Origin of the sequence: Mycobacterium angelicum, from assembly GCF_002086155.1 — a bacterium.
Classification (GTDB): domain Bacteria; phylum Actinomycetota; class Actinomycetes; order Mycobacteriales; family Mycobacteriaceae; genus Mycobacterium; species Mycobacterium angelicum.
Window position 1 is genome coordinate 57,283 of record NZ_MVHE01000004.1, and the last position, 56,215, is coordinate 113,497.

Annotated in this window: 55 protein-coding genes, 4 tRNA genes and 2 pseudogenes (2 of these 61 running past the window's edge); 36 read left to right on the forward strand and 25 right to left on the reverse strand. The window is 65.1% G+C overall.

Annotated features, from left to right (window positions below; genetic code table 11):
* The 4 genes from BST12_RS04145 to lmeA all read right to left on the reverse strand — a co-directional run.
* Window positions 1–590, reverse strand: the 5' portion of a protein-coding gene (locus BST12_RS04145) for a heme-binding beta-barrel domain-containing protein (RefSeq protein ID WP_083111744.1). The gene continues 55 nt to the left of window position 1, outside the view; the window shows 590 of its 645 coding nt (coding positions 1–590); the start codon lies at window positions 588–590; the stop codon falls past the left edge of the window.
* A gap of 139 nt (window positions 591–729) precedes the next feature.
* A complete protein-coding gene (locus BST12_RS04150; protein ID WP_083111745.1) occupies window positions 730–1,032 on the reverse strand; it encodes a DUF1416 domain-containing protein in 303 nt (100 codons plus the stop codon).
* 1 nt (window position 1,033) lies between these two features.
* A complete protein-coding gene (locus tag BST12_RS04155; RefSeq protein ID WP_083111746.1) occupies window positions 1,034–1,876 on the reverse strand; it encodes a sulfurtransferase in 843 nt (280 codons plus the stop codon).
* 253 nt (window positions 1,877–2,129) lie between these two features.
* Window positions 2,130–2,942 (reverse strand): mannan chain length control protein LmeA, encoded by an 813-nt coding sequence (gene lmeA, locus BST12_RS04160; protein WP_083111747.1) that lies wholly within the window; start codon window positions 2,940–2,942, stop codon window positions 2,130–2,132.
* A 518-nt stretch (window positions 2,943–3,460) separates the two neighbouring features.
* Between lmeA and BST12_RS04165 the strand changes: the two genes are divergently transcribed.
* The 11 genes from BST12_RS04165 to BST12_RS04215 all read left to right on the forward strand — a co-directional run bounded on the left by BST12_RS04165 (window position 3,461) and on the right by BST12_RS04215 (window position 14,410).
* Window positions 3,461–4,231 (forward strand): winged helix-turn-helix transcriptional regulator, encoded by a 771-nt coding sequence (locus BST12_RS04165; RefSeq protein ID WP_139801482.1) that lies wholly within the window; start codon window positions 3,461–3,463, stop codon window positions 4,229–4,231.
* Window positions 4,228–5,112: a mycothiol synthase gene (mshD, locus tag BST12_RS04170; protein ID WP_083111748.1), complete on the forward strand. Its 885-nt coding sequence runs from the start codon at window positions 4,228–4,230 to the stop codon at window positions 5,110–5,112. The genes BST12_RS04165 and mshD overlap by 4 nt, the downstream gene beginning before the upstream one ends.
* A gap of 65 nt (window positions 5,113–5,177) precedes the next feature.
* On the forward strand, window positions 5,178–6,296 hold the full coding sequence (gene pstS / locus BST12_RS04175) for a phosphate ABC transporter substrate-binding protein PstS (RefSeq protein ID WP_083111749.1): 1,119 nt from the start codon (window positions 5,178–5,180) through the stop codon (window positions 6,294–6,296).
* 44 nt (window positions 6,297–6,340) lie between these two features.
* A complete protein-coding gene (gene pstC / locus BST12_RS04180) occupies window positions 6,341–7,300 on the forward strand; it encodes a phosphate ABC transporter permease subunit PstC (RefSeq protein ID WP_245850053.1) in 960 nt (319 codons plus the stop codon).
* A complete protein-coding gene (pstA, locus tag BST12_RS04185) occupies window positions 7,297–8,223 on the forward strand; it encodes a phosphate ABC transporter permease PstA (RefSeq protein WP_083111751.1) in 927 nt (308 codons plus the stop codon). Before pstC ends, pstA begins: the two co-directional genes overlap by 4 nt.
* A complete protein-coding gene (gene pstB / locus BST12_RS04190) occupies window positions 8,224–9,000 on the forward strand; it encodes a phosphate ABC transporter ATP-binding protein PstB (protein WP_083111752.1) in 777 nt (258 codons plus the stop codon).
* A 127-nt stretch (window positions 9,001–9,127) separates the two neighbouring features.
* Window positions 9,128–10,138 (forward strand): hypothetical protein, encoded by a 1,011-nt coding sequence (locus BST12_RS04195; protein WP_083111753.1) that lies wholly within the window; start codon window positions 9,128–9,130, stop codon window positions 10,136–10,138.
* A complete protein-coding gene (locus BST12_RS04200) occupies window positions 10,135–11,061 on the forward strand; it encodes a branched-chain amino acid transaminase (protein ID WP_083111754.1) in 927 nt (308 codons plus the stop codon). The genes BST12_RS04195 and BST12_RS04200 overlap by 4 nt, the downstream gene beginning before the upstream one ends.
* 18 nt (window positions 11,062–11,079) lie before the next feature.
* On the forward strand, window positions 11,080–12,150 hold the full coding sequence (locus tag BST12_RS04205; protein ID WP_083111755.1) for a hypothetical protein: 1,071 nt from the start codon (window positions 11,080–11,082) through the stop codon (window positions 12,148–12,150).
* A gap of 11 nt (window positions 12,151–12,161) precedes the next feature.
* Window positions 12,162–13,385 carry a cytochrome P450 gene (locus BST12_RS04210; protein ID WP_083111756.1) on the forward strand — a complete coding sequence of 408 codons (1,224 nt, stop codon included), beginning with the start codon at window positions 12,162–12,164 and terminating at the stop codon, window positions 13,383–13,385.
* A gap of 11 nt (window positions 13,386–13,396) precedes the next feature.
* Window positions 13,397–14,410, forward strand: coding sequence for a methyltransferase (locus tag BST12_RS04215; RefSeq protein WP_170062047.1), 1,014 nt, complete (start codon window positions 13,397–13,399; stop codon window positions 14,408–14,410).
* A gap of 4 nt (window positions 14,411–14,414) precedes the next feature.
* On the opposite strand, the gene phoU is transcribed toward BST12_RS04215, so the two are convergent.
* The 5 genes from phoU to BST12_RS04240 form a co-directional block, all read right to left on the reverse strand.
* Window positions 14,415–15,083: a phosphate signaling complex protein PhoU gene (phoU, locus tag BST12_RS04220; protein WP_083111758.1), complete on the reverse strand. Its 669-nt coding sequence runs from the start codon at window positions 15,081–15,083 to the stop codon at window positions 14,415–14,417.
* Window positions 15,084–15,139: 56 nt separating this feature from the next.
* Window positions 15,140–17,272 (reverse strand): LCP family protein, encoded by a 2,133-nt coding sequence (locus BST12_RS04225; RefSeq protein WP_083111759.1) that lies wholly within the window; start codon window positions 17,270–17,272, stop codon window positions 15,140–15,142.
* Window positions 17,273–17,422: 150 nt separating this feature from the next.
* On the reverse strand, window positions 17,423–18,556 hold the full coding sequence (gene dusB / locus BST12_RS04230) for a tRNA dihydrouridine synthase DusB (protein ID WP_083111760.1): 1,134 nt from the start codon (window positions 18,554–18,556) through the stop codon (window positions 17,423–17,425).
* Window positions 18,557–18,563: 7 nt separating this feature from the next.
* Window positions 18,564–19,580, reverse strand: coding sequence for an acyl-ACP desaturase (locus BST12_RS04235; protein ID WP_083111761.1), 1,017 nt, complete (start codon window positions 19,578–19,580; stop codon window positions 18,564–18,566).
* Between the two features lie 151 nt (window positions 19,581–19,731).
* Entirely contained in the window at window positions 19,732–20,361 is a 630-nt protein-coding gene (locus tag BST12_RS04240) for a TetR/AcrR family transcriptional regulator (protein ID WP_083111762.1), read from the reverse strand.
* Between the two features lie 71 nt (window positions 20,362–20,432).
* On the opposite strand from BST12_RS04240, the gene BST12_RS04245 reads away from it, so the two are divergent.
* Window positions 20,433–21,434, forward strand: a complete 1,002-nt coding sequence (locus BST12_RS04245) for an oxygenase MpaB family protein (RefSeq protein WP_083111763.1) — start codon at window positions 20,433–20,435, stop codon at window positions 21,432–21,434.
* A gap of 4 nt (window positions 21,435–21,438) precedes the next feature.
* Here the strand turns inward: BST12_RS04245 and BST12_RS04250 are convergent, their stop codons facing one another.
* The 3 genes from BST12_RS04250 to BST12_RS04260 are packed head-to-tail and all read right to left on the reverse strand — an operon-like array spanning window position 21,439 to window position 22,601.
* Entirely contained in the window at window positions 21,439–21,642 is a 204-nt protein-coding gene (locus tag BST12_RS04250; RefSeq protein ID WP_083111915.1) for a zinc transporter Slc39a7, read from the reverse strand.
* A gap of 39 nt (window positions 21,643–21,681) precedes the next feature.
* The gene (locus BST12_RS04255; RefSeq protein ID WP_083111764.1) at window positions 21,682–22,053 is read right to left on the reverse strand and encodes an ArsR/SmtB family transcription factor; all 372 of its coding nucleotides are present in this window, start codon (window positions 22,051–22,053) and stop codon (window positions 21,682–21,684) included.
* Between the two features lie 50 nt (window positions 22,054–22,103).
* Window positions 22,104–22,601, reverse strand: a complete 498-nt coding sequence (locus BST12_RS04260; protein ID WP_083111765.1) for a nucleoside deaminase — start codon at window positions 22,599–22,601, stop codon at window positions 22,104–22,106.
* An 82-nt stretch (window positions 22,602–22,683) separates the two neighbouring features.
* Between BST12_RS04260 and BST12_RS04265 the strand changes: the two genes are divergently transcribed.
* On the forward strand, window positions 22,684–23,589 hold the full coding sequence (locus tag BST12_RS04265) for a class I SAM-dependent methyltransferase (protein ID WP_083111766.1): 906 nt from the start codon (window positions 22,684–22,686) through the stop codon (window positions 23,587–23,589).
* 16 nt (window positions 23,590–23,605) lie between these two features.
* On the opposite strand, the gene BST12_RS04270 is transcribed toward BST12_RS04265, so the two are convergent.
* Together BST12_RS04270 and BST12_RS04275 are read right to left on the reverse strand one after the other, a co-directional pair.
* Window positions 23,606–24,415 carry a TIGR04255 family protein gene (locus BST12_RS04270; protein WP_083111767.1) on the reverse strand — a complete coding sequence of 270 codons (810 nt, stop codon included), beginning with the start codon at window positions 24,413–24,415 and terminating at the stop codon, window positions 23,606–23,608.
* A 79-nt stretch (window positions 24,416–24,494) separates the two neighbouring features.
* Window positions 24,495–24,567 (reverse strand) — tRNA-Lys (locus BST12_RS04275).
* 124 nt (window positions 24,568–24,691) lie between these two features.
* Between BST12_RS04275 and BST12_RS04280 the strand changes: the two genes are divergently transcribed.
* The 3 genes from BST12_RS04280 (at window position 24,692) to BST12_RS04290 (ending at window position 24,972) form a co-directional block, all read left to right on the forward strand.
* Window positions 24,692–24,764, forward strand: a tRNA-Glu gene (locus tag BST12_RS04280).
* 31 nt (window positions 24,765–24,795) lie between these two features.
* Window positions 24,796–24,869: transfer RNA gene (locus tag BST12_RS04285), tRNA-Asp, on the forward strand.
* A 29-nt stretch (window positions 24,870–24,898) separates the two neighbouring features.
* Window positions 24,899–24,972, forward strand: a tRNA-Phe gene (locus tag BST12_RS04290).
* Window positions 24,973–25,012: 40 nt separating this feature from the next.
* Here the strand turns inward: BST12_RS04290 and BST12_RS04295 are convergent.
* Window positions 25,013–25,220: pseudogene (locus BST12_RS04295) on the reverse strand (site-specific integrase); the annotation flags it as partial.
* On the opposite strand from BST12_RS04295, the pseudogene BST12_RS04300 reads away from it, so the two are divergent.
* Both BST12_RS04300 and BST12_RS30580 read left to right on the forward strand, forming a co-directional pair.
* A pseudogene (locus BST12_RS04300) lies at window positions 25,221–25,433 on the forward strand (NUDIX hydrolase); the annotation flags it as partial.
* 241 nt (window positions 25,434–25,674) lie between these two features.
* The gene (locus BST12_RS30580) at window positions 25,675–25,938 is read left to right on the forward strand and encodes a hypothetical protein (protein ID WP_139801483.1); all 264 of its coding nucleotides are present in this window, start codon (window positions 25,675–25,677) and stop codon (window positions 25,936–25,938) included.
* A gap of 159 nt (window positions 25,939–26,097) precedes the next feature.
* Here the strand turns inward: BST12_RS30580 and BST12_RS04310 are convergent, their stop codons facing one another.
* Both BST12_RS04310 and BST12_RS04315 read right to left on the reverse strand, forming a co-directional pair.
* Complete coding sequence (locus tag BST12_RS04310) at window positions 26,098–26,688, reverse strand: PIN domain-containing protein (protein WP_083111768.1); 591 nt, start codon at window positions 26,686–26,688, stop codon at window positions 26,098–26,100.
* Window positions 26,689–26,718: 30 nt separating this feature from the next.
* Window positions 26,719–27,219 (reverse strand): helix-turn-helix domain-containing protein, encoded by a 501-nt coding sequence (locus BST12_RS04315; RefSeq protein WP_083111769.1) that lies wholly within the window; start codon window positions 27,217–27,219, stop codon window positions 26,719–26,721.
* A gap of 381 nt (window positions 27,220–27,600) precedes the next feature.
* On the opposite strand from BST12_RS04315, the gene BST12_RS04320 reads away from it, so the two are divergent.
* From BST12_RS04320 to BST12_RS04335, 4 genes are read left to right on the forward strand one after another with little or no spacing between them, the layout of a single operon-like run.
* Window positions 27,601–29,043 (forward strand): DUF3375 domain-containing protein, encoded by a 1,443-nt coding sequence (locus BST12_RS04320; protein WP_083111770.1) that lies wholly within the window; start codon window positions 27,601–27,603, stop codon window positions 29,041–29,043.
* Window positions 29,040–29,618, forward strand: a complete 579-nt coding sequence (locus tag BST12_RS04325) for a DUF4194 domain-containing protein (protein WP_083111771.1) — start codon at window positions 29,040–29,042, stop codon at window positions 29,616–29,618. Before BST12_RS04320 ends, BST12_RS04325 begins: the two co-directional genes overlap by 4 nt.
* Entirely contained in the window at window positions 29,611–33,009 is a 3,399-nt protein-coding gene (locus BST12_RS04330) for an ATP-binding protein (protein WP_083111772.1), read from the forward strand. Before BST12_RS04325 ends, BST12_RS04330 begins: the two co-directional genes overlap by 8 nt.
* Window positions 33,006–34,190: a Wadjet anti-phage system protein JetD domain-containing protein gene (locus tag BST12_RS04335; protein ID WP_083111773.1), complete on the forward strand. Its 1,185-nt coding sequence runs from the start codon at window positions 33,006–33,008 to the stop codon at window positions 34,188–34,190. Before BST12_RS04330 ends, BST12_RS04335 begins: the two co-directional genes overlap by 4 nt.
* A 459-nt stretch (window positions 34,191–34,649) precedes the next feature.
* On the opposite strand, the gene BST12_RS04340 is transcribed toward BST12_RS04335, so the two are convergent.
* Window positions 34,650–36,302 (reverse strand): PE family protein, encoded by a 1,653-nt coding sequence (locus BST12_RS04340; protein WP_083111774.1) that lies wholly within the window; start codon window positions 36,300–36,302, stop codon window positions 34,650–34,652.
* Between the two features lie 112 nt (window positions 36,303–36,414).
* Here BST12_RS04340 and BST12_RS04345 point away from each other — a divergent pair, with 112 nt between their 5' ends.
* Together BST12_RS04345 and BST12_RS04350 are read left to right on the forward strand one after the other, a co-directional pair.
* Window positions 36,415–37,578, forward strand: a complete 1,164-nt coding sequence (locus BST12_RS04345; protein WP_083111775.1) for an AAA family ATPase — start codon at window positions 36,415–36,417, stop codon at window positions 37,576–37,578.
* A 37-nt stretch (window positions 37,579–37,615) separates the two neighbouring features.
* On the forward strand, window positions 37,616–38,254 hold the full coding sequence (locus BST12_RS04350; protein ID WP_083111916.1) for a sensor domain-containing protein: 639 nt from the start codon (window positions 37,616–37,618) through the stop codon (window positions 38,252–38,254).
* On the opposite strand, the gene BST12_RS04355 is transcribed toward BST12_RS04350, so the two are convergent.
* Together BST12_RS04355 and BST12_RS04360 are read right to left on the reverse strand one after the other, a co-directional pair.
* Window positions 38,251–38,676: a cellulose-binding domain-containing protein gene (locus BST12_RS04355; RefSeq protein ID WP_083111776.1), complete on the reverse strand. Its 426-nt coding sequence runs from the start codon at window positions 38,674–38,676 to the stop codon at window positions 38,251–38,253. The genes BST12_RS04350 and BST12_RS04355 overlap by 4 nt on opposite strands.
* A gap of 98 nt (window positions 38,677–38,774) precedes the next feature.
* A complete protein-coding gene (locus BST12_RS04360; RefSeq protein WP_083111777.1) occupies window positions 38,775–40,499 on the reverse strand; it encodes a CocE/NonD family hydrolase in 1,725 nt (574 codons plus the stop codon).
* A 64-nt stretch (window positions 40,500–40,563) separates the two neighbouring features.
* Here BST12_RS04360 and BST12_RS04365 point away from each other — a divergent pair, with 64 nt between their 5' ends.
* On the forward strand, window positions 40,564–41,163 hold the full coding sequence (locus tag BST12_RS04365; protein ID WP_083111778.1) for a TetR/AcrR family transcriptional regulator: 600 nt from the start codon (window positions 40,564–40,566) through the stop codon (window positions 41,161–41,163).
* Here the strand turns inward: BST12_RS04365 and BST12_RS04370 are convergent.
* Window positions 41,160–42,689 carry an amino acid adenylation domain-containing protein gene (locus BST12_RS04370; protein ID WP_211281201.1) on the reverse strand — a complete coding sequence of 510 codons (1,530 nt, stop codon included), beginning with the start codon at window positions 42,687–42,689 and terminating at the stop codon, window positions 41,160–41,162. The two genes, BST12_RS04365 and BST12_RS04370, sit on opposite strands and share 4 nt — an antisense overlap.
* A 199-nt stretch (window positions 42,690–42,888) precedes the next feature.
* Here BST12_RS04370 and BST12_RS04375 point away from each other — a divergent pair, with 199 nt between their 5' ends.
* Both BST12_RS04375 and BST12_RS04380 read left to right on the forward strand, forming a co-directional pair.
* Window positions 42,889–43,557, forward strand: a complete 669-nt coding sequence (locus BST12_RS04375) for a M15 family metallopeptidase (protein ID WP_245850068.1) — start codon at window positions 42,889–42,891, stop codon at window positions 43,555–43,557.
* A gap of 64 nt (window positions 43,558–43,621) precedes the next feature.
* Window positions 43,622–44,431, forward strand: coding sequence for a methyltransferase domain-containing protein (locus BST12_RS04380; RefSeq protein WP_083111918.1), 810 nt, complete (start codon window positions 43,622–43,624; stop codon window positions 44,429–44,431).
* Between the two features lie 2 nt (window positions 44,432–44,433).
* On the opposite strand, the gene BST12_RS04385 is transcribed toward BST12_RS04380, so the two are convergent.
* Window positions 44,434–45,948: an amidase gene (locus tag BST12_RS04385; protein WP_083111780.1), complete on the reverse strand. Its 1,515-nt coding sequence runs from the start codon at window positions 45,946–45,948 to the stop codon at window positions 44,434–44,436.
* Window positions 45,949–46,063: 115 nt separating this feature from the next.
* On the opposite strand from BST12_RS04385, the gene BST12_RS04390 reads away from it, so the two are divergent.
* Window positions 46,064–47,020 (forward strand): LLM class F420-dependent oxidoreductase, encoded by a 957-nt coding sequence (locus tag BST12_RS04390; RefSeq protein ID WP_083111781.1) that lies wholly within the window; start codon window positions 46,064–46,066, stop codon window positions 47,018–47,020.
* Window positions 47,021–47,024: 4 nt separating this feature from the next.
* Here the strand turns inward: BST12_RS04390 and BST12_RS04395 are convergent, their stop codons facing one another.
* Window positions 47,025–47,339: a DUF4286 family protein gene (locus BST12_RS04395; protein WP_083111919.1), complete on the reverse strand. Its 315-nt coding sequence runs from the start codon at window positions 47,337–47,339 to the stop codon at window positions 47,025–47,027.
* A gap of 20 nt (window positions 47,340–47,359) precedes the next feature.
* On the reverse strand, window positions 47,360–47,641 hold the full coding sequence (locus tag BST12_RS04400; protein ID WP_083111782.1) for a 2Fe-2S iron-sulfur cluster-binding protein: 282 nt from the start codon (window positions 47,639–47,641) through the stop codon (window positions 47,360–47,362).
* Window positions 47,642–47,744: 103 nt separating this feature from the next.
* On the opposite strand from BST12_RS04400, the gene BST12_RS04405 reads away from it, so the two are divergent.
* Genes BST12_RS04405 through BST12_RS04420 form a run of 4 tightly spaced genes read left to right on the forward strand, consistent with a single transcriptional unit; the run spans window position 47,745 to window position 51,872 of the window.
* Window positions 47,745–49,145 (forward strand): class I adenylate-forming enzyme family protein, encoded by a 1,401-nt coding sequence (locus tag BST12_RS04405; RefSeq protein ID WP_083111783.1) that lies wholly within the window; start codon window positions 47,745–47,747, stop codon window positions 49,143–49,145.
* On the forward strand, window positions 49,123–50,028 hold the full coding sequence (locus BST12_RS04410; protein WP_083111784.1) for an acyl-CoA dehydrogenase family protein: 906 nt from the start codon (window positions 49,123–49,125) through the stop codon (window positions 50,026–50,028). The genes BST12_RS04405 and BST12_RS04410 overlap by 23 nt, the downstream gene beginning before the upstream one ends.
* Window positions 50,015–51,103 (forward strand): acyl-CoA dehydrogenase family protein, encoded by a 1,089-nt coding sequence (locus BST12_RS04415; RefSeq protein WP_083111785.1) that lies wholly within the window; start codon window positions 50,015–50,017, stop codon window positions 51,101–51,103. Before BST12_RS04410 ends, BST12_RS04415 begins: the two co-directional genes overlap by 14 nt.
* Before the next feature lies 1 nt (window position 51,104).
* On the forward strand, window positions 51,105–51,872 hold the full coding sequence (locus BST12_RS04420) for an enoyl-CoA hydratase/isomerase family protein (RefSeq protein ID WP_083111786.1): 768 nt from the start codon (window positions 51,105–51,107) through the stop codon (window positions 51,870–51,872).
* An 11-nt stretch (window positions 51,873–51,883) separates the two neighbouring features.
* Here the strand turns inward: BST12_RS04420 and BST12_RS04425 are convergent, their stop codons facing one another.
* Window positions 51,884–52,753, reverse strand: coding sequence for a proline iminopeptidase-family hydrolase (locus BST12_RS04425; RefSeq protein WP_083111787.1), 870 nt, complete (start codon window positions 52,751–52,753; stop codon window positions 51,884–51,886).
* 126 nt (window positions 52,754–52,879) lie between these two features.
* On the opposite strand from BST12_RS04425, the gene BST12_RS04430 reads away from it, so the two are divergent.
* From BST12_RS04430 to BST12_RS04445, 4 genes are all read left to right on the forward strand, one after another.
* Window positions 52,880–54,019, forward strand: a complete 1,140-nt coding sequence (locus BST12_RS04430) for a thiolase family protein (protein WP_083111788.1) — start codon at window positions 52,880–52,882, stop codon at window positions 54,017–54,019.
* A 138-nt stretch (window positions 54,020–54,157) separates the two neighbouring features.
* Window positions 54,158–54,457, forward strand: coding sequence for a PE family protein (locus tag BST12_RS04435; protein WP_083111789.1), 300 nt, complete (start codon window positions 54,158–54,160; stop codon window positions 54,455–54,457).
* A gap of 14 nt (window positions 54,458–54,471) precedes the next feature.
* Entirely contained in the window at window positions 54,472–55,605 is a 1,134-nt protein-coding gene (locus tag BST12_RS04440) for a PPE family protein (RefSeq protein WP_083111790.1), read from the forward strand.
* A 223-nt stretch (window positions 55,606–55,828) separates the two neighbouring features.
* On the forward strand, window positions 55,829–56,215 hold the 5' portion of the coding sequence (locus BST12_RS04445) for an MFS transporter (RefSeq protein WP_276029719.1). The gene runs 918 nt beyond the window's last position; the window shows 387 of its 1,305 coding nt (coding positions 1–387); its start codon is at window positions 55,829–55,831; its stop codon lies off the right edge, out of view.

Here is a 56,215-nt window from a genome sequence, read left to right on the forward strand (position 1 = left end):
GCGTCCACCCGTTCTTCGACGTAGGCGAGGTCTCCACCCTCGACGATGCCGTAGAGCCGTTTGGCTCCGCCGACCAGAACGCCCGAACGGCTGCGGGCCAGCGCATCGGTGACCAACTCCCAGGACGACTGGGTGCGCGGCCGCCCGTAGAACAACTCGACATATCCGGCCGAGTGGGCGAGCAGCAACTCGATCGCCTGTGACTCGCTCGGGTCGTCGGGATCGGCGACGAAACGCCAGAAGCCGGTCTCGCGCAGACCTGGTTCCAGGTATTCGCCCGCCTCGTTGAGACGCCAGGAGCGGGCTTCCCAGTTCAGGTAGTCGCCACCGGCGTGCGAGACGACGATCTGCTGGCCGAATCGGTAGTCGCCGTCGTGGGCGCGGCCTTCGCCTTCGCCGCGCCACACACCTACCAGCGGCAGCAGCGCCAGTAGCGCGTCGTGGAGGTTGGCGCCTTCGCGCAGGTTTGCGGTGTCGGGTGGAACCGGCAAATCGTCGAAGGCGGGAATGTTGCGCGCCGCGGTCAGCTTGGCGCGTTCAGCCGCGGCGGCCACGGCGCGATCGCCGGAAACCGGGTCGTCTGAGGTCACGACTCGTCAGTGATGAGCCGATACAGCGCATACAGCGCGAACCAGGAGATGACCACGGTCGCCAGGACCAGCATGATCTCGAAGAACAGCACCACGGGAAGAGTGTATTTCCTCTTGGCCCGGTCGTGGGGTTGGGCCGTCAGGCGATTTTGACGTCGACCTCGTGGATGCCGGCGCCCGAGGGCGTGACCACGGCGTCGCCGTTGCCGGCCGCCGACAACGCGCGCAGTGTCCAGGATCCCGGCGCGGCGAAGAACCGGAAGTCACCGGTGGCCGATGCCACGACCTCGGCGGTGAACTCGTCGGACGAATCCAGCAGGCGAACGAACGCGCCGCCGACTGCCTGCCCGTCGCCGTCCACCACCCGGCCGGTGATCACCGTCTCCTTCTCCAGGTCGACGCTGGCGGGCAACGTCAGTCCTTGCTTTGGTGCAGTGCACATATCAGCTTCCCAACTCGATCGGGGCACCCACCAGGGAGCCGTATTCAGTCCAACTGCCGTCGTAGTTCTTGACATTCCTATGCCCGAGCAATTCCCGCAGGACGAACCAGGTGTGCGAGGACCGTTCCCCGATTCGACAGTAGGCAATCGTTTCCTTCTCGCCGTCCAGTCCGGCGTCCGCGTAGAGCTTGGCCAACTCCTCGTCGGATTTGAAGGTGCCGTCTTCGTTGGCCGCCTTGCTCCACGGCACGTTGATCGCGCTGGGGATGTGCCCGGGCCGCTGGCTTTGTTCCTGCGGCAGATGGGCCGGGGCCAGGATCTTGCCGGAGAACTCGTCGGGTGAGCGCACGTCGACCAGGTTCTTGACGTTGATGGCCGCGATCACCTCGTCCCGGAAGGCCCGGATCGAGTTGTCCGGTGCGGCCGCGGTGTAGGACGTGGCGGGCCTGCTGACGGTGTCGCCGGACAGCGGGCGACCGTCGAGTTCCCACTTCTTGCGGCCGCCGTCGAGCAGCTTGACCTTCTCGTGGCCGTACAGCTTGAAGTACCAGTACGCGTAGGCGGCGAACCAGTTGTTGTTGCCGCCGTAGAGGACGACGGTGTCGTCGTTGGAGATACCGCGGTCGGACAGCAGCTTGGAGAATTGCTGGGCGTCGACGAAGTCGCGTTTGACCGGGTCTTGCAAGTCGGTGCGCCAGTCCAGCTTGATCGCGCCGGCGATGTGACCGCCGTCGTAAGCACTGGCATCTTCGTCGACCTCGACGAAGACGACGTTGGCGGCCCCGGGATTACTGAGATTGCGCTCAGCCCAGTCGGCGGAGACCAGGACGTCAGAGCGTGCCATGGTTTTGGATCCTTTCGATTCTTCTGACTAAAGCGTTTGAATGCGCCTGTGGCACGGAACGGGAACACCTCGGGGAAAGGTTCCGAGCGTTGCGTGGGTGGGCGCGACTACTCAGCAGCTACAGCAACAGCAACAGCCCGTGATACGGCACAAATCAGCTGTGCGGCGCGTGGTGCGCAGGGGCTCGATGCGGGCTGACACGTCGGCAAGCTTACCCAATGACATAGTGATCAAGCCAACAATGGGTCAGCGCTCATGACTGCTTGAATCCGTCCAGCGCGATCGTGACGTCACGGGTGATGCCTTCGATGATGACGTCGGAGCCCCGCGCGCCCACGGTGTTGGGCGCTACCGCGAACGGCAGCTTCTGATTCGGCAGCCTGCCGGCGAACGCGCGCAGCACCGCGTCGCGCTTGTCGTCGGGGACTTGTTGGTCGGCGGTGTCCGGCCCGGTTACGACGGCTGTGGGCGTTAGCACCAGGGTGGTCTGATCGTCGGGAGCCAGGGACAGGTCTACTGCGACACTGACGCGGTGATCGAAATTGGTTGATTTCGGGGTGCCGCTGAACACCACACCGTGGCTGCCCGATATCCCGGATTCGGTGGTGCCGCCGGTCGCGTCATTGCTCTCCTGCTGTGGCGCCTGCACCATCAGGTCATTGATGCCCAGGTAGCGGCCCAGGTGGTTGGAGTCGATGATGATGCGGCTTTCCAGCTTGTGCACCGGAAGTTTGGCGTCGGGCCTGATCAGCCAGGACGCGTAGGTGAGGTCGATCGAGTGCATAGTTGCCTCGAGGGTGGCCTGGCCGACGGTCGAGTGCGCGACGGCGTATGCCTTGATTTCCAGCTCGCTGTAGTGGTCTCGCATCGCCTGGGGGATGAAGGGAAAGCCGAGGATGGCGACGAAGGGGTCCGAGCCCAGATGGGCCGCTTTTCGCACCGTGGTGGACAGGCGATATTCGGCGTAGATGCTGGCTCCGAAATCGACGCCGACGGCGCCGATGAGAAGCGTGGCGACGACGATGGCCGCTGCCGTTACGCCGATCAGCACCCTGCGCATCCGCATATTGTGGCCTATCGGCGCGGCGGGGCCGCCTCGCGCTTTGCTTCTTGCGTCACATTGGCTGGAATTGTCGCAGGAGTATCTGTGCTGCTGGGATGTTGTGTTTGCCCGCCTTTGAGCGACTGTGGGTCGCGGACCCGCAGCTGTGGCCGGTGTCGCGGATGTTTCGAGTGGACGACTTGTTCAGTGCGCTCTGGGTTTCGAGTGCTCTGGGATTTTCGAGTGTGCGGTCTTGGTTTCGAGTGTGCGGCCTTGGCTTCGAGTGGGTAGTCACGGTGGTGAAATCGCGGTTTCACCGCCCTAAGCGCACGCTCGAAGCCGTCAGTTCACACTCAGCGTTCCGTCCCGGAACGCCTCGTCGCAGCGCGCGCCCGGATTGCGCGGCTCCTCAGCGTTCCGTCCCGGAACGCCTCGTCGCAGCGCCAAACACCAGGTGGCAAGTTATCGTTAGATCAGCTGGCCACTGACATCACATCGCGCGATGACCCTGGGAGATGCCTTTCCCACGACGCCGGAGGGGCTTGTTGGAGTTATTACTACTGACCTCAGAGCTGTATCCCGACCCGGTCCTGCCGTCGCTGTCGTTACTTCCCCACACAGTGCGGACCGCGCCCGCAGAGGCGTCGTCCTTACTGGAGGCCGGAAACGCCGACGCGGTGCTCGTCGACGCACGCAATGACCTCTCGGCCGCGCGCGGCCTATGCCGTCTGCTGACCACGGCCGGGCGCTCGGCCCCGGTGCTGGCGGTGGTGAGCGAAGGCGGGCTGGTAGCCGTCAGCGCCGACTGGGGCCTCGACGAAATTCTGCTACCCACCACCGGCCCGGCCGAGATCGACGCCCGACTGCGCCTGGTGGTCGGCCGCCGCGGTGGCCTGGCTGATCAGGAAAGCGTCGGCAAGGTGAGCCTGGGCGAGCTGGTCATCGACGAAGGCACCTACACCGCGCGGCTGCGCGGGCGTCCCCTCGACCTCACCTACAAAGAGTTCGAGCTGCTCAAGTATCTGGCGCAGCACGCCGGCCGGGTGTTCACCCGCGCGCAGCTGCTGCACGAGGTCTGGGGTTATGACTTCTTCGGCGGCACTCGAACCGTCGACGTCCACGTACGACGACTCAGGGCCAAGCTCGGCCCGGAATACGAAGCACTGATCGGCACCGTGCGCAACGTCGGTTACAAGGCGGTTCGGCCGGCCCGGGGCAGGGCCCCGGTCGCCGAGCCCGACGACGACGGCGACTCCGAGCCCAACCGGGATGGCGTCCAAGGACCACTGGTCGACCCGTTGCGCAGTCAGTGACGTCCCTCGACTGGCGCGCCGCACTGACCGCTGATGAGCAGCGTGCCGTGCGCGAAATCGTCGCGGCCGCAGTCGAGTCCGACGAAGTCGCGCCCGTCGGCGAACAAGTGCTGCGGGAGCTGGGGGTCGAACGGACCGACCATCTATTGGCCACCGATGCCGACGGCGCAATCGTCGGCTACCTCAACCTGAGTCCGGGCGGCGTGATGGCGGAGTTGGTCGTGCACCCCCGCGCCCGTCGCCGCGGCGTCGGCGCCGCCATGGCATCGGCGGCGCTGGCAAAGACCAACGGGCACAACCAATTCTGGGCGCACGGCACCCTGGCGCCCGCTCAGGCGACCGCCGAGGCGCTCGGCCTCAAACCCGTCCGCGAATTGGTCCAGATGCGACGGCCGCTGAACGGCATCGCCGAACCGCAGATCCCCGACGGGGTGCTCGTCCGCACGTACGCCGGGACCGACGACGATGCAGAGCTGCTGCGGGTGAACAACGCGGCCTTCGTCCACCATCCCGAGCAGGGCGGGTGGACCGCAGCGGAACTGGCCGAACGGCGCGCCGAACCATGGTTCGACCCGGCGGGCCTGTTCCTGGCATTCGAAGACCAAGCAGACAAACTGCTGGGCTTCCACTGGACCAAAGTGCACTCGGAGGGCCTGGGGGAGGTCTACGTCCTGGGCGTCGACCCGTCGGCGCAGGGCCGGGGGCTAGGACAGATGCTGACCGCGATCGGCCTGGCGTCACTGGCGCGGCGACTGGCCGCAGCGGCCGAGCCCACGGTGCTGCTGTACGTGGAGTCCGACAACGCCGCCGCAATCGGGACCTACCGGCGCTTGGGCTTCACCACTTACAGCGTCGATACGGCCTACGCGCATACTTTCTGATTGAGTTGGCTATCTCCCTGGGGGTGGCCGGCAACCGTCGAAAAGCGTTTGGGGAAGCGAGATCGGTGAGGCTCGACACGGTGGGCAGGGCAATGGCGGTGGCGGTTGCGGCGATGTGCGGTGGAGTTCTGGCCGCGTGCGGCAGCGACGACAACCGCCACAATGCCTCCTCCGCAATGTCCGGGGCAGCCCCGGGCGCGGCGTCGTGTGGCGGCAGAAATGCGCTGACCGCGGAGGGGTCGACGGCCCAGCAGAACGCCATGGCCCTGTTCAACGAGGTGTGGGGCCAGCTCTGCCCGGGCAAGAAGGTGTCCTACAACCCGACCGGGTCCGGCGCCGGCCGAGAGCAGTTCATCGCCGGCCATGTCGACTTCGCGGGTTCTGATTCGCCGCTGGTCGCCGCGCAGATCGATCCGGCGGCCAAGCGGTGTAAAGGTCATGCGGCGTGGGACCTGCCGTTAGTCTTCGGGCCCATCGCGTTGGTGTACAACCTAACTGGCGTTCAGACGCTAACCGTCGATGCTGAAGTGGTCGCCAAGATATTCAGCGGCGCCATCCGCACCTGGAACGACCCGGTGCTGGTGGCTATGAATCCCGGTGTGCCGCTGCCCAACACGGCCATCACGCCCATTTTCCGGGCGGACTCGTCGGGAACCACCGACAACTTTCAGAAATATCTCACCGCTGCCGCCCCGCAGACCTGGACCAAAGGTGTGGGCACCGAATTTCACGGCGGTGTCGGCGAGGGAGCGCAACGGTCGGCCGGGGTGATTCAGGCGGTGCAGGCCACCGCGGGCACGATCGGATATGTCGAGAAGGGTTTCGCCGATCATGCCCACGTGCCGTTCGCGCAGATCGACACCGGCAATGGCGTGGTCCCGCTCACCGAAGAAACCGCCCGCAACGCCATCAACGCCGTCTCGTTCGCGGCGGCGGGCAACGACCTGGTACTAGAGCTGAACTCGATCTATGGACTGCAGGACCCCAACGCTTACCCGTTGGTGCTGGCCACCTATGAAATCGTGTGCTCACGGGGATACGAGCCCGATACGGCCGCCGCGGTCAAGGCGTTCCTGACCACCGCTGTCAACAACGGCCAAACGGGCCTTGCCGCGGCGGGCTACGTTCCCTTGCCCGATAAGGTCAAGGAGCGCCTGGTCGTGGCGGTCAATGCAATGGAGTAAGGCCGAATAGGAGGCTCGGCGCAACCGACAGTGATGGGATCACAGTGACAACGCCCAACCCAGCCAACGCGTCTCTGGGTGACCGGTTGTTCCGCGGGTTGTCGGAGGGGTCCGGTGTCCTGATGGTCGTGCTGATCGGCGCAATCGGGGTCTTCCTGTTGTGGCGCGCGCTGCCGGCCCTATCGCGCAATCAGGTGAACTTCTTCACCTACGGCGGAACTTGGGCAACCGAGGACACGTCGGCAATGCGATTCGGGATCCTCGACCTGCTGCAGGTGACGGTCTTCGTCTCGCTGTTCGCCCTGGTCCTTGCGATGCCGGTGGCACTGGGCGTGGCGATCTTTCTGACGCAGTACGCGCCTGGCCGGCTTTCGGCGCCCCTGTCTTACCTGATCGATCTGCTGGCAGCGGTGCCCTCGATCATCTATGGCGTATGGGGTCTATACGTCCTGGCGCCGCGGCTGCAACCGGTCGCGACCTGGCTCAACCACAACCTGGGACACTGCTTTCTATTCGCCAGCGGCAACACCACGGTCGCCGGCGGCGGCACGATTTTCACTGCGGGGATCGTCCTGGCCGTGATGATCCTGCCGATCATCACGGCCGTCACCCGGGAAGTGTTCGCCCATACCCCGCAAGAACAGATCGAGGCGGCGTTGGCCCTGGGTGCCACTCGCTGGGAGGTGGCAAAAACAACCGTCCTGCCCTTCGGGCGGTCCGGTTACATCAGCGGCGCGATGCTCGGTCTGGGCCGTGCCCTGGGGGAGACGATGGCGATGCTGATCATCCTGCGCGGCACCCAGGAAGCGTTCGGATGGTCGATATTCGACGGTGGCTCCACGTTCGCCAGCAAGATCGCGGGTGCGGCGTCGGAGTTCACCGACCAGTACAAGGCCGGCGCTTACATCGCCGCGGGGCTGGTGCTCTTCCTGCTTACGTTCGTGGTCGACGCGCTGGCGCGCGCCGCTGTGACCGGGACGCGGTCCGGGAGGCTATCCCGATGACCTCGATGCTGGACCGCCCCCTCAAGGCTCGCAGTCTCTCCGGGCTGAGCAATCGGCGGCGCATCGTGAACCACGTAGCCACCGCACTGGTATCGCTCGCGATGGCGATCGCCCTGGCGCCGTTGGTCTGGGTGCTGTGCGCGGTGCTGATCAAGGGCTGCAAAGTGCTCCTATCCACGGTGTGGTGGACACATTCGCAAGCGGGTATGACACCCTTCGTGGCCGGCGGCGGTGCCTACCACGCCATAGTCGGCACCCTATTGCAGGGCTTGGTGTGCGCCGCGATTTCGGTCCCGATCGGCCTCTTGGTGGCTATCTACCTCGTCGAATACGGCGGCCGCAGCCTGTTGGCCCGGCTGGTCACGTTCATGGTGGACATCTTGACCGGCGTGCCCTCGATCGTGGCAGCCTTGTTCGTCTACGCGGTGTGGGTCGCGGGGCTGGGCCTTTCCCGCTCGCAGCTGGCAGTGTCGCTGGCGCTGGTGATGCTGATGCTTCCGGTGATCATCAGGGCGACCGAGGAAATGCTGCGGATCGTCCCGGTGGACCTGCGCGAAGCCAGCTACGCGCTGGGCGTGCCCAAGTGGAAGACCATCGCCAGGATCGTCATTCCGACCGGCCTGTCCGGCATCATCACCGGCGTCATGCTGGCGTTGGCCAGGGTGTTGGGGGAGACCGCGCCCCTGCTGATCCTGGTTGGTTATTCGCAAGCGATGAACTTTGACTTATTAAGCGGGTTCATGGGATCTCTGCCCGGCATGATGTATGACCAGAGATCGGCCGGCGCCGGGACCAACCCGGTTCCCACAGACCGACTGTGGGGCGCCGCCCTGACTTTGATCTTGGTGATCGCGGTCATCAACATCGGAGCCAGGGTGGTTGCGAAGATCTTTGCGCCCAAGAAGTTAACGGCAGGAGCATAAGTGGCCAAAAGATTGGACCTGAAGGGCGTCAACATTTACTACAGCGCCTTTCACGCCGTTGCCGATGTGACGCTGTCGGTTCTGCCGCGCAGTGTCACCGCCTTCATCGGCGCCTCGGGCTGCGGCAAGACGACCGTGCTGCGCACCCTCAATCGCATGCATGAGGTGATCCCCGGTGCCCGCGTCGAGGGCACCGTGCTGCTCGACGATGAGAACATCTACGGTGCCGGCGTCGACCCGGTGGGGGTGCGGCGCGCCATCGGAATGGTGTTCCAGCGGCCCAACCCCTTTCCCGCCATGTCGATCCGCGACAACGTGGTGGCCGGTTTGAAGTTGCAGGGCATTCGCAATCGCAAGCTGCTCGACGAAACAGCGGAATACTCGCTGCGCGGCGCCAATCTGTGGGACGAGGTCAAAGATCGCCTGGACAAGCCGGGCGGCGGTTTGTCCGGTGGACAGCAGCAGCGGTTGTGTATCGCGCGGGCCATCGCGGTGCAACCCGATGTGTTGCTGATGGACGAGCCGTGCTCGGCATTGGATCCGATCTCGACGATGGCGATCGAAGACCTGATCAGTGAATTGAAGCAGGACTACACCATCGTCATCGTCACCCACAACATGCAGCAGGCCGCACGGGTGAGCGATCAGACGGCATTCTTCAACCTCGAAGCCGTGGGCAGACCCGGGCGCCTCATCGAGATCGACGACACCGAGAAGATCTTCTCCAATCCCACCCAGAAGGCCACCGAAGACTACATCTCCGGGCGCTTCGGCTAGCCCGCACAGCTGGCTAGGAGCCAGCTATGAGCCAGCGACCAGGTTATTCAACAATTCGGCAATATTTACGCAGCAGTCGCCGGGCAACGTTGTCCCCGTTCAAGCAGTCGCGAAGGGGCAAAACGCCATGGGGCTCAATCAATCGGTTCACGTAATCGGATCCCGCGAAATCCCGTCCGAGGACCTGGCGAGCGGAGCTCGCTATAGGGCCTTCAATGCCCATGAAACGTTGCGCTCGCTGCTTCCCCACGGAGCCCGCTTCTCGCTCGCCTGGATCGAGGCCGGAGAAGACGAGATCGTCGAGCGCAAGGTTGGGTTCGACACGATACTTCTCGTATTCCGCGGTGAGGCAAGACTTCTCGACGGGCGCTGCATCGCGCCGGGAGACGTGGTTACCATTCCGGCGAACGGCACCTACGGGCTGATTGTCACCGCGCGCTACGGCCTGGAGGCACTGGTCATCACGTTCGCCCGAAGCGCCGCCAATGATGAAGGCGCAGAAGGGATTTCTTCGCTTGCCGCCCTCATCGAACGCAACGAAGAGCGGGTCCGCAGGACCAGCCAGGGGGCAATGTTCCGGCTGGTTGACGACGGCACCCTAGACGACCCGGCGAAGCGGGCGGCGTTCATACGACAGATCCGGCCCCTGTCGGACGCCTTCCAGAAGACCATCATCGCCCGGCAGGCCACCTGCTCCGACCACACCTACGAAGGCAAGTTCCAAGAACATTTCGTCGACGAGCTGGGTCACAACACGCTCCTGCCCGCCGGCGACTCAGCCGTGGCGCCCGATCCCGTGATGAGCGCGACGCTGAGCTGGTTCACCCATCAGATGCTCGTCCGTGACAACGCGGAAAAGGCCGTCCTGGTGCACCTCGTTCTGGAGGCCGCAGCCGAAGCGTTCTTCAGCAAAGCGAGCACCCAGGAAGTGTTCCGGGCGAGCGGCGCAATGGCTTACTACGAAGCGCACCTCGAAGACGGGCAGCACAAAGACCTCGGCGCGCAGTTGCTGACCGGCCTGCACCCACTGGCCTACCGGCGATTGCACCGCATCCTCGAGGACGGCTGGGACATGTTCGACGCAATGGGCAACCGCCTGGCCGAGTTGGTGCGCCTCGATACCGACGGTGCAGCGTGATCGAATCACCGTCGCCCGGACTGCTGGTCTGGCTCGACGGTGCCCTTATCCGTCACGAAGACGCGCATACGCCGCTGTGGGCAAATCACTACGGGTTTGGCGTATTCGAAGGCGTCCGTGTCTACCGCACCGGTAAACGCAGCGCCGTTTTCCGGCTCTGCGAGCACACCGCGCGGCTGTACCGGTCCGCCCAAATCCTCGGCCTGCCGTTGCGGGACCACTGGAAGCCCCATGACCTGGTGCAGGCCCAGCTCGACGTCGTTCGGGAAAACCGGCTCGGTGACGCCTACCTGCGGCCGTTCGTGTTCTACGACGGGGTCCGCGGCCTCAGCCCGTATACCGATCAGCTGACGCTGCGGGTCGCCGTCGTGGCGCTGCCTTGGGTCGAACGCGTGCGTGGCGCCCCGGCCGAGCGCGGCATCCGGGTGAAGACCTCCACCTATGTTCGCAGTCATCCCAACTCGCTGCTGCTGCGCGCGAAAGCCAACGGCAATTACATGACCTCGATACTTGCCCTCGCCGAGGCCAAGGCCGCCGGTGTCGACGATGCGATCCTGCTCGATCACGAGGGTTACGTCACCGAGGGCACCGGCGCCAACGTCTTCATCGTCCGGCGCGGGGAACTCTGGACGCCCCCGGTGACCTCGGCGCTCGAGGGCATAACCCGCGACACGATTCTGGACTTCGCGCAGCGGATGGATATTCGCGTCCGCGAGCAGCGGTTCGCCCGCGACGATCTCTACAGCGCCGACGAGGCGTTCTTCACCGGAACGGCATCGGAAGTGACGCCCATCCGGGAAATCGATGGCCGCACCGTCGGCCGCGGTACCAGCGGGCCGGTGACATGCCAGCTGGCCAAGCTCTACGCGGCGACCGTGCGGGACTGCACCGATGAGGCTCATGAGTGGATCACGCTGGTCTGAAAACGATTGGAGGACAATATGACTACGGTGGCCAATGAGCGGGATGTGCTGTGCGGCGTGGTGCCGCGGGAAGCGATCCCGGCGATCCGCAGCGTCGAGCAGGACGGTGTCATACACGCCCTCGGAGAGCTGCGCGACTTCCGTTGGCACCATGCTCTGGCCGGGTTCCTGCCACCGAGTTCAGAGTTCGCGATCAGCTGGGTCCGTCTTGGCTCGGGGGAGCAGCTCGACACCCACGTTCACCCGATCCAATCGATGATGATCTTCTTCGAGGGCTGGGGCACGCTCGATGGCGACATCACCCGCCAGGTGGCCGGCGGCGACGTGGTCGTGGTACCGCCGGGCTGTCATCACGGGTTCGTCGCTGGGCCCGAAGGACTTTCGGGCGTTTCGATCCAGTTCGGCACCGGCCTCTATACGAACCCAGAGGAACCCCGCGTCCTGTTCGCCGATGAATCGACCGCGCACGCCAAGCTGCTCGCGTGGAACCGGGAGCGCATCGAGGAGTTCGGCCGGCTACCGGTCTTCGACTTACTCGCCGACGGCACGCTCGAAGACCCCTACAAGAGAAAGAGGTATCAAGATGCCCTGCAAATCTGGGTTGATGGCAATCAGACGCTCCTCTTCTCGCGGCAGGCCTCGGTACGGGATCAGTTGTTCGAAAAGGTCTTCTTCGGCCACATGACCGAAGAGCTGGGCCACGACGCCCTGCACGCCGACCGCGCCGATGTGGCCGACCCGGACGAGCCACCGTTCCGGGACGCCATCATGGAGGCGATCACCGAGTGGTTCGCCCATCAGATGTTCGTTCTCGACGATGTGGAGAAGGCCGCCATCGTGCACCTGGTCATCGAGAACGCCAGCTCGGTATACCACCGCAAGGCCATGCCGATACTGGCAAAGTACTTGAACAACAACTACTTTGAGCTCCACGTCGAGGCCGACGACGAACACGCGGCCATGGGTGAGGAGCTCGTCCGCAAGGTCGGCCCGCGGACCTATGAGCGACTCGAACAAGTTCTTGGGCAGGCATGGACGATGATCGGCGCGATGACCAACCGGCTCGTCGAACTCACCCGCGCGGTCTAGCTGAGCCGTCGATGAGCGTGCAACAAGACTTACTGGACATCGACATCCTGAGCCCCGACGTGTACCTCGCCGGTGTGCCGCACGATCGGTTCGCCCTGCTGCGACGCGAGGCGCCGGTCTATTTCCACGACGAGCCGCAGGGCCGCGGTTTTTGGGCTGTGACTAAGCACGGCGACTCCCTTCGGGTGTTGCGCGACGCTGACGCATTCTCGTCGCAGCGGGGCGGCACCCAGATCGCTGACCTTCCGCTCGAGGACATGCGGGTCTCGCCGGATCACCTCGCGAACATGGATCCGCCGCGGCACACCCGCCATCGGGCGATCATCGGTCAGGCGTTTACGCCCTACGGGCTGGGCAGTGTGGGTGCCTGGGTGAAGGGGCGGGTCGCCTCCCTGGTCGACGCTCTCGCCGACAAGCTGGAGGCGCGTGAAAGTGTCGACTTCATGGATGAATTCGCGGCCAAGCTGCCCATCGGCACCATCCTCTACATGGTCGGCGTGCCGTCGACCGATGGGGCGATGGTCAATCGGTGGGTCCACGAACTGCTCACTCCGGACGACGCCGAATACCAGACCTCCGAGGAGCACCGCGCCGAAACCACCAGGCGTTTCATGGAATACGCACATATGCTCGCCGAGGAGCGGCGCAAGGTGCCCCGCGACGATCTGCTGAGCCGGCTGATGACGGCCGAGGTCGACGGCCACAAGCTCAGCTACCACCAGTTCGGGATGTTCTTCCTGCTGCTGCTGGCGGCCGGCACACACAGCACTCGGCTATTGCTGGGCAACGGGATGCTCGCGCTGATGAATCACCCGGATCAGCGCCGCCGGCTGCTCGAAGATCCGGCTCTCATCGCCAGTGCGGTCGAGGAGTTTCTTCGCTACGACCCGCCGATCCTGCATTTTCGCCGCACCGCGACCCGCGCTACTGAGATCGGCGGGCAGAAGATCGCCGCCGGCGACAAGGTCGCGGTGTTCTTCGCCTCGGCGAATCGCGATGAAGAGGTTTTCACCGAACCCGACGTTTTCGACGTCGCACGAACCCCCAACGACCACTTGAGCTTCGCGCACGGCCCGCACTTCTGCATGGGTAACGCGCTGGCGCGGATGGAGGCGCGCGTCGCGCTCGGCGAATGCCTAAGGCGGCTGCCCGATCTCGCGCCCGCCGGGCCCGCCCCGCGCATCCGGTCGAACTGGTTCAACGGAGTGAAGAAGCTGCCCGTCCGGGCGGAGTGAGGGGCGCGGCCATGGATAGCGCGGTGTCACCGGCCGTAGGCGTGCTCGACCTGCTGGCCGGCAAGTGGGTGTCGCAGGCCATCTCGGTGTCCGCCGAACTGGGCGTCGCCGACGAGCTTGGCGCCGGACCCAGATCGGTGGAAGATCTTGCGGCCGCCTGCGGTGCGCATCCCGACTCGCTCTACCGACTGCTGCGGGCGCTGGCCAGCGTCGGCGTCTTCGCCGAGGACGACGGGGGCCGGTTCGCCAACACGCCGCTGTCGGATGCGTTGCGCGCCGACGCCCCGGGGTCGATGCGATCCATGGCGATGATGTTCGGTGGCCGCCCCACCTGGGATGCGTGGGGCGAATTCCGCAGCAGCGTCCGCACCGGCGAGTGCGCATTCAAATCCGTACACGGGGCGTACGCATTCGACTACATGAAGGAGCACCCGCAGTTCGGCCGGATATTCGGCGAAGCGATGACCGCCTTCTCTGCCCAGGAAGTCGATGCCGTGCATGCCGCTTTCGACTTCTCGGGTGTGCCGACCCTCGTCGACATCGCGGGCGGCCACGGTGCGTTTCTGCTCAGCTCACTGGAGAAGAATCCGGAGCAGCGCGGAGTCCTGTTCGACCAGCCCGAAGTGATCGAGCTGGCCCGCGCCGACGTCGCCGGCTCCTCCGCGGCCGCACGCTGCGAGCTGATGGCGGGCGACTTCTTCACCGAGGTTCCGGCCGGCGACGGCTACGTGCTCAAGCACATCCTGCACGACTGGAACGACGACCTGGCCACCAGGATCCTGGCCACCATCCACCGCGCGGCCAATCCGGGTGCCAGGGTTTTCGTCATCGACGCGGTGATCGAGCACGGCAACAGTCCCGGCTTCGCCAAACTGCTCGACCTCGAGATGCTCGTCTTGTTCAACGGAGGCCGCGAGCGCACCCGCTCGGCGATGGAAAAACTCTTTGCAGCAGCCGGCTTCCGGCTGCTGCGCGTGGTGCCCACGCATTCGCTCATGCACGTGATCGAAGCCGAGCGGCTGTAATCGGCTACTGCGGGGCTTGCGACGCCTCGTCCTCGGGGAATTTGCCGGTCGCCTGGAAGATCACCCGGCGAGCGACTTCGACGGCGTGATCGGCGAACCGCTCATAGAAGCGGCCCAGCAACGTCACGTCGACGGCGGAGGCCACCCCGTACTTCCATTCCCGGTCCATCAGCACACTGAACAGGTGCCGGTGCAGGTCGTCCATCGCGTCGTCTTCTTCGCGGATCCGCGCGGCTTTCTCGGGATCGCGGGACAACACCACCTCTTGCGCACTGGAACCCAATTCGACTGCGACTCTGCCCATTTCGGCAAAGTATCCATTGACCTCTTCGGGCAGCGCGTGCAGCGGGTGGCGCCGGCGGGCGATCTTGGCGACGTGCAGGGCCAGCGCTCCCATTCGGTCGATGTCGGCCACCATCTGGATGGCGCTCACGATCGACCTCAGGTCGCCGGCGACCGGTGCCTGTAAGGCCAGCAGTACGAAGGCATTCTCTTCGGCGCGGGTGCTCAGCGTCGCGATCTTTTCGTGGTCGGAGATCACTTGTTCGGCCAGCACCAGATCGGCCTGCAACAGGGCCTGCGTGGCCCGCTCCATGGCTATCCCGGCCAGCCCGCACATCTCGCCGAGCAGCTCGGACAGGTCCGAGAGTTGCTCATGGTAGGCGGTCCGCATGGGTAAAGCCTACGTTCTCCATCCGGGAAACGCGCTGAGGCACTGTCCCAAAGCGGCTATTCGCAGGTGGTGTCTGCGGCGTTGGTGACGGTCAGGTCTTCGGGAAGCCTGGTCGGCGTCGCGGTCGAATTGCGGCTGATCTGCAGGCTTACCGAGGAGCCGCTGGGCGGGGGAGTGGTCACCGAGCTGAAGTCCGGGCCGAGGACGACCTGAATTACCTTGCCAATTCCGGTAACCCGCTCGACCCTCGAATTGCCCAGCGCCGCAGCCACGGTCGCGGCGGCCTGCTCGTTGCCCGCCGAGAAGCGCACCGTTGTCGTCTTCAGCGAATTCGGGTAGTCGTCGGGCGCCATCACGTTGAAGCCGTTGTGTTTGAGCTGACTGGCGGCGGTGGCGGCCAGGCCAGCGGTGCTGGTTCCGTTGGAGACCTGCACCGTTACCTCTTGCGGCGAGGTGGTCATCATCTGCTCGCTGTGCGACTCGTTAGCCGGACTCGTTTCCGGTGCCTTCTTGGTGGTCGGCGCGGTGGTCGGGCCGGTAGTGGGCGAGCTGCCCAGCGTCTGGGCGTTGTGATCGTTTTCCAGCGGTAGCGGGTCGTCGTTGATGATCGCGGTGAAAAGCGCCTTCACGTCGGCGGTGCGCGGCGGCTCGTCGCCGTTCTGATCGGTCACGCCCGTTGGCACGGTGACGAACGTGACGTGCCCGGCCGCCATGTGCTGCAACGACTGACCCAGCTCAACCAGGTCTTTGGTCTTCACGTTATCGACGTAGCTGTTGCCGATGAATATGTTGACGACGTTGTTCAGCTTGTTGAGGTTGAGCAGCGTGTCCGCGGAGATCAGGGAACGCAGCAGCGAGGACAGGAACAACTGCTGGCGTTTGATCCGGCCGTAGTCGCCGTTGCTCTCGGTGGTGACCTGACGGGCACGCACGTAATTCAGCGCGGTCGTCCCGTCGATTCGCTGGCGTCCGGCGTGGGCAAGCACCGTGCCGAGTTCGTAGTCGCGCAGCGCGGTGGTGCTGCACACCTCGACGCCGCCGAGCGCTTCGACCATTCGGGCGAACCCGACGAAGTCCACGGCGATGAACCGGTTGATGCTCAGGCCTGACAGCTTCTGGATGACCTTGACCAGACACTTCGGACCGCCGAAGGAGAACGCCGAGTTGAGCTTGGTCTCGGTGTAGACCATGCGCGGGCCCATTTTTCCGCTCTTCTGGTCATAGATGGGTCCGTACTTGCCGGTCTCGGGGTTCCACGCCTCGCACTGGATCGGGTTGATCGCCAGGTCACGCGGGAATGAGACGGCTACCACCCGTTGGCGGTTGGCCGGAATGTTCACCAGCATCACGGTGTCCGAGCGGGCGCCGCCGGCGTCTTCGGTGTCGCCGGCACCGATGTTGGCGTTCTCCCCAAGACGCGAATCCATCCCGACGATCAGGAAGTTCTCGTCGCCGTACTGACCATTGGGATCGACGATGTCGCCGGAGCTGGGGTCGAGTGCGCTGACGGTGTTGAGTCGGCTGTTCTTCGACGCGCTCCATTGCCATGCGCCACCGGTCAGGGACAACGCCAGCACGGCAACCAGTGCCGCCAGCGAACGACCGGCCAGCAGCACCCGGCGCCGGCGCGGTTTCGGTTTCGACTCGCGGTTCTTGGGGCCTTTGCCTGCGCCGTCGGACCCACCGCCGCGAGCCGACAGGGCCTTGCTGGCCTGCTCGGCATCAGCGCGGTCGGCTTCGTCATCGGGATAGTTGGCCGCCGCGAGATCGGGAATCTCGGAAAACAGCTCAAAAGAGTAGGCCGGGATCGGGATGACCTGGGTGTCCTGCTGCCCGTCGGCGTCGTCGGGCTCCGGGTCTGGCTCAACGTCCGCGGCAACCCGATGGTGAGTGGGTTGCTGGGGAACAGTAGCGCCGAGTTTGGCGATCAGTTCGGCAACGCTGACGCCCCCGCCGATGTGAGATCCGGTGCTTGAGGTGTCCTCAGGTTCTTCGGGTTGCTCGGCCGCAGCCGATGGCTCCGATGGCGGAGCCGACCATCGGCAAAGATCATCGTGGACCGGCGCGGAGAAACGCTCCCACGGCGCGGCGCCTGGCATTGCTTCCTGGTTTGCGGTATGCCATTCAGCATCACTGCCGGTACGGGCGTGCCGGCGGCCAGGAGTGGCGTCTTTATCGCCGTCACTCATGTCCTACCGGCCTCCGAACTTTGATGCGGATGTCAGTGGTGCTGCGCACAAACGTCAACGCAGCGCTACCTGACCAGCGCTGCGCGCATGCCGTAAGGCACACATCGTACTGATTTATCGGCCAAGACGCGATTTCAGGAGCATCTCGGTTCAACCACCAGAATGCATGATGTCGGCGCCTTCGGGCACTTGGCAATCCTCGGGGTCGTTGAGCCAGCCGTCCGGCAAGGCCACTCGCGCCGGTGACCCCTGGCGGCCGCGCGGGCCGGCGGCGGCATCCGGGAACGGCACCGCCGCGTCCAACCGATCCAGCAGACCGTCCAGCTCGTCGAGCGTCTTGACCAGGGCCAATGCTCGCCGCAGATCGGATCCGGCCGGGAAGCCGTGCAGATACCAGGCGATGTGCTTGCGGATATCGCGCATGCCCTTGTCTTCGCCGAAGTGCTCGGTCAGCAACGCCCCGTGCCGGCGGACGATGTCGGCCACCTCGCCCAGCGTCGGCGGGGTCGGTGCCGGGCTGCCGGTGAAGGCCGCCGACAACTCGGCGAACAACCACGGCCGCCCCAGGCAGCCACGACCGATGACCACGCCGTCGCAGCCGGTGGTCGCCATCATGGCCAGCGCGTCGCTGGCGTCGTAGATGTCGCCGTTGCCAAGTACGGGAATCGTCTGGACATGCGCTTTGAGCTGGCTGATCTGGTCCCAGTCGGCGGTGCCGGAATAGCGTTGCGCTGCCGTACGGGCGTGTAGCGCGACCGCGGCGGCACCTTCGGCTTCGGCGATGCGGCCGGCATCCAGATGCGTGTGGTGCTCGTCGTCGATGCCGATCCGGAATTTGACGGTCACCGGTATGTCGGTGCCCTCGGTGGCGCGTACCGCGGCGGCGACGATCTGGCCGAACAGCCGCCGCTTGAACGGCAACGCCGCTCCGCCGCCGCGCTTGGTCACCTTGGGCACCGGGCAGCCGAAGTTCATGTCGATGTGATCGGCCAGGCCTTCGTCGGCGATCATCCGGGCCGCCGCGTAGGTGGTCTCCGGGTCGACGGTGTAAAGCTGCAGCGAGCGGGGCGTCTCGTCCGGCGCGAACGTCGTCATGTGCATGGTGACCGGGTTGCGCTCGACGAGCGCGCGTGCGGTCACCATTTCGCAGACGTACAGCCCGCTGACCGTGCCGACCTTCGATTGCTCTAGTTCACGACATAACGTCCGGAACGCGACGTTCGTCACACCGGCCATCGGGGCCAGCACAACCGGGCTGGCGAGCTCGATTGGGCCGATGCGCAACGGTCAACTACCGCCCGCTCATCTTCAGCGTGCCCTTGGTGGAGAGCACCTTACGCGCGGTGATCTTCTCGGACCGGCGGGCCTCGCGCTCGAGATAGCGCTGCTTGGTGACTTCGAACTTGTCGCAGGCGCGCTCGAGTTCCTGGATGTGCTCGCCGATTTCGTCGCGCATCCGGGCGCCCTCACCGGTGAAGTCCTCGCGCTCGAGGATCCGCCACTTCTTCAGCACCGGCATCACCACCTCGTCGAGGTGGATCCGGATGTCGTACACGCCGCCGACGGCGATCATGACGGCCTTGCGCCGGAACTCCGGCACCAGGAATCCGGGCATCTGGAAGTTGAGCAGGATCTTGTGCAGCGCCGTCATTGCGAGGTTGGGGGCCAAGTCGATGCCGGCCTCGCTGACGTCGCGGTAGAAGATCATGTGCAAGTTCTCGTCGTTGGAGATCTTGGCGAGCAACTGGTCGGCGATGGTCTCGTTGCAGGCCCTGCCGGTGTTGCGGTGCGAGACGCGGGTGGCAAGTTCCTGGAACGTGACGTAGAGAATCGAGTCGAACAGGGTGTCGGCGAAGAGCCCGCCCTGGTGGTTCTGGCCGGGGCTGAAACCGCGGTTGACCACCTCGAGACGAAGCTTCTCCAGCTCCACCGGGTCAACGGCGCGGGTGACAACCAGGTAGTCGCGCAGCGCGATGCCGTGCCGGTTCTCCTCGGCGGTCCAGCGGTTGACCCACTGTCCCCAGGCGCCGTCCATGCCCATGGTCATGGCGATCTCGCGGTGGTATGACGGCAGGTTGTCCTCGGTGACCAGGTTCTGCACCATCGCGACCTGGGCGACGTCGGAGAGCTGGGTCTGCTCGGGATCCCAGTCCTGGCCGCCCAGCGCATAGAAGTTCTTCCCGTCCGACCACGGGATGTAGTCGTGCGGGTTCCAGTTCTTGTGCATCTTCTCGTGCCGGTTCATGTACTTCTCGACGACCGGCTCGAGTTCGTGCAGCAGCTGTAGGTCGGTCAGCTCGGCTGACATGGGCCCTCCAGTTATCTGTATCTGTTGGTAGCAGTCAATATATCTGTGTCTGCCAGTAGCATCAAGTTTCACCGCGGTGTGGCGCATCACGATATAGACCAACCGGCGAACGCAGCTAATGGTTGACTTCCCGGATCTGCCGGGGTTTTAACTAGCGAGCGGCGGTCGAGTTCTCGCCGGGCTCACGCTGGGGCACATAGGTAGCCGCGGTGCTGAGCAACATGTCGACGCAGTAGTCGATGAATTGGGTGCGGCTGGCGCCCAGCTGGCCGTTCAGATACGCGGTAAACAGGCCGGTCAGGGCGCCTATCAAGCTGGTGGCGACCAGCTTCTGCAGAACGGGATCAACGATCCGCGACAGCTTGCGCTGCAGCAACTCGATGAAGTTGGGCATCCAGTCCGCGCCGGACCGCGTCAGGACCGGTTCTACCGCGGGGGCCAGCAATAGGACGCGGCCGCGGACCGGGTCGTCGACCATCAGCGCAACGAATTGCTCGACGGCTTGCCGCGGGGTCTTCGCGGACATCAGGGTCGTCATCGCTCGCGTGCATACGTCGTCATAGACCGCGCGCACGAATTGGTCGCGGTCGGCGAAGCTTTCGTAGAAGTAGCGCTCGGTCAATGCCGCCTTGCGACAGACTGCGCGAACTGTGAGCGCTGGTCCGTCCCGCTCGCCGAGCAATTCCACTCCGGCGGCAATGAGGTCGTCGCGTCGCAATGCGTGGCGATCCTCGATGGGAACGCCCGACCAGCGGCCGCCCCGTCTTTGACCGGTCTGCACTTCCCTCCTAGACTCTAAAAGTGACAACATACGTAGTCAGATTTGACGCTGACGCCAGGGGAAAAACAACAGTGACTCAAGATACGTCGGCGCAATGCCCACTGACCAGCACCGAAGTGGCCGCAGGTTGTCCGGTGTCGCCGCTGGGTTACGACGCGCCGCCGATGCCCCTCGGCCCGGATTCCCTGACGTGGAAATACTTCGGCGACTGGCGGGGCATGCTGCAGGGTCCCTGGGCGGGATCCATGCAGAACATGCATCCGCAGCTGGGCGCGGCCGTTGAAGAGCACTCGACCTTCTTCCGGGAGCGCTGGCCGCGGTTGATGCGGTCGTTGTATCCGATCGCGGGAGTGGTTTTCGACGGCGACTGCGCGCCAGCCACCGGCTCCGAGGTGCGCGATTACCACGTCGACATCAAAGGCGTCGACGGGCAGGGCCGTCGCTACCACGCGCTGAACCCGGACGTCTTCTACTGGGCGCACGCCACATTCTTCGTGGGCACCATCCATGTGGCCGAGCGATTCTGCGGCGGACTGACCGAGGCGCAGAAGCGCCAGCTGTTCGACGAACACGTCGCCTGGTATCGGATGTATGGGATGAGCATGCGTCCGGTGCCGGCGTCCTGGGAGGAATTCCAGCTGTACTGGGACCACATGTGCCGCAATGTGCTGGAGACAAATTATGCGGCCCGGGCCGTGCTCGACCTCACCGAGCTACCCAAACCGCCATTCGCGCAACAGCTTCCGGACTTTTTGTGGGCCGCGCAGCGAAAGTTGTTGGCGCCGTTCTTCGTCTGGGTCACCGTGGGCCTCTATGATCCGCCGGTGCGCGAGCTGATGGGCTATCGGTGGTCGCGTCGCGACGAGTGGTTGCACCGCCGCTTCGGTGACGTCGTGCGTGGGGTGTTCGCGCTCGTCCCGCGGCGCTACCGCAAGCACCCGCGGGCACGTGCCGGCTGGGATCGCGCGAGGGGGCGCATCCCGGCCGACACGCCGCTGGTTCAGACGCCGGCGCGCAACCTGCCGCCGCTGGACGAGCGCGACAACCCCATGCATTACTGCCCGAAGGTGTAGACCCTCACCCGTGGGTGTGGCTGTGTGCCTCTTCGAGGCCGGGCTGGTGCACGTGCTGATGGGTGTGCTCGGTGCCGTCCTCGTGTGAATGCGGGTGTTCGTGTGCGACGTGCTCGTGCTCGTGGCTGGTGTGGGCGTGGCTGTGAGCGACCTCGCCGTGGTGGTGCTCGTGGGCGTGTGGCGTGTCGTGGGTGTGGGTACCGCTCATCGATATCATCTCCTTCAATTGTGTTGCGATTATTGACAATCAGGGTTTGTTGACGGCGTGCAATCCACCTTCGCCGCGGTGGTGGCGGGGCACCTCGGGACCGGCGTGCTCGGCATTGCATACGGCGTCGGTAACCAATTGGCGTACGTGCTCGTTTTCCAGGCTGTAGAAGATCGTGGTTCCGTCCCGGCGGGTGCGCACCAGGCGCGCCATCCGCAGCTTCGCCAGGTGCTGGGAGACCGACGGGGCCGGCTTGCCTACGTGCTCGGCTAGTTCGTTGACCGACATCTCGTGGTCGGTCAACGACCACAGCACCTGCACGCGAGTGGCATCGGCGAGCATCCGGAACACCTCGACCACCAGGCTGACCTGGTCGTCGGGTAAGCGGGTTGCTCTGTTATCTGCATGCATACGCAAATAGTAGCGCAATAACGATGACGTGTCAGATCGCGCCGGTTGGGCTATGGCAGTGGTGTGCTTGCCGTACGCTGCCCGCCGTTGCGTTCTTGCCAGAAGCGGTAGACGTCCACGGCTTCCTCTCGCGGGTCATAGCGCATGGGCAGGCGACGGTCCTGCCAGTCCTTGGCGAACTCGTCGTAGAAGGTGTCCAGCTCGAAGTACTTGCGGTCATCGACGTAGTGCCGCGCATAAGCATCGCGCGACGTCAGGAAGACCACCTCGTCTGGCGAGCAGTAGTAGAGCGAGCCCAGACACATGGGGCACGGATGAGCCAGCACATAGAAAGTTGTGCCGACCAGATGCTCGGTGCCCAGCTTGGTGCACGCCTCCCGAATGGCGAGGATTTCGGCATGCGCGGTCGGGTCGTTGGTTTGCGCAACCTTGTTGGCGCTTTCGGCAAGGATTTGGCCGTCCTTGACGATGACGGTCGCGAACGGGCGGCCGCCCTCGGCGACATTCTGGCGGGCGAGTTCGATGGCGCGCTGCGCGAAGTCGGTCACGGTTGGCAACGGTAGCGACAGGCGAGTCTGTGATATTAACTAGATTGTCTATATTTTTCTGATTAGGGGATGAGGGAGCTGCATGGTGCGCACGGATCGTGATCGCTGGGATCTCGCGACGAGTGTCGGAGCGACGGCGACGATGGTCGCCGCGCAGCGCGCACTGGCCGCCGATCCGGAATATGCCTTCATCGATGACCCGTTCGCCGCGCCACTGGTGCGCGCGGTGGGGATGGACGTCTATACCCGCTTGGTCAACGGACAGATTCCGGTCGACGAGGATTCCGAGTTCGATCCCGAGCGAATGGCGCGCGGAATGGCTTGCCGCACCAGGTTTTACGACCAATTCTTCCTCGGCGCGACTGCCCACGGGATCCGTCAGGTGGTCATCTTGGCCTCCGGTTTGGACGCGCGCGCATATCGGCTGCCGTGGCCGGCGGGCACCGTCGTCTACGAGGTGGACATGCCGGAGGTGATCGAGTTCAAAACCTCGACACTGCGCGCATTGGGCGCCGAACCCACCACCGAGCGGCGCACCGTCGCCATCGATTTGCGCGACGACTGGGCCGCGGCATTGCAGACGGCCGGGTTTGACCCGACGCTTCCGGCGGCGTGGAGCGCCGAAGGGCTGCTCGTCTACCTGCCCGACGACGCGCAGGACGCACTGTTCGACAACATCACCGCCCTAAGCGCCCCCGGCAGCCGGCTGGCCTTCGAATTCGTGCCGGACACAGCGATTTTCGCGGACGAGCGGTGGCGCTCGCATCACGACCGGATGAGTGAACTCGGGTTCGAGGTCGACTTCAACGTTCTCGTCTACCACGGCACCCGCAGTCACATCGTCGACTACTTGAGCCGCGGTGGCTGGCAGACCGCGTCGCACACGGTCAAGGAGCTGCACCAGGCGAACGGCTTTGCATACCCCGAGGACGAACTTGCGACCGCGTTTTCGGACCTGACCTACAGCAGCGCGGTGCTCGGGACTTAGCTCCCGTCCGCGGCGCTCACTGGCGCATCAACTCGTCTTTCAGGCGGCTGGTGATCATGTCCTGGAACACGACGCGCGCCGGTCCGTACAAGTCCTGGAACGTCGAAACCAGCGCGTCCCTGTTGTACTCGGGGATGGACCCGCTGGGCGGAGTCCAGAAGCTGTCGATGTCCATCAGAAAGAACGGTCCGGTTTGCGCGGGCGTGGTGCGGCGCAGGTGGTAGCTCGGGTCCAGGGCCTGCCCCACGCCCGGGCCATAGCGCACGATGAGCGACTTTCCGGGCTGTGCCTCGCGGTACACGGCGGCGCCCTGCCATTCGGTCAGGAACAGGCCGCCGGGAGTGAGGCGCTGCGGCCCCAGCAATTGCTCGTCGATCCAGTTGCTCCACTCGATACGGCCGTCGACACCGGCCGGCACCCGGATTTCCAGCACGTAACGCAGACCGATGCGCTCCACTCCGACGATTGACGAGACCTGGGCACGCGCGTCGGCGACTCGCAGCACAATGTCGGTGAAGGCCTCGAAGCTGCTGTACGCGCTGGTCTCGATGACGATCGCTTGATTCTTCAGCGACGCGGCGACGGTGTTGTCGCGGTTGACGTAGCGAACGAAACGATCCGCGACCGGCTGCGGCGCCGCGCCCGGCGCCGTCACGCCCCAGCTGACGTCCTGCGCCTGGCGTTCGATCGGCAAGTCGTTGATGAGCAGCTGTTTGAGCTCCCGGCTCGCCGATTCGGTGAGGGCATCCGTTGCCGGGTGACGGATTTCCATGGTCACCAGGGCGACGGGCGCGTTGGGCTGGACTCCATTTGTGTCGGGAAGCATGCCGCGAGCATAGCCAAGCGGTGTGACGTGCTTAACGCGGCCTACTCGGCCGCCGGAGGGGGTTTCGGGGCCGGTTTTGTGCCCCCAGTAGGACTCGAACCTACGACCTGCGGATTAAAAGTCCGTAGCTCTACCAACTGAGCTATAGGGGCGCGGAGACTCAGGATACTGGGTTGCCACGGGCGCCTCGTTTGAGGATTAGGCCCGGCGTGACCTAAGCTGACGTGGCTCCCAATGATCACCATGTTGCGAGTGCCCCGGAGAGATTCGGTTCTGGCCCCCTTCGTCTAGCGGCCTAGGACGCCGCCCTTTCAAGGCGGTAGCGCGGGTTCGAATCCCGTAGGGGGTACTTGTTACGCGGAATCGCGGAGCAGCAGCAAGGCCCTGTGGCGCAGTTGGTTAGCGCGCCGCCCTGTCACGGCGGAGGTCGCGGGTTCGAGTCCCGTCAGGGTCGCCGATACGGCGAGGCACACGTTGCCTTCCGGCCAGGTAGCTCAGTCGGTACGAGCGTCCGCCTGAAAAGCGGAAGGTCGACGGTTCGATCCCGTCCCTGGCCACTGCGTTGAACTGCATAGACACGGGTCCTGCACTCGGTTGTCAGTTTGACTCGTCCGGTTCTTGTCCGGTCTTCGGTGTGTGAATCTCGGTCGCGTGGAGCTGATCGAGGTTCGTTGCGACCTGGTCCAGGTCGTCGGCGTAGAGGTCGCTGTAGATGTTTGCGGTCACGGTCGTTCGTGGAGTGGCCCATGGTTTTCTGGACCTATCTGAGGTCCGCGCCCGATTTGCTGGCGAGGCTGGCGTAGGAAACGTGATTCACGGAATTGTCGCCCTGGTGTACCGTTGTCGGCCGGCTGCTGGTGAGCCCCATACAACCGACGAGTCCCGTGAAATCCGTTGAATGACAAAGGAAGAAGCGCAATCGGCCATGGTGCCGGCATTTGGCGTGCGTGTGTTGGATGCCTTCGAGGAAGCGCCTCAGTCGCGGGCGCATGATGGAGTCGATCTCATTACCCGTTGACCTCTTTCTGTTTGCGTGTGAGTTCAGATTCCACGGCACCAGGACACGCACCTCACGCCACATTCGCCGATGCTCTATAACGCCGATTCCCTATCCTGGAGACGGGATTCAGTGTTGCGACGCGCCGAGGGGTTCCCCGGGTCTGTTGTCACTCCGCTGTGCGACTCTGGCGACTGCGACGATTGCGCTCCCGGAGGGCCAGCCCAACCGCCGTTTCATGCGGTACGTGCGCCCTCCTAACATGGACGACGACAAGCACCTACCTCTTTACCCGCTGAGGCCTGCCACTCGGCCGCTGTGTCTCGGGATCGACGTCACTACCGTCCCCGAACCACCCGCCGGAACCTTCTCCACGTTCCTCGGCCGAGACGACCTCGACATCCAGCTGCTGGTGCCCGAGTGCACCCAAGGTCCCGAAGCGTGGGCGCGGGTCCTCGACGATCCGATCGTCCGGCAGATCGGATTCACCACCGTCGAGGAGGCACCCTTCGGCGCGTACTGCTGAAACGACTTCTTAAACCGTCGAGGTGGCACTTCAGCTCCAGGCTGTGTGAACCCGTCCGTATCGCCGTCGTCCTCAACCTCGCGGTCGATCGAGAATCTGAACTGTCGACCCCGCAGTGTGCCGCTTTCGTCCTCGTATGCGCTGCGCACCGACACCCTGTCACCGGGTGTCTTCCGCCAGCGGCGGGAGCATGATCTCGGCGACCTCGGTCATGTTGTGCCGTGTCACCAGCAGTTCGAGAATCTGTTCCGGGGTCTGCGGCGGGTTGGTCCGCCGATTCGACATCTCTCGCAACGCACGCACTCCCGCATGCGGGTGCGCTGACACTGTGTTGACGGCGAACTGATGTGGGTGCACGGTCTCGATATCGGCTTGCACGAGCACGTGCGCTGTGCTGAACCCAGCCCGGCGATCGTCGGTGACGATGGCGTCGGCTTTGCCGATGATCGCGGCGTGGGCGACGTGGCCGTCATCGGGATCGTTGAGCCCGTAGTAGTACTCCCGGTCTTTGGGGGCTCGGACTTCTGCGCCCGGAAACGCCTGCTTCAGCTGATCGAAAAGGTGCTGACGGCGACTGGCGCTATCAGTGATTCCGCGCCTGTCGTGCAAGCCGGCGAGGACATAGTCCAGCTCGAAGAGGATCCCAGACCCCCAAACAGGCGCGTAGGCCTCCCCGGTGGCCAGCTGCAACAGGAAGTCGCGCTGAAGGCTCGGCACAAGGGCGCAGGTGTCGAGGACAGCGCGATACACGTGGGCGAGTCTTTCAGACGCCGCCGACGGTCAACGCTTGCGTTTCGCCTCGGCGAGTAACTCGGCGACCTCGTCGGCGTCGGCATCCGCGAACTCCGCCGAGCTCTCGGTAATGAACCGGTTGCGCCGGGCGCGAAGTTCCTCGCGGTAGGCAAGAACATCGGCAAGCCGCAGCTTGCGACGCACAGCGCCGGGCACGTGCGCGTGCAACTCGCCGTCCTCGATCAGGCGAACTACCGTGGGGCGGCTCAGGCCGAGGATCTCGGCGGCCTGCTGGGTGGAGATTTCTCGATCGCGAGCCAAGATACTTATGGACTGGCCGTGGCTGAGGGCGTGGGCGACACGCTTGAGGACTTCGTAAAGCTGCTCGGTCAGTTCGACGCGGTCGTGTTCGCTCGCACCGGACAGGAAGAACGCAGGCTTAGGAGTCCCGTGACGGGCCTCGTGCGCCTCGATGAAGCTGAGGACATCGGCAAGCCCATTGGCATCGGCCGGAACCGGGTTAACAATCTCCGCGGAGGCGGTGCTCATGGGTCTCCCTTCCTTTCGCCTCATCGCTGGAACTCGACTAATCGTAGCAGAGTTGCGAAAGTTACGAAAGTGATCGGGTTGAACTATGCGAGCACTGTGGCGCCGGCGGTTCGGCCATGCGGTCCTTCTATGGGGCGATATGGGGCCATATGGAGCCGCACGAGCTGGTCGCTGTTTGACGGAAGGTCAGCGGTTCGATCCCGAACATTAGGGCTTTGCCTTCGCTGATACTGAATTTGTCCGCCAATAAGCGTTGCCCAGTACAGGGCCCAGCGCGTCACCGGCGATGGCGGCAATCTCGGCCTCGATCGCAGTCTCGCACGCGTATACCTCTGGGCGGGTGTGCCGGAATCTGTCGGTGGAAATCCTTAAGCTTGGCCCGTGGAATTTGCAACGATCGAGGCACTGCGGGAGCGGCACCCCGCTTGGCGGTTGCTGCGTGCGGGCAACTCCACGCTGATCCTGTCCTTCCTTGGGCTGTATTTCGTCGAGGGCAACCGTGGCGCGTGCCCAGTGAGCCAGGTCGCGGCCGCATTGGACGACCACCTGTATGCGCTGAATATCGAGATCTTGACCGAGAACGGGCAGCAGCGGTTTCCGAAGGACGCACGGTCCTATCTGGAGGACTGGGCGGCCACGGACACCGGGTATCTGCGGCGGTTTTACCCGGCCGGCGATGACGAAGTCCACTACGAGGTCACTCCAGCGTTCGCGAAGGCCTACGCGTGGGTTACGGGCCTCAAAGGGAGGTCGTTCGTGGGGACCGAGTCCAGGCTGCACACCGTGGTCGAGCTGCTCCGACAGATCGTGCACGGAACCGAAGTTGAACCCGATGCACGGCTAGCCGAATTACGGCGCCGCCGCGACGAACTCGACGGCGAGATCGCGGCCGTCGAGGCCGGCGTCGTTCAGGTACTGGACGCGACCGGGGTCCGCGACCGCTACCAACAGCTCGCCAGCACCGCGCGGGAACTGCTCTCGGACTTTCGCGAGGTCGAGGAGAACTTCCGGCTCCTGGACCGGGCCGCGCGAGAGAAGATTGCGGGCTGGGAGGGCTCCAAGGGGGAGCTGCTCGCCGAGCTGGTCGGAAGCCGCTCCGAGATCGCGGGCTCAGACCAGGGAAGGAGCTTCCAAGCGTTTTACGATTTCCTCCTCTCCGAAGCGCGCCAGGCCGAACTCGCCGGACTTCTGGCCAAGGTTTCTACCCTCAAGACCATCGAAGCCGACGATCGGATTCGCGGTATTCACCACGACTGGTCTGAGGCTGCCGATCGAGCGCAACGCACAGTCCGACAGATATCCGAACAACTGCGCCGCTTCCTCGATGACCAGATCTGGCTGGAGAACCGGCGTGTCCTGGACTTGGTTCGCGCGGTGGAGATCGCTGCTCTGGAACTCCGCGACAACCCGCCGACCTTCGGGCTCGAACTCGACCAGCCAGGCATCGAGATCGCGCTTCCGTTCGAGCGCCCGCTCTACCAGCCCCCCGCGGCGGTCGCGGTCGAGAGCCTCATCCCACCGTCGTCCGAGGCGGCCGACACCGGCCTGCTCTTCACACAGACTTTCATCGACCACGCACGCTTGATCGAGACCATCTGCGATGTTCTGCCCGCGAACTCTTCGGCGCTCTTAGCCGACGTCGTCGCGGTACACCCCATCGAGCAGGGTGCGGCAGAGATCGTCGGCTACCTCGCACTCAACGACGAGGACGTGACAGTCGACATGGACGACGCAGATGAGACGCTCTTGGAATACTCTGACGCCGCCGATCCAGACGTCACCAAGCGGGCAAGGCTACCGAAAGTGACGGTGCGGCGACGATGACTAACGAGCGCTCAGTCGCCTGCGCCATCATCCGGCTCATGCAGGGGGTCGTCTACCGCGAGTCTGACGAGGACACCTGGCTGACGCTGGAACGTTTGGGCGCCGGCGTGCGAGATCATTTCGCCACCATCGGCGTTGACGTGGTGGTCGATGATGCCGAGGGCTACGCCTATCTTCGCTCCCAGCCAGAGGATGACGGCGATGAGGTGCTTCCGCGCCTAGTGCGCAGGCGGGCACTGACGTACAACGTCAGCCTGCTCCTGGTGCTGTTACGCAAGAGGCTCGTCGAGTTCGAGACAACCGGCGGCGAGGGTCGATTGGTTCTCGCCACCGACCAGATTGTTGAGATGCTACGGCTCTTCCAGGTCGAATCCACCAACGAGGCACGAGTCGTGGAGCAGGCGGAGGCGACGATCAAGAAGGCCGCAGAACTCGGCTTCCTGCGCCAATTGCGCGGTCAGCACGACCAGTGGGAGGTACGTCGAATCCTCAAGGCCTACGTCGATGCACAGACCCTGTCCGACTTTGCGGTCAAGCTGCGGGAGTACGCCGGAGCGACGACCAGCGATGGGTGAAACACCTTCGTCCACAGCCGAACTCGCGGGTAACCGCGGGGCCGGCTACCGGCTGCAGCACGCGGAGGTGTTGAACTGGGGCACCTTCGACGGCCAGGTCTGGCGGTTCACTCCCGGCACCGATACGGCGCTGCTCACCGGTGACATCGGCTCGGGTAAGTCGACGATCGTCGACGCGCTCACCACATTGTTGGTGCCGTCCCACAAGGCCGCCTACAACAAGGCCGCCGGCGCCGAGGCCCGGGAACGCACCCTGCGCTCCTACGTCGAAGGCCACTACAAATCGGAGCGAAACGAGGCGACCGGTAGATCGCGCGCCAAGGGCTTGCGCGAAAACCGCCGAACATACTCGGTGATCCTCGGCGTCTTCACCAACCACGGCTACGACGAGACGGTCACCCTGGCCCAGGTCTTCCAGCAGCGCGAGAGCACCGGACAGCCCTACCGCTTCTTCGTCACCGCCACAAAGGAGTTGTCCATCGCGACGGACTTGGCCGACTTCGGGTCCGATCTGCGTGATCTGCGCAAGCGACTGCGGGCGGGCGGCGCAGAAATCTTTGACGAATTCCCCAAGTACGCAACCTCGTTGCGTCGCCTGCTTGGGATCCGGTCGGAGCAAGCCCTCGAGCTGTTCCACCAGACCGTTTCGCTGAAGTCGGTTGGCAACCTCAACGATTTCGTGCGCGACCATATGCTGGAACCCAGCGACTCGACCGAGCGCGTCCGCCACATCATTGCCCACTTCGAAGACCTGACCAAGGCTCACGACGCCGTCAAACGGGCGCGGGAGCAACTCGACGCGCTTGAGCCGGTTGTGCAGACAGCGGCCAAATACGACGACGCGCTCGCGCAGCGCGAGTCATCGGAGCGCGAGCGATCCGCCGTCCGAGTGTTCATCGCCGAGTTCCGCTCCAGGCTGCTCGCTGACGAGATCGCTCAGTTGCAGACCAAAGGCTCGGCTCTTTTGCGGGAGCAGGACACCGCAAAGGCTGAGGAGCGGAAGCTAAAGAACGAACACGACTCTCTCATCGAGGAGCGCGCCACGGCGGGCGGCGACAGGATCGGCGAGCTGGAACGTCTCTCCGCTGAGGCACGAGATCAGGCCGAAACACGCCGTCGTACAAGGACTTTGTTCGACTCCGCCGTGTCCGACGCCGGACTGGAGGTCGTCGCGAGCAGCGTGGAGTTCACCGCCCTATCGGCCCTGGTTTCTGTCGAGCGTCCGCGGCTGGTTGCCGAGAAACGAGACCTTGACGCAAACAGCGCCGAAGCGATCGGGCGCGAGAAAGAGCTTCAACGGAAGTGCAATTACGTCACTGACGAACTCACGAGCCTGCAGCAGCGGACCAGCAACCTGCCCGTCGAGCAGGTTGAGGTGCGCGCCGAACTGTGCGCCGAGCTGGGCCTGGCGCCGGAGGATATTCCTTACGCGGGTGAGCTTCTCGACGTCTTCGATGAGCACGCGCAGTGGCGGGGAGCAGCCGAACGTGTGTTGCGTGGATTTGCCCTCTCACTCCTGGTGCCACAGCAGCACTACGAAGCCGTCGCCGGATGGGTAAACAGTCGACGGCTTACGTTCCACGGCCGCGGCGGCAAGGTGACCGGAGCCAAGCTGGTCTACGAACGGGTCCTCCGGCAACGTGTTCGCCTCCAGCCGCCGGAGCACGAGGGGCTGCTACTCGCCGCCTGCATCGAGGTCAAGGACGGCCCTTTCCGCGAATATCTCGTCAACGAACTCACGAAGCGGGCGGACTTCTGTTGCGCGGCAAATCTTCAGGAGTTCCGAAGCCAGCGACGAGCCGTCACCCGCGAGGGCCAGGTGCGCTCCGGCGAGCGCCATGAGAAGGACGACCGGCATCGCGTCGACGACCCCCGTCGTTGGGTTCTCGGCTGGGCCAACGAACGAAAGATCGCCGCACTGCGCACCGAGCTGGCCGCGCTGGAGCTCGAGCGCGAGGCGGCCGCATCCGAGCAGGCCAGGCTCAGCGCGTTGCGCGAAGCGCTGCAAGAAAGGCTGGACGCACTTCTTCGGATCGAGGGATTCCGCTCGTGGGCAGACCTCGACGTCGACGAGGCCGAGTCCCGCGCGAACGACTACGACGCCGAACGGGTTCGGTTGGAGGCTGGCTCATCGCGTTTGGAAGAGATCGCCCGAGCGCTTGCGGACAACGCCAAACAGGCCGACGCCGTGGGGGAGTTGATCGAGAAACTCACTGGCCAACTTGCCACCACGGAGATAGCGAAAAGGCAAGCGGAACAAGGGAAGAAGCGTGACGACGAGTTCGTCGCAGGCCAGCCGCTGGTACAGCTGGCGGCCGCCCGCGAATCGTACGCGGCGCTCGAAAAGCGTCTCGGGGACAACCGCCCATCGCGGGCAGCGGACTGCGCCGAGGCCGAGACAGCGCTGTCCGCTGATCTCCATCGGCGCATCGAGCGACTCTCCGGTCAACTCAACGGCTATGGACTGAACCTGGGCCAATACATGGGTGACGTCCTGCGCCAGTGGCCTGAGCTTCGCGCGGACATGGACGCCAATGTCGAGGCCCGCCATGACTTTCTGGCGTTCCGCGACCGTGTCGCGACCGACGATCTCCCGCGATTCGAGAGTGAGTTCAAAGAACAACTCAATAAGAACGCCATCCAGGAGCTGGCAGGTTTCAACAACTGGCTCAACCGGCAGGCGTCGGCCATCGACGAACGCGTCAACCGCATCAACGAGGCGCTCGGCGCGGTGCCCTACAACCCGGGTCGCTTCATCCGACTGGAGAAGGAACCCACCACCAATCAGGATGTCGCCCAGTTCCGTTCAGATCTGCGCAACCTGACCAACGACAGCCTTGCGGTTGACGGTGACCAATATTCTGAGCAGCGTTTCCTCGACGTGAAGCGGATCATCGAGCGCTTCCGCGGCCGCGACGGCTACGCCGAAGCGGACAAGAACTGGACGCGACGGGTCACCGACGTCCGCAACTGGTTCGTCTTCTCGGCTTCCGAGCGCGACGTCGAGACCGACCTGGAGTGGGAGCACTACAGCGACTCCGACGGCAAGTCCGGCGGTCAGAAGGAGAAGCTTGCCTACACAATCCTGGCGGCGTCGCTTGCCTACCAATTCGGGCTCGAATGGGGCGCCGAGCAGTCACGCGATTTCCGGTTCGCGGTCATTGATGAAGCATTCGGGCGTGGCTCCGATGTCTCGACGCGCTACGCACTGGACCTCTTCGCGACGCTCGGACTGCAACTTCTCATCGTCACGCCGTTGCAGAAGGTTCACATCATCGAGCCGTACGTTAAGGCGATCGGATTCGTCGACAATCCGACCGGAACGTTCTCACGTGTGGTGACGATGACGATCGAGGAATACCGCACACGGCGCGGCGGACGGCGGCCATGACTGCCGGGTGGACCACACCAGATGACATTGCCGCCAGGGTCAGACGCCGGTGGGATGACGGATCGCTGTTGCGTGCTTACGCCAACGGCGATCCCTTCGATCCGATCGAAGTGCCACTTCGTGGCCCTAAACCGTCCCAGGTCGGCGACGACATCGCCGCCGCCCGCGGCTGGGTGGCTGCGCTTGACGATGGCCGTCGCGACGACTGCCGATACACGCTGCAGTGGCAATCGATCGGTGGCAGGCAAATCGGCCGTAACCGGCTTCCCGTCCGGGCGGCCGTATCCTCGTTCCAACAGGCCTGGGCGCTCTTGGGCGTGGCGACCTCGGTCCGTGATTTTGACGACCTCCTGGCTCTCGCGCAACGGCATCCTCAGGTGCGGGAGTGGGTCGTCGATCATCCGCATCACGCGCTCAGCTTGGGGCGCGAAATGTCACCGCTGATCGCTGCCTATGTCTGGCTCGACGGTCACCGTCAATCGAATCGGTATCTGCGCGAGATCAGCGCACCTGGCGTTGACACCAAGTTCGCCGAGCGGCACCGACCGGTTTTGGCGGCGATGCTTGGCGTTTCATCGACGCCGTCGGGATTCCTGGCGGGTCTTGGTCTCCGGGCGAAGCCCGGATTGGTCCGGTTACGACCCGCGCCCACGCTGGGCCTGTTGGCTCCGCTCACCGAGCTGGCCGTGCGGCCTGAAGAATTGGCACAGCTCAGCGTTGAGCCACGGGTGGCGATAATCGTTGAGAACGAGATCAGCTACCTGTGCATCGACGTCCCCGAGGACGGAGTCGTGATCTGGGGGAAGGGCTTCGAAGTCGACCGCGTGGGTCGGCTGCGATGGCTGGTGGAAGCTGACGTTCTCTATTGGGGCGACATCGATACCCATGGGTTCGCGATTCTCGACCGTCTACGGGCGTGGCTCCCGCACGCGCGCTCGGTGCTGATGGACCATGAGACGCTGCTCGCCCACCGCGACCGTTGGGTGACCGAAGACCGTCAGGCCAAGTCGGTTCTCACGCGACTGACACCGGACGAGCAGGACCTCTATTCGGAACTTGTCGGGGACGGATTCGGGGAACGAGTGCGCCTCGAACAGGAGCGAATCGACTGGCCTTGGGTCGAGCAACGGCTACCAGGTGTTCAACGGCTGGCGGATCTCGAACTGTTGTCGGATGGGTGAGCAATTCGAGACGTTCAACGTCGCTGCACCGTGGAGCCTGGTGCTGAAACGTGAAACAGGCTGGGCCGCTGAACGTTTCCATGCGGCCAAATTGGGGCTAACACAACGGACGCCACCCACCGCGGGTTCTTCGTCATCCTGGACGTCGCTATCGGCGGGGGTTTCCCAGACACGTTCGGTGGCGGCCCAACGGCCGCAACTCTTTCCGGCCAGCCGATGCTCGTCGATTACGTCTCGGTGTCTACGAAGGGCTGATCGAGGTCCGATTGTCGCGCGGAGGCGGGCAAAGCGACCATGACCTCCGGGAGAGGCCAGTGTTGCAGATGTGACTACAGAGCGCGCCGGGCACTCACGGCCGAAGACTTGTTGCGCGCCAACGCAGTTCCCACTACGCGACGGCCGATTCGTCCACCCTGGGTTTTCTGCTTTCTCATAGCGCTATGCCCACCGCCACCTCAGTCAAGGACTTGGATACGGCGTGCCGGTGAGGATCGAATCGGCTGCCTCGCCGAGAACCGCCACTTCCAAACCGCCGATGAGGGTAAGCAATCCAACATTAGCGGCGATCGGATTGCCGAAGGCGTTGATAAGACCGTCCAGGGGCTGGCCATTGACCGCTTGGATTAGTCCGTTCAGGAAAAGGTTGACGTCGTAAGACGGCAACGAGACCAGGGCGGCAATGGCCGCATCTGCCGTCGGAAGCAGCGTCGCGTAAGCGGTCGAGAAGGCATGCGTAGCGTTGCCGACGAATTGAGTGTTGGCCGCTTCGATGCCCAGCAGCACGTCCGTTATCGACGACGGTCCATTGGGCAGGGCCAGCGGCGCCGACGACGTGAACGTCTCGGCCAGGCCCTGCAGCGACGGGAGCTGCGGAAGTCCTTGTGAATAAAGGGTATTGGTTGCCGCCGCGATGCCCTGCGGGATGCCATTGATCATGGCGGGCCCCAGGGCAAGAGTGTCGCTGAGCGGCGGCAAGAATCCGAACGGGGTAGGCACGTCGGGCGCCCCGGTGGACCAGCCATAGTCCGGATTGCCGTAGCCCCAGTTCACCAGGGGTCTCAGCACCGGTTGCACAAGGTCCGCGATCGGGTTTCCGACGTAGGGGATATACCGGACCGGCTCCAGCAGCGGCAGATGCTGGTTGGGAATCATGTAGTACGTAGTGGTGGACGGTCCGTGTGTCGGAAGCACAATCGCCGAGCTAATCTGCTCGGGCGTCAGAGTTTCATAGCCCGTGTGCGCAGTCACCATGCCCGCCAGGGCATTGAGGTCGGAGACGATGTTGATCGGGTATTGCGGAAAGTCGGCCCAGCCGTCGTATTCGATCGTGTAGACCTTGGTCGGGAAGGAATTGCTGGGAGCCGCGCCCAGGGTGGTAAAGCCCAGAGTCGGAAGGCTCAGCCCCGGGAAGCGTGCGTCCCACCCGCCGTTGGGGTTCATCGAATTACCAAGCAGCACAAAGTTTATCGGGAGCGCGCTCGGCGTGTCGCCAGGGGCCAGCAACCGCATTTCCAGCGACGCGATGTTGGCGCTCTGCGAGTAGCCCACGACGTTAATCGTGTTTCCGGCTTTGAGTTGTTCTTGGATCGCGTTGTTCAGGATCGTGACGCCACGGGCTATTGATACATCCTGGGTCAAGTCTTTGACTCCGGTGTCCGGATATTCCCCGGCTGGTAACGAGAGGCCTTGGGGGAGAAGGCCCACGGGAAAATTGGGCACCACATATCGATTGAATATGTTGGTCACGAAATCTGATGTAGGTGTCGGTGTTCCGCTACCGCCCATGACGAAAGTGACTATGTCACCCGTCGTCGCCGTCTCGCCGGCAAGCGTGCCCACGCTGGCGGCCTCGGTGCCGGCGTATGCGGCGCCGGCTGCGGCCAGCGTCTGGGCGAATTCATCGTGGCACAGCGCCGCTTGCGCCATCACCGCCTGACACTCGTGCGCGAAGTCGTTGAAAAGGGTTGCTATAGCCCCAGATACCTCGTCGGCGCCGGCAGCTACCACCCCGGTCGCCGCGCGCGCAGTGGCCTCGTTGATCGTCGTTACAAGCGCCTCCACGTCCGCAGCCGCCGTCGCCAACGCCTGCGGCTGCGCACGCACGTACCCCATGGGGCACATGCCTACCATGGCAACCTATGACCGCGAATTGACGTCGCTTGGAAAACCATGTGACGGGCGGCGTTCGCCGAAGGTTCTGGCGTCACGGTAGTACCGTGGCCGGATGCTGGTGACGCTCGCGGTGGAGAATTACCGCTCCCTGCGCCAGCTGGTGGTACCGCTGCAGCGGCTCAACGTCGTCACCGGCCCCAACGGCAGCGGCAAATCCAACCTGTACCGGGCTTTGCGTTTGCTGGCCGACTCGGCCCGCAACGGCGCGGTGACCGCACTGGCCCGCGAAGGCGGGTTGAGTTCGACGATGTGGGCCGGGCCGGCAGTGATCGGCAAGTCAGTGCGACAGGGCCGCCACCGGGTTCAGGGCACGGTGAGCACTGGGCCGGTCAGCTTGAAACTCGGCTTCGCCGGCGACGATTTCGGCTACGCGATGGACCTCGGTCTGCCCAGTACGGCGGAAACCGCGTTTGCCCTCGATCCCGAGGTCAAAGTGGAGGCGCTGTGGGTAGGGCCGGTGTGGCGTCCAGCAACGGTGATCGCCGAGCGGGGCGGCCCCACCGCGCGGGTGTGTGACGGAGACGGCAACTGGCATGTGATTGCCGATGTGCTACGGCCGTTCGATTCGATGCTCAGCGAGCTGGCCGATCCGGTGCGTGCGCCGGAGCTGATCCAGATGCGTGAGCGAACCCGCTATTGGCGCTTCTATGACCATTTGCGCACCGACGCGGACGCCCCGGCGCGGCAGAGCCGGATCGGGACGCGCACCCCGGTGCTGGGTCACGATGGCGCGGATTTGGCCGCGGCCCTGCAAACCATTCGTGAAATCGGCGACGACGCCGCGCTCAGCCAAGCCGTCGACCGGGCTTTTGACGGCAGCCGAGTCGAAATCCTCAACACCAACACCCGCTTCGAACTGGCGTTACACCAGCCTGGAATGCTGCGCCCGCTGAGCGCCGCCGAACTCTCCGACGGCACGCTGCGATATCTGTTGTGGACCGCGGCCCTGCTGACACCACGCCCGCCGCAGTTGCTGGTGCTAAACGAACCCGAGACCAGCCTGCACCCCGACCTGCTACCCGCATTGGCTTCGCTGATCGCGACCGCAGCCCAGCACAGCCAGCTCATTGTCGTCACCCACTCCGATCCCCTGGTCGCGGCGCTGCAAGAGACCGCTGACGTGCACACTTTGCGCTTGACCAAAGAACTCGGTGAGACGCGGATCGAGGGCCAGAACCTGCTCGACCAGCCGTCGTGGCATTGGCCGCGCAGGTGATGGCCTTTTGACCCCTAGAATATTGACCATGGCGTCGATGACGAGGCCACGGGCCGTCGGAATGTTCATGGTCGCCTGCTGCGCACTACTCACGGTCCCCGCGTGCTCGCACAGCAGCTCGGCGGCCCATTCCGGGGCCAAACCGGGTTCGCGAGCCGACGCGTTGATCGTCAGCGTCGAAGATGTGCGGCGCATCGCCAACGCCGAGGAACTCACCGCACATGCCCACGCCGACGTGCGACAACCGCCACAAGGTGACATGAACGCTCCGGGCCCCTGCCGGGCCGCGGGAACCAGCGATCTCACCTTCGGCAGCGGTTGGTCGGAGTTCCGCAGTGCCGGCTACCACGGCATTACCGACGACCTCAAACCCGGCGGACCCGCCATGATCCAGTCGGTGAGTCAGGCCGTTGCGGTGTACCCCGATTCGAAGACCGCGCGCGGTGCGCTGCGTCAACTGGAATCGGCGTTGCAGGACTGCATCGCCCTCGGCGACGCCAACTACAACTTCACCCTGGACAAGCCCGACGGCTCAACGCTGCGGATCACCGCCGACGCGTGGAGCCATGTCTATCGCGAGAAATCGTCGGTGTTGATGTCGGTGGGCGTGGTCGGTCTTGAGCCGGCAGGGCGCATCGCCACCACCATTTTGCAGACGACTACCGATCGCGTTTAGCTGCAGGGTAGCCCGTTGATCCGACAATTCACCGGTGGCGAGTAATTGCCGATCAGCGCGCCTCGGAAACCCAGCGAGACCGAGCCGCCGGGTGGAATGGTGTAGTTGAAATTCGCCGGGCCCAAAGTCCAGTGTGTACCGGATTGGGTAACCGTGCTATTCCACGGGTGCAAGACGGATTCGTTTGCCGGCAAGTCGAATTCGAGCTTCCAGCCGCTCAGGGGCGCCATGGTCAAATTGGTGACGGCGCCGCGCGCGATGAAACCCGTCTGCCACTGCGATTGCACCGACAACGTCGCCGATATCGCAGCCGCGTTGGCCACCGGCGCGCTACCCAGGGCGAGAATGGCAACGATGAACGCCGACAGCGCGACGTGAAGTCCTGGGCGCCAAAGCTTCTCGTAACGGCGCAGTCCACTCATAGGGCCCAACACTATAGCCGAACAGGCGATGTTGGCTCTCCGTCGCGGCCAAAGCTGCGATAACTATGCTCAACCGAAACCGCGATGAAATCTTGGGATTACGCGAGCACCGGGATCAGTAACCGAGACGACGAACGCACCGTGTTGAGGCTGCTGGTGCCCACACTGGCATGACGGAAATTCATGATCGCCGGTGCCGACGGGTCCTGGTCGTCGCTGGTGAGCACCAACTGGATGCGGTGCCCGCTCTTGAACCGGCGCGCGTTGGGAACTAACGGGATTCGGTATTCGACGTCCTCGCCCACCGGTATCCCCACGGCATTCCGGCACGGCAGCACCGGTGCGCCGGGGCGGCTGGCCGCTTCGTCGACCTCACGCATGCTGGCTCGCAGCCAGCCGGCTGTCACGTCGCAGAATTGGCCGTCGGGAGCGACATCGCGCAACGTGGCCATCCACGCGGTGTCGACGGCCGTCGCCGATGCGACCAGGCGCAACTCGATGTCGCCCACGACATCGAGATCCGCACTCAGCGGGGCACTTGTCCAGGTGAGCACTGACGGCGGATCGATCGCGCTGGGCTTGGGGCGGCCCAAACCCGCTCCCAGCACCATGAATTCGCGGCTGCCCGGCAAGCCCTCGTCGTCACTCAACGTGCCGTCGGCACGCAGCGCGAGCTCGCGGTGCGGAGCGTCTGAGGGAGGCCATGATTCGGCGGTGCGCCACTCCTCGGCGCCGGGCAGGATATACCGGATCGGTGGTCCCTCGAGGATGCCGGTGTCGCGGCCCTTCAGCCAATGGTCGTACCAGGCCAGCGCTTCGACGTGCAGACTTTCCCATGGCCAGGTCAACCCGTACCGGCCGAGCAGGCTCATCCGCACACAAGCATTGTCCGACAATCCATTCCAGGTGGTGAATGTCGAAGGAAGGTGCAATGGCACGTTCTCCCAGTCGCATCCCAAGTAGACCGGGATGTCGATTTCCTTCAACAGCGGCAACAGGTTTCGCTCCTCCCACCATTCGTCGCGGGTGGGATGCTTGACCGCGCAGTCCAGCCACAGCTCGTCCCAGGGTTGCGGGTTGTGCGGCAGCTTGATCAGCTGGCGCAGCATCGTGACCGCCGATTCGCCGTTCATGCTGGCGAACTTCTTGTGCAGCCGCGGGGTGTTCAATATGCGGCGCACCAGTCCGACGGGCGTGCTGCGCCAAAGCTTGTCGCTGCGCTCGGAGGTCAGTCCGACCATCGCCAGGAACGGTGTCACGAACGACGAGCTGAACAGCCCGTGGTGGCCGCCGCCGTCGTACATGTCGGCCGTTACGGCGACGGGGAAGATCGCCTTGAGGTGGGGCGGGCGCTCGACGGCCGCCTCGAGTTGGGTCATCGCAAAGTAGCTGATCCCGAGCATGCCGACGTTGCCGTCGCACCACGGTTGTGCGGCCACCCACTCGACGAGGTCATACATGTCTTGGCGTTCCTGGGCGTCGAAGAAGCCGAACGTGCCGCCGGATCCGCAGGTGCCGCGCACGTTGGCGATGACGTGGACATATCCGCGCGACACCCAGAAATCCGTCACACCGGCCTCGATGAATCCGGCCGGAGCGCCGAAATCCTGCATCTGCCTGGGATAGGGCGAGGCGGCGATCAGCGCGGGAAAACGCCCGGATGCGTCGGGCCGGTGGACATCGGCGAGCAGGGTGGTGCCGTCGCGGACGGTGATCTCGGCATTGGCGTCGGTGCGCTTGGTGTATTGCGCCTCGCTGAGATTGCGGTATTGCCGGCCGGTGGTCTGCGGGCCGTTGAGCGTTTTCGTGGTGGTGTCGCGCATAATTTCACGCTACGTTGAAACTAGTCTCAACGCAAGATGAAATTTCACGGTAGGGTGAGGTCTGATGGCTAAGCGCTCGATCACCCCCGGCCCGCGCGACGAACGCGGTGTCTTGGCGGGACGGATTGTGGCCGCCGCGCGCGACGAATTCGCCGAGCACGGCTGGGCCGGCACGGCGATCCGCGCCGTCGCCCGCGCCGCCGACGTCGATCCGGCGCTCATCTACCACTACTTCGGCTCCAAGGAAGGCCTGCTCGACGCCGCCACCGCGCCGCCGCAGAAGTTCCTCGACTCGGTGGCCAGAACCTGGGCGACGCCCAAGGCCGACCTGGGCAAGCAGTTGATCCGCAACGTGCTCGACATCTGGACCGACGAGGAAGTCGGTCCCGTCCTGCGGGCGGTCGTGCTGACCGCCGCGCACGAGACCAGGACCCGCGAAAAGCTTCGGCTGATCGTCGAACGCGCCTTGATCGGTGAATCCACGCTGGGCGGCGACGAGGCGGAACGCCTCAAGCGCAGCGGCCTGATCTCGAGCCAGCTGATCGGCTTCGCGCTATTGCGCTACGTCTGGAAGATCGAGCCGATCGCGTCGATGCCCGAGGACGAGGTGGTGGCCGCGATGGCGCCCAATCTGCAGCGTTATATCGACGGCGATATCAGCTAGCGGGAATTAGCGACGCGCCGCCGGCGCCAGGGCGCTACCCCGCACTTGAGCAACGCCGATTCGTCGATCTTGCCGTTGGCGTTGCGGGGCAGGGCGTCGACGAGGTGGGTGTGGTGAGGACGCATGTACGGCGGCAGGGTGTTCGCGACATGCTCGTGGTACGCCTCGAAGGCCAGTTCGTCACCCAGCACCAGGTAGGCCAGCAGTTCGTGCCGGTTGTCCGGATTGCGGCGGGTGCACACCCGGACTTGCTGCACGGCCGGGTGGGCGGCCAATTGCCGTTCCACCTCTACGGGTTCAATGCGGAAACCGCGCACCTTGACCTGCCGGTCCGTCCGTCCGGCGTAACTGATGTGTCCGGAGCTGTCGCGGCGAACCAGGTCGCCGGTCCGATACCAGCGCTGGGCGCCGTCGTCATACCAGGGCAGCCGCACGAAGCGGTCCGCCGTCTCCTCGGGCAGATTGCGGTAACGGGCCGCCAATCCGGCGCCGGACAGGTACAGCTCGGCCAGTTCGCCGTCCTGGGCGAGACGGCGTCCGTCGGCGACGAGCACCGCCCCGGTCAGCGGCAGGGGCATGCCGATCGGCACGATGTCGCCGGCGAAGTCGGCCGCGATGGGGTGATGCAAGGCGAAGGTCGTGCACTCGGTGGGGCCGTAGACGTTGATCAGCCGGGTGCCGCCGCCGGCGTTGTCGCGGTACCAGCGCTGGATGCGGGCGCCGTTGAGTTGTTCGCCACCGACCAGGACTTGCCGCGCCGAGGAGAACGCGTTCGGGATCGCGTCGACGACGGTGTTGAACAGCGCCGTCGTCACAAACATGGTGTCGATACCGGTGTGGCGAATGGCCTCGGCCAACCGTCGCGGCGTTTGCAGCTGTTCGTCACCGAGCACTACGCACGTCCCACCGGTCAACAACGGCACCCACACTTCGAACGTCAAGGCATCGAAGGCGGGATTGGACAGGTTGGCGAAACGCGCGCCCGGCTCGAAGGCAAGCCATCCGGGCAGCGCCATCCGCAGGATGCCGGCATCGCCGACCTCCACGCCCTTGGGCCGTCCGGTGGTGCCGGAGGTGTAGAACACGAAAGATGTTGTCTGGTCGTGTGTTATCTCATCGAGCGGCCCGGCCGCGGTAGCGAGTAACTCGGCTGCCCGCAGCCGCGGAACTCCCGCCGGGGTCTGCGGCGCGTCCGGTCCGGCAACCACCACAGCGACGCTGCCCGAGTCTTCGATGATGTGCTGGCGACGTTGCGGTGGGCTCTGCGCATCGAGTGCCACCACCGTGGCCCCGGCCCGGCGGACGCCGAGCATGACACAGACCAGCTGCCAGGACCGCGGCAGGCACACCGCGACGGCCTGGCCCGGGCGAATGCCCTTGGCGAGCAGGCCTCGCGCAACGGCGCCGCTGAGCTGTTCGAGCCCGTCATAGGTCAACACTCGGTCGCCTTCGACTACGGCCGATGCGTTCGGCGCCTTGCGTACTTGACCGAGGATGGCGTCCACGAGCGTGCGGTACTCCTCCACACCATTACTGTCGCGCGTTCGGTGGCCCGCTGTCTGTCGGGCTGTCGGCCAGTTTGTGGTCCCCCGATCGGGTGACACCGTGGCGTTATCGGCCCCGCGGCCACTGAGCCGGGAGAATATTCACGTGTTCAGAAAGGCGCGCGTCGCGCTGCTTGCGGTCGCTGCCGGGTTCGTCGCCGTTGCCGGTGCTGGTTGCGAGGTGGCCCGGACCGTCACGGTGCGTCCGGTCGGTACCAGCGCGGTGCCCGCTACCGGTGTGCCCCCGGTCAGCGATGCGGCGCGCGCGGCCGGGTTCATCGACGTCCGCAGCGTCGTTTCCGACGCGGTGATCGATCTGCGGTATGCGACGACGAACAACTTCACCCACCGGCAGTTGTATCCCTCCGGCGCGCGGTGTCTGGTGCACCATTCGATGGGTCCGGCTTTGGCGGCGGCCGCGGCGGCGCTGCGTCCGCAGGGCCAGTTGCTGGTCTTCTGGGACTGCTATCGCCCACACGACGTTCAGGTCAAGATGTACAACGCGGTTCCCAATCCGGCCTGGGTGGCCCGTCCGGGTCCGTATGCGCGCAGCCATGAGGCCGGCCTGTCGGTTGACGTGACCTTCACCAGCCCGCAGCAGCCCTGCCAGTCGGGACAGCAGGCGGCGAGATTTTGTCTGGCCGATATGGGCACCGATTTCGACGACTTCACCGCTCGGGCAAAGGCTTTCGCGACCCAGGACGTGAGCCCCGCAGCGCAGGCCAACCGGGCCCGGCTGCGGGATGCGATGAAGTACGGCGGTTTGACCGTCTACTCCGGCGAGTGGTGGCATTTCGACGGACCGGGTGCGGGCGAGAACCACCCCATTCTCAACGTGCCGGTCGACTGACGGTGCGTTTCACTATTTGAGACGCTCATCTCAAATAATGGCTTGAAGCGATAGGGTGCGGGACATGCAAGAGCCTCGGACCACCTACACGCATGGACATCACGAGTCGGTGTTGCGCGGCCACCGCAGACGCACGGTGGAAAACTCCGCGGCGTACTTGATGCCGTATTTGCGGCCGGGAGTGTCGCTGCTGGACGTCGGCTGCGGACCCGGGACGATCACCGCAGACCTGGCCACCCGGGTGACGCCCGGGTCGGTGACGGCCGTCGAACTCACCGACGATGCCCTAAACCTGGCCCGCGCGGAGATCCGTACGCACGGGCTGACCAACGTCTCGTTCGCCACCTCGGACGTGCATCGGCTTGCTTTTCCCGACGACACGTTCGATGTCGTGCACGCTCATCAGGTGCTACAGCATGTCGCCGACCCGGTCCAGGCGCTGCGCGAGATGAGGCGGGTGTGTGTGCCGGGCGGCATCGTCGCCGCGCGGGACGCCGACTACGGCGGCTTCATCTGGTATCCCCAGCTGCCCGCACTCGACCGATGGCTGGACCTCTACGACCGGGCGGCGCGCGCCAATGGCGGCGAGCCCGATGCGGGCCGCCGGTTGTTGTCCTGGGCTCAGCAGGCCGGCTTCGACGACATCACCGCGACCGGCAGCACCTGGTGTTTTGCGACGGCCGAGACGCGTCAATGGTGGGGTGAGATGTGGGCCGACCGGATCCTGCAGTCCGACTTGGCTCATCAACTCGTGGATTCTGAGATGGCCACTAATGCCGAGCTCGAAGACATTTCGGGGGCGTGGCGTTCCTGGGCCGCGGCGCGCGACGGTTGGCTTGCCATACCGCACGGCGAAATCATCTGCCGGGCATAGTGTTACGCCAACGGCGGCGGAAAACCGCCGCATAGCGCTTCGAATGCGCCGGCCGCCCGCAGCACCGTGGCGTCGTCAAACCGCCTGCCCACGATCATCATCCCGGCGGGCAGCCCGTCGACCATGCCGGCAGGAACCGAAATGGCCGGGTGGCCGGTGATATCGAAGGGCGCAGTGTTGATGACCTTGCCGAGGGCGGGTCCGATCGCCGAGAGGTCTGCTGGAAGCGGTTGGGCGGTAACCGGAGTCGTCGGCAGCACCAGCACGTCATACCGTTGCAGCGCGTCGTCGTAGGCGGCACGCATGTAGGGAACCAGATTGCGCGCCTTGGCATAGCCGCTGCCGCCCAGTGCGCGAAGGCCGTAGTGCCCGCTCAACGCGGTCGCCTTGACCAGGGCGGAGAGTTGATCGGCCTGGGTGACTCGTTGAGTTGCGAAGTGCGCCATGAGCTCTGGGTCGTAGAGTCCGTCGGCGCCCAGTCCGCCGTTGCCGTCCAACATCTGGTAGGTGCCGCCCTCGGTGCAGATGACGGTGAATACGTGGAACGCATCGCGGTGTTGCGGCACGCTGACTTCCCCTACGCTGCAGCCGATCTCGGTAAAGCGCTGCGCCACGGACCGGACCAGCTGGTCGACCTCGGGCTGCGAATTCGGCTGTGCGAAGCCCTCGGACAGAATTCCCACCCGCAGGCCGGCGACATCGCCGGTGAGCGCGGCAACGTAATCGACCGTCGGCAAGTCGCTGGGCTGGCGCGGATCCTGGCCGTCGTATCCCGCCAGCACCGACAGCAGCAGGGCGGCGTCGGCGACGGTGCGCGTCATGGGACCCAGGTGATCGATGGTGCGCTCCAACGGAATTGAACCGGTATAGGGCACCAGGCCGTAAGTGGGTTTGAGTCCGACAATGCCGCACAACGACGCCGGAATCCGGATCGACCCGGCCTGATCGCCACCGACGGCCAACTCGACCGCGCCGGCGGCGACGAGTGCGGCGCTGCCGCTGGACGAACCGCCGGTTTCGCGGGTGGTGTCCCAGGGATTGCGCACCGGCCCGGAGGCCGAGGTGAAGCTCGACGACGAGCAGCACAGGTCTTCGCAGACGCTCTTGCCGGCAATCGTGGCGCCGGCGGCCAGCAGCCGCTCGACCACGGTCGCGTCGCGGCTCGGGACGAAGCCCTCTACCGCGCGGGATCCGTTCATCATCGGAACACCGGCCACGGCGATGTTGTCCTTGATCGCCACCGTCCGCCCGGCCAACGGCCCGTCGGCGCCCGAGCAGATATCGGTCGTGACGTACCAGGCGCCCAACGGGTTTTGCTCCGCCTCGGGGAATCGATGGGCGCGGTTGGGCGGCTGCGAGCGGGCGAGCCGGTTGTACAGGTCATCGACCGCGTCGTAGGAGCTCATGGATGCGGTCACGATCGCCAGGAACTCCTGTCGAGCGGGCGCGTCGAGGTGAAAACCGAAGTGTTTGGCCGCGGCGTCGATGTCGGCCGCCGATGGCCTGGAAATCGCCATGTCGAGCCAGCTTAGAGCAGGTCAACGCGTGGTATTGGCATTCTCTTTTTTTGCAAGTACGTTATCCATCAGTGGATAATGCAGTAGAGCTGATCCCGCGGGCGGTGGAGGAAACGTGCGCATCGGAGTGATGGTCGGACCCGAGCGCGGTGATTCCGCGCGCAAGGTCGCCCGGATGCTGGCCGACATCGACTGGGCCGAAAGCGCCGGCCTCGACACCGCGTGGATTCCGCAGATCCCCAACGACTTCGATGCCCTGGTGGCGGTTGCGCTGATGGGCACGCGCACCAGCCGGATCGAATTGGGCACCGCCGTCGTCCCGCTGCAAGCCCAGCACCCGATTGCCCTGGCGCGCCAGGCTTTATCGGTACACGCCGCCACGGGCGGGCGCTTGGTGCTGGGCGTCGGGCCCTCCCATCACTGGATCGTGGACGACATGCTCGGGATTCCCTACGAGCGCCCGGCCGCATTCACCCGCGACTACCTGCAGGTGCTGGACGCCGCGTTCGCCAACCCTGGCCCGGTGGACGTGCAGAACGACTCGTTCCGCGTGCACAACCCGCTCGATTTGAATCCGGTGGCACCGCTGCCGGTGCTGGTGGCCGCGCTGGGTCCGGTGATGCTGACGCTGGCCGGTGAACGAGCCGACGGCACGGTGCTGTGGATGGCCGACGAGCGCGCCGTCGCCGAGCATGTCGTGCCGCGCATCACCAAGGCCGCCGACAATGCCGGGCGCCCGGCGCCGCGGATCGTCGCCGGCATCCCGGTATGTCTTTGTGGCGCAGGCGAAGTCGAAGCCGCCCGGGAGCGCGCCAATCGAATCCTCGGAGAGGCCGAGGTATCGCCGAACTATCAGCGGCTGCTCTCCTACGGCGATGCCAAGGATGTCGGCGATATTTGCGCAGCCGGTGACGAGGACGCCATCGCGGCCAGGTTCCGGCGGTTCGCCGACGCGGGTGTGACGGATCTTTCGGTGCGGCTATTGCCCATCGGCGACAATCGGGACGAGCTCGTCGCCTCCAAGCGCCGAACCCGGGAGATGATCGCCGCGCTCGCGGCGCAGCTTCGCTGAGGACCTACGGCTGGTAGTCGGTCGTCACCTCGAGTAGCCGCATCACCGGCGGCGGATCCATTTGCAGGGCATCCGACATGTGCAGGTTGCGAGCATTGCGGTACATGTTCTGCAGCACCGATTGCAGGTCGTCGGCCTCGACCTCGTAAAGGGCAACGTAGGGTCCGTCGCCATCGACCGGCCGCAGCCGGCGGGCCGAGACGATTCCCTCCAGCGCCACCAGTTCGGGTAGGTGGATCTCGTCGTACCAGGTGTTGTACTCCTGGTCGCGGTCGGGCGAACTCGGTCTAGTCTCGACGTAAATGATCCCTTTGGCCATCCGGTGTGCCTTTCTGCTCACTACTCGTAACGCACGGTGATCGGCGCCGCATCGGGCACCCCCTGGCAGGTCAGAACGTAGCCCTCGGCCACTTCGTCCTCCTCGAGCGCGTCGTTGACCCGCATGCTTGCGCTGCCTTCGGTAAGCCGGGCCATGCACGTCCCGCAATTGCCGGCCTCGCAGTTGAAAGGCGGGTCCAGCCCGGCCCGTCGCGCGCTTTCCAGCAGCGTCTCGCCGGGCACCAGCGGAACCGACACCTTCTTGCGATCGAGGTAGATCGTCACCATGCCGGCCTCCGTCATGACCGCCCTTCCACGGACCGGTTCCGCACTTGCGTTCTTCACTGTAGAGAATACTATTCTCATCAGAAGATAGGATCTTCTCGCAAGCCGGAGGGAATCAGACTTGACCGAGCCGGCCGCGCTCGTGTTCGAGGAGCGGCAATTCAGCTTGCCCGAACTCCGCGCGCTAGGTGCAGGGCTGGCCGCGACGCTGGCCAAGATGGGCGCGAGGCACGGCGAACGGATCGCAGTCATGGCGTCCAACCGGCCCGAGTTCGTCGCCGCGGTGAGTGCGATCTGGCAGCTGGGAGCAACGGCCGTACTGATCAGCCCGGCCTGGAAACGCGACGAGGTCGAGCACGCGCTGGCGCTGACCAATCCGGCGCATGGGGTTGGAGACCATCCGGTGCTGGCCGGCCTGATGCCGATGCTGCACCTGGACGAACCGATCGCTCCCGCAGCGCCGCCGCCCGAGCCACGACCCGGCGCCGACGCCTTGCTGGTGTTCAGTTCCGGCACTACCGGCCTGCCCAAAGCCGTCCGGCACACCCATGCGTCCCTGGATGCCGCCATCGGGCACTGGCGCGACGCACTTGGGCTTACCGCACGCGACCGCATCCAGGTCGCGACCCCGCCGTCGCACATCCTCGGCTTGCTCAACATCCTCACCGCGCTGCGCACCGGGACCCGGATGCGGCTGCATCGCCGATTCGACGTCGACGCCATGCTGCAGCACATCGAAACCGACCGCATCACAATGGAAATGGCCGTTGCGCCCATCGCATTGGCCATCGCCTCGCACCCGAACCTCGAGTCATACGACCTGTCGTCCTTGCGGTTCATCATGTGGGGCGCCACACCGGTCACCGCCGGCATCGCCGAGGCGGTGACCCGGCGCACCGGCGTCGGCTGGGTCCCCGCCTACGGCACCACGGAGTTGCCCGTCATCGCCTGCAATCCGGTGGCCGGGGCTCGGCTTGATGCGGTCGGGCGTCCGGTGCCGGGCGTAGCGCTGCGGGTGGTATCGCTTGATGCCGGTGAACCGGTCGATCCGGGGGAGGTGGGTGAGATTCAGGCGCGGTCGAATTCGCTGATGGCCGGTTATCTGCCGGCCGCGGCGACCGCGGAGGCGTTCTGTGACGGCTGGTACCGGACCGGCGATGTCGGCGCGCTCGACGCCAACGGTTGGTTGCGGATCACCGACCGCCTCAAGGAAATGATCAAGGTGCGCGGCTTCCAGGTCGCGCCCGCCGAGATCGAGACCGTCCTGCACGGTCATCCGGCGGTCAAGGACTGCGCGGTGTTCGGGGTCCCCGACGGCGCCAACGGGGAAGCGGTCGTCGCCGCCGTCGCAATACACGCACCGGTGGATGCCGCCGAGCTGGCCGGCCGGGTGGAAGCGAAGCTGGCGTCCTATAAACGTCTGAGCCGGGTTGTCTTCGTGCCTGACATCCCTCGACTGCCCTCGGGCAAGGTCCTGCGCCGAGAGCTCAAGGAGCGCTATGGATGTACGTCTGACAGCTGAACAGCAGCAGTTGCGTGACGCGGCGGCCAAACTGGCCGACGATCTTGGCCCGGCAGCGGTGCAAGATCTGACCGACGAGAAACGAATAACACGGCTGGACAAGCAGATCGAGACGGCCGGCTGGCGATCGTTGCGCTCGGACGGGGCATCCGGCGTCGAAGTGGCCCTTGTCGCAGAGGAATTCGGCCGCCGGCTGGTGGACGCGCCGTTCCTGGGCCCGGTGCTGGCCGACGACTTGGCCCGCCACCTCGACGTCGGGGCCAGCCCGGCGACAATAGCGGTCGGCGACATCGCGATCGATGCCCGCGGATATCGGCGGGCCCTACTGTTGGCCGGTACCACCGTGCTGACCGCCGAGCTCGACGGTGATCCGGCGGGTGCGGATCTCACCCGAGCGGCCAAACGCATGGCGTCCGTACCGGTTCCCCTCGGCGAGGTGTCCACCGAGGTCGCCGGACGCTGGCAGGCGCTGGCGCTGGTGGCCACGGCGGCCGACCTGGTGGGGGACGCGCGCGGCGCCCACGCCGTCGCCTGCGACTACGCGAAAATCCGTGAGCAGTACGGTAAACCGATTGGGTCGTATCAGTCCATCGCACACCTGCTGGCCGAAAGCCTTGCCTTGATTGAAGGTTCGGTTAGTGTGCTGCGTCATGCTGGGTGGGCGGTCGACGAACTCGAACCGGCGCAGGCGATTCGGGCCGCCCAGATCGCGAAGGTCTACTGCGCGCGGGCCACCCGAACCGTCTGCGAGAGCGCCGTGCAGGTGCACGGCGGCATCGGCAATACCTGGGACTGTCTGGTGCATGTCTATCTGCGCCGGGCGCTGACCTCCACCGAGCTGTGGCCGGTGCACCTGAAGGAGATCGACTTTGGACTTTCGTGATTCGCCGCAGGAAGCCGCCTTCCGGGACCGGCTGCGGTCCTGGCTGTCCAGCAATGCCGGGAAGTATTCGGGCTCAGGCGATGAGTACTGGGCTCGACAGGCGCAGTGGCACCGCGCTCTGTACCAAGAGGGATTCTTCGGGCTGTCCTGGCCCCGTGAGTACGGCGGTCAGGAGCTGGCGCCGGTGTATGACGTCATCGTCGACGAAGAGCTGGCCCGGGCCGGCGCGCCGCCGCGTCCCAGCGTGGGCTACCTGGTGTTCGGTATCGGCAGGCACGCCAGTGACGAACTGCGACAACGCTTTCTGCCCGGAATCATCAACGGCAGTGAACGCTGGTGTCAGGGTTTCAGCGAGCCGGGAGCGGGCTCGGATCTGGCGTCGTTGACCACCACCGCCAGCCGCGACGGCGACGACTATGTGATCAACGGGCACAAGATCTGGACCAGCTACTCCGACGTGGCCGACTGGTGTCTGCTGCTGGCCCGCACCGACCCGACCGCCAAACGGCACCGTGGACTGTCGGCATTCGTGGTCGCGATGAAACAGCCTGGCGTGCAACAGCGTCCGCTGCGGATGATGAACGGCGTCACCAACGAATTCGGGCAGGTCTTCTTCGACGGCGCGACCGTTCCGGCCGACCGGATGGTGGGCGCTCCCGGTGACGGTTGGGCCGTTGCCATGACCGTCGTCGGACATGAGCGCGAACCCGCCACGCTCGGCTACGCCGCCCGCTACAACAAGTTGGTACGAAACCTGTTTTCCCGCAGCGGTAATGAGACGACAGAAGAACTGGCCTGGGCGGCGGTCCAGGCCGAAATGCTCACCCACCACGTCCGGCGCCGGCTGTCCGAGCAGCTGGACGGGGTTTCGCACGGCCCCGAAGGATCGCTGGACAAGCTGTTGATGACGTGGGTGGAACAGTCCGTCGGCCATGCCGCGCTGAGCGTGGGCGGCACCGGCGACCCCGACCTGCTCAGCGCCTACCTGTACAGCCGCGCACAAAGTGTGATGGGCGGAACCTCGCAGATACAGAAGAACATCATCGCCGCACGAATTCTGGGATTGGGAGTCTGACATGTACGGCATGCCAAGTGAAATCGACGTTCGCGCCGACGGGGCGCTGCGCATCATCACCCTCAACCGCCCGGATGACCTCAACTCGGTCAACGACAACCTGCACGTCGGACTCGCCCGGCTGTGGCAGCGACTGACCGACGATGCCTCGGCCCGCGCGGCGGTGCTCACCGGCGCCGGCCGAGCGTTCTCGGCGGGCGGGGATTTCGCCTACCTCGCCGAACTCGCCGAAGACGCCGACCTGCGTGCCAAGACCATTCGCGACGGGAGAGAGATCGTGCTGGGCATGGCGCGCTGCCGAATCCCGTTGATAGCGGCCGTCAATGGCCCGGCAGTGGGGCTGGGGTGCAGTCTGGTCGCGCTGAGCGACATCGTCTACATCGCCAAGGGCGCCTTCCTGGCCGACCCGCACGTGCAAGTCGGCTTGGTGGCCGCCGACGGCGGGCCGCTGACCTGGCCGCTGCACATCAGCCTGATGCTGGCCAAGGAATATGCGTTGACCGGTACCAAGATTCGGGCCGAGCGGGCCGTCGAGCTCGGCCTGGCCAACCACGTCGCCGACGACCCGTTAGGCGATGCGATCGATTGCGCCCAGCGCATCATGCAGCTGCCGCAGCAAGCGGTCGAAAGCACCAAGCGGCTGCTCAACATTCAGCTGGAACGCGCCGTGCTGGCCAGCCTGGACTATGCCCTTTCGGCCGAGCATCAGTCGTTCACCACAGAGGACTTCCGCACCATCGTCGCCAAGCTGACCTCCGGGAAGAACTGAGCCATCCCCGGTCAAATATCTTGTGCCCGAAGGAAATCGCGCATTATCTGATCGAAGCGCTCCGGCTCTTCGAGGAAGGGCAGGTGCGCGGTGGAGTCGAAGAATTCGAACCGCGAGCCCGCGATGCGCGAATGCATTTCCCGCATGTGGTCGGGGGAGAACTCGTCGAATCTGGCGGCCAGGAGCAGCGTCGGAATCGCGATCTCGGCCAAGCGATCCACCACGTCCCAATCCTCGATCGTGCCGTTGATGCGAAACACGCTGGGCCCGAACATGGTTGCGAAGATCTCGGTGCCCATATTCTGAAATGCCGCTTCGAGTTCGGTGGGCCAGGGTTGGAGCCGGCACAAGTGCGTGGCGTTCCAGATCCGGATCGCGGCCTGATATTCCGCAGCGGTAATCGTGCCCGCGTCCTCGTGGCGGTCGATGGCGGCTTGGGTGGCCGGGTCCAAACCGGACTTCAACCGCGCCACGTTCTTCGAGAATTCGGATATGGACGCGGCGCTATTGGAGATGGTCAGGCTGACGGCACCCGCGGGTGCATCGAGTACGTACTGCAGGGCCAGCATCGCTCCCCACGAATTGCCGAAAACGTGGAAGCGGTCCAGGCGTAAAGCGCCCACCACGGCCTTCATTTCGGCCATTGAACGTTGCATAGTCCACAGCGCGGGGTCGGTAGGGCGTTCGGACTTACCGCAACCGAGCTGGTCCCAGTAGATGACCTCCCGCTCGCCGGCCAGTCGCTGCAGGGAGTCCAGGTATTGATGGGGCAGGCCTGGGCCGCCGTGCACGACCAGCAGGGGCAGCCCCGGGCCGCCGGGGACACGCTTGAACCAGACTTCTCCGCCCGGGACCGCGATGGTCCCCTCGGCCTGCGTCACATGCCGCAGTCTAGAGAGCCGCCGCGGCGCCCTCCTTGCAACTCGTACTCTCAATCTGAGAGAATAGGGTTCTCATGAATGTGCGGCCGGCTCTCGGGCCGCGCTTTGCCGAAGTGGAGAGAACCTGTGCCTGAAGCCGTCATCGTGTCTGCCCTGCGAACTCCGATCGGAACCGCACGGAAAGGAACCCTGCGCGACACCAGCGCTTTCGACCTGGCACATCACGTGGTCAGCGAAGCCGCGGCGGATCTGGACCCCGCGCAGATCGACGACGTCATCCTCGGCGAGGGCCTCTACGGAGGCGGGGTGATCGCTCGCCACGCTGCCGTCACCGCGGGGCTGTCCCAGGTGCCCGGTTTGGCCAACAACCGGCACTGCGCGGCCGGGCAGGCCGCGGTGCAGACCGCGGCGGCCAGCGTGCGCGCCGGGATGGACGAACTGGTCATCGCGGGCGGGGTGAACTCGGCATCCACCTCGCCGCGGTCGCGACTGCAGGTGGACGGCGAGTGGGTCGACTGGTTCCCGCCCACCCATCCAGACCGGCCCGACGCGCCAAACCTGGACATGTCGATCACGGTGGGCTGGAACGCCGCGGTAAAGGCGGACGTGAGCCGCGAGGAAATGGACGCCTGGGCGCTGCGCTCGCATCGCAATGCGATCGCCGCCATTGACGAGGGCCGCTTCAAAGAAGAGATCGTGCCGATCCAGACACCGCATGGCCTGTTCGAGGTCGACGAGCATCCGCGCCGGGACACCAGCATGGAGAAGCTGGCCGCGCTCAAGCCGCTGCATCCGGAGATCGAGGGCTTCTCGATTACCGCCGGCAATGCCTGCGGTGCCAACGACGGTGCCGCCGTGTTGACCATCGCCAGCGACCGGCTGGGGCTGCCGGCGCTGGCAAACGTGCGGGCCTGGGCCTCGGTGGGTGTGGACCCGGCGCTGACCGGCCTGGCGCCGGTGGATGCGATTCCGAAAGCACTCGCCCGCGCGGGCCTTTCGATCGCCGACGTCGACTTGTTCGAAATCAATGAGGCCTTCGCGGCGATGTGCGTGGCCACCATCAAGATGCTCGACTTGGACCCCGACCGGGTGAACGTCAGCGGCAGCGGCTGCTCACTGGGCCACCCGGTGGCCGCGACCGGAGCCAGGATGCTCGTGACGCTGGTGCACGAGCTGCGCCGGCGCGGCGGCGGAGTGGGCGTCGCGGCGATGTGCGCCGGCGGGGGAATGGGTTCGGCGACGGTCATCGAGGTTACGGCACCGTAACCACGTACGGTTGACGGGCGCGCCATAACCCCAGGTGGGGGACACATCCTCCGTCAATCGGGGGACAGGGTGATTCAACCCGGATGGTGACCGCTCAGCCGACATACATTTCACTGTCGAGACGGCACTGTTATGGCTATGTCATTCGTGACCAGCCAACCAGAAATGCTGATCTCGGCGGCAGGCAACCTCCAGTCGATCGGCGGGGCGATGAACGCCAGCAATGCCGCCGCGATTGCGCCGATCACCGGCGTTGTGCCAGCTGCCGCAGATGAGGTGTCCGCGCTTACCGCTGCGCAATTCGCAGCTCACGGCGCCCTTTACCAAGCGATCAGCGAGCAGGCCGCAGCAATTCACGAAATGTTCGTGACGACCCTCGAGACCAGTGGTGGTTCCTACGCAGCGACCGAGGCGGCAAACGCGATCGCAGCCCGCTAACCGGGGCTGCCGCAATGGTTTATGGGGCGCTGCCGCCCGAGATCAACTCTGGGCGAATGTACGCCGGGGCTGGAGCCGGTTCGATGCTGGCCGCTGCCGCGGCATGGGACGGGCTGGCCGTCGACCTTAACTCGACAGCCATTGAACTCGACACCGCGCTTACCGGCCTGATCAGCGGCCCATGGCTGGGTGCCACCGCGACGACGATGGCCGCGGCCGCCGCACCCTACGTAGCGTGGCTGAACCTGACCGCGGCGCAGGCCGAGCAGGTCGCGGGCCAGGCCAAGGCCGCGATCGCCGCCTACGAGACGGCGTACTCGATGACCGTGCACCCCGCGCTGATCGCGGCCAACCGGACCCGGCTGACCAACCTGATCAGCACCAACCTGCTCGGACAGAACGCCGCGGCGATCGCGGCCGCTGAAATCGAATACGGCGAGATGTGGGCCCAGGACGCGGCCGCCATGTACGGCTATGTCGCCGGATCGACCGCCGCGACCCGGCTGACCCCGTTGATCCCGCCGCCACCGGCGGCCAACCCGGCCGGCCTGGCCAACCAGGCCGCCGCCGTCGTCCAGGCCAGCAGCAATTCAGTCGCCACGAACGTCGCTAACCTGCTGTCCGAGGTGCTCTCGGCATTGGGTGGATCCGGTGCCGGTGAGCTGCCCGGCTGGATTACCGATCTGGACACGGTGATGAGCATCTTCGGCACGCCGTTCTTCGTGTGCACGTCCTCGGCGGGTCTGATGATGTCGATGCTGTCGACCATTAAAGGCCTGTTCCCCGCGGCAGCGGCGGCGGCAGCTGCCGCCGGCAGCGAGATCGCATCGTCGCTGGGCTCCGCGGCCACCGGAGCGCTCAGTTCAGCCGGCTTGACCGGTGCGGTGTCGGCCGCCGCAGGTGAGGCGGCGACGATCGGGCCGCTATCGGTGCCCCCGGCCTGGGCGGCATCGGCCCCGACGCTGACCCATGCCGCGGTGGGGGCACTGCCGGGCGCGGTTTCCGGCGCCGCTCCGCTGGCGGGATCCGGTGCACCCGGACTGCTGGGCGGCCTGCCGCCGCCGGGCGCGGGCAGCCGCGCCGAAGCGGCGGCCAACGGCGCCCAAGACGGCATTACGCCCCTCCGGGTGCTGCCCCAATTCATCTGAGCGGGGTCCGCCAGGGTGGACAACCCAGTGCAAACGAACCAATCGCGGTTTCGCATATGTCCCCCGATCAGCCGACCGGAGTCCGCCACCAAATCGGGCCGATCGGTGGAGTTATGCAATCGTGATCGTCAATAGCGTTCGGGATGTGACGACCACGGCCGCACTTCTCGACTGTGATGTCGATATCTCCGCGGCTTATCTGCGGCTTCAGACGGTCGCGGCCCTGCACCCGGCCGAGCCGGTCGGCGACGGCCCGGCCCCGCAGGACGCCCGTCGCGCCAAGTCGGCCGGAGCCGGCTATCCGCGGGAGATCTGGCTGCTGGTCGGCGGAAACATGTTGGTGCGCGCGTCCGCGTTCGCCTATCCGTTCATGGCCTACCACGTGGCCCACCAGGGTCATGCCGCCGGCGCGGTGGGCGTGGTGTTGGCCGCTTTCGGAGTGGGCTGGTCGGTGGGGCAGTTGTTGTGCGGCTGGCTGGTCGACCGCGTCGGGCCCCGGCTGACGCTGGTGTCCACCATGCTGATCGCGGCCGCGGTGCTCATCCTGATGGCCGATGCGCACACCGTTCCGGCGTTGCTGCTCGGCGCCTTCATCACCGGCGTGGTGTAC

What these genes read in the sequence shown, in the direction of transcription:
- BST12_RS04420 (WP_083111786.1), top strand. Translation starts at nt 51,105, where the DNA reads ATGTACGGCATGCCAAGTGAAATCGACGTTCGCGCCGACGGGGCGCTG.
- phoU (WP_083111758.1), bottom strand. Translation starts at nt 15,083, where the DNA reads ATGCGGACCGCCTACCATGAGCAACTCTCGGACCTGTCCGAGCTGCTC.
- BST12_RS04365 (WP_083111778.1), top strand. Translation starts at nt 40,564, where the DNA reads ATGGCTAAGCGCTCGATCACCCCCGGCCCGCGCGACGAACGCGGTGTC.
- BST12_RS04335 (WP_083111773.1), top strand. Translation starts at nt 33,006, where the DNA reads ATGACTGCCGGGTGGACCACACCAGATGACATTGCCGCCAGGGTCAGA.
- lmeA (WP_083111747.1), bottom strand. Translation starts at nt 2,942, where the DNA reads ATGCGGATGCGCAGGGTGCTGATCGGCGTAACGGCAGCGGCCATCGTC.
- BST12_RS04155 (WP_083111746.1), bottom strand. Translation starts at nt 1,876, where the DNA reads ATGGCACGCTCTGACGTCCTGGTCTCCGCCGACTGGGCTGAGCGCAAT.
- BST12_RS04210 (WP_083111756.1), top strand. Translation starts at nt 12,162, where the DNA reads ATGAGCGTGCAACAAGACTTACTGGACATCGACATCCTGAGCCCCGAC.
- BST12_RS04410 (WP_083111784.1), top strand. Translation starts at nt 49,123, where the DNA reads ATGGATGTACGTCTGACAGCTGAACAGCAGCAGTTGCGTGACGCGGCG.
- BST12_RS04330 (WP_083111772.1), top strand. Translation starts at nt 29,611, where the DNA reads ATGGGTGAAACACCTTCGTCCACAGCCGAACTCGCGGGTAACCGCGGG.
- BST12_RS04250 (WP_083111915.1), bottom strand. Translation starts at nt 21,642, where the DNA reads ATGAGCGGTACCCACACCCACGACACGCCACACGCCCACGAGCACCAC.
- BST12_RS04385 (WP_083111780.1), bottom strand. Translation starts at nt 45,948, where the DNA reads ATGGCGATTTCCAGGCCATCGGCGGCCGACATCGACGCCGCGGCCAAA.
- BST12_RS04315 (WP_083111769.1), bottom strand. Translation starts at nt 27,219, where the DNA reads ATGAGCACCGCCTCCGCGGAGATTGTTAACCCGGTTCCGGCCGATGCC.
- BST12_RS04435 (WP_083111789.1), top strand. Translation starts at nt 54,158, where the DNA reads ATGTCATTCGTGACCAGCCAACCAGAAATGCTGATCTCGGCGGCAGGC.
- BST12_RS04340 (WP_083111774.1), bottom strand. Translation starts at nt 36,302, where the DNA reads ATGGGGTACGTGCGTGCGCAGCCGCAGGCGTTGGCGACGGCGGCTGCG.
- BST12_RS04350 (WP_083111916.1), top strand. Translation starts at nt 37,616, where the DNA reads ATGACGAGGCCACGGGCCGTCGGAATGTTCATGGTCGCCTGCTGCGCA.
- BST12_RS04225 (WP_083111759.1), bottom strand. Translation starts at nt 17,272, where the DNA reads ATGAGTGACGGCGATAAAGACGCCACTCCTGGCCGCCGGCACGCCCGT.
- BST12_RS04265 (WP_083111766.1), top strand. Translation starts at nt 22,684, where the DNA reads ATGGTGCGCACGGATCGTGATCGCTGGGATCTCGCGACGAGTGTCGGA.
- BST12_RS04400 (WP_083111782.1), bottom strand. Translation starts at nt 47,641, where the DNA reads ATGACGGAGGCCGGCATGGTGACGATCTACCTCGATCGCAAGAAGGTG.
- BST12_RS04345 (WP_083111775.1), top strand. Translation starts at nt 36,415, where the DNA reads ATGCTGGTGACGCTCGCGGTGGAGAATTACCGCTCCCTGCGCCAGCTG.
- BST12_RS04270 (WP_083111767.1), bottom strand. Translation starts at nt 24,415, where the DNA reads ATGCTTCCCGACACAAATGGAGTCCAGCCCAACGCGCCCGTCGCCCTG.
- BST12_RS04355 (WP_083111776.1), bottom strand. Translation starts at nt 38,676, where the DNA reads ATGAGTGGACTGCGCCGTTACGAGAAGCTTTGGCGCCCAGGACTTCAC.
- BST12_RS04205 (WP_083111755.1), top strand. Translation starts at nt 11,080, where the DNA reads ATGACTACGGTGGCCAATGAGCGGGATGTGCTGTGCGGCGTGGTGCCG.
- BST12_RS04360 (WP_083111777.1), bottom strand. Translation starts at nt 40,499, where the DNA reads ATGCGCGACACCACCACGAAAACGCTCAACGGCCCGCAGACCACCGGC.
- BST12_RS04325 (WP_083111771.1), top strand. Translation starts at nt 29,040, where the DNA reads ATGACTAACGAGCGCTCAGTCGCCTGCGCCATCATCCGGCTCATGCAG.
- BST12_RS04380 (WP_083111918.1), top strand. Translation starts at nt 43,622, where the DNA reads ATGCAAGAGCCTCGGACCACCTACACGCATGGACATCACGAGTCGGTG.
- BST12_RS04235 (WP_083111761.1), bottom strand. Translation starts at nt 19,580, where the DNA reads ATGTCAGCCGAGCTGACCGACCTACAGCTGCTGCACGAACTCGAGCCG.
- pstA (WP_083111751.1), top strand. Translation starts at nt 7,297, where the DNA reads ATGACCTCGATGCTGGACCGCCCCCTCAAGGCTCGCAGTCTCTCCGGG.
- BST12_RS30580 (WP_139801483.1), top strand. Translation starts at nt 25,675, where the DNA reads ATGGACGACGACAAGCACCTACCTCTTTACCCGCTGAGGCCTGCCACT.
- BST12_RS04255 (WP_083111764.1), bottom strand. Translation starts at nt 22,053, where the DNA reads ATGCATGCAGATAACAGAGCAACCCGCTTACCCGACGACCAGGTCAGC.
- BST12_RS04150 (WP_083111745.1), bottom strand. Translation starts at nt 1,032, where the DNA reads ATGTGCACTGCACCAAAGCAAGGACTGACGTTGCCCGCCAGCGTCGAC.
- BST12_RS04195 (WP_083111753.1), top strand. Translation starts at nt 9,128, where the DNA reads ATGGGGCTCAATCAATCGGTTCACGTAATCGGATCCCGCGAAATCCCG.
- BST12_RS04395 (WP_083111919.1), bottom strand. Translation starts at nt 47,339, where the DNA reads ATGGCCAAAGGGATCATTTACGTCGAGACTAGACCGAGTTCGCCCGAC.
- BST12_RS04440 (WP_083111790.1), top strand. Translation starts at nt 54,472, where the DNA reads ATGGTTTATGGGGCGCTGCCGCCCGAGATCAACTCTGGGCGAATGTAC.
- BST12_RS04215 (WP_170062047.1), top strand. Translation starts at nt 13,397, where the DNA reads ATGGATAGCGCGGTGTCACCGGCCGTAGGCGTGCTCGACCTGCTGGCC.